37 protein-coding genes (1 of these 37 running past the window's edge) are annotated in these 57671 nt (G+C 42.2%); 8 read left to right on the plus strand and 29 right to left on the minus strand.

Features of this window, described 5'->3' with window-relative positions; genetic code table 11:
* The first annotated feature begins 198 nt into the window (after nt 1-198).
* From KFO40_RS11745 to gldH, 5 genes are all read left to right on the plus strand, one after another.
* Entirely contained in the window at nt 199-711 is a 513-nt protein-coding gene (locus KFO40_RS11745) for a ferritin-like domain-containing protein (protein ID WP_211146388.1), read from the plus strand.
* Between the two features lie 190 nt (nt 712-901).
* Nucleotides 902-1855, plus strand: coding sequence for a methylenetetrahydrofolate reductase [NAD(P)H] (gene metF / locus KFO40_RS11750; RefSeq protein ID WP_004304907.1), 954 nt, complete (start codon nt 902-904; stop codon nt 1853-1855).
* A 1-nt stretch (nt 1856) separates the two neighbouring features.
* Nucleotides 1857-2981, plus strand: a complete 1125-nt coding sequence (locus KFO40_RS11755; protein ID WP_004304908.1) for an ATP-binding protein — start codon at nt 1857-1859, stop codon at nt 2979-2981.
* 15 nt (nt 2982-2996) lie between these two features.
* Nucleotides 2997-4511: a stage 0 sporulation family protein gene (locus KFO40_RS11760; protein ID WP_004304909.1), complete on the plus strand. Its 1515-nt coding sequence runs from the start codon at nt 2997-2999 to the stop codon at nt 4509-4511.
* Nucleotides 4489-4962 carry a gliding motility lipoprotein GldH gene (gene gldH / locus KFO40_RS11765; protein WP_004324646.1) on the plus strand — a complete coding sequence of 158 codons (474 nt, stop codon included), beginning with the start codon at nt 4489-4491 and terminating at the stop codon, nt 4960-4962. The genes KFO40_RS11760 and gldH overlap by 23 nt, the downstream gene beginning before the upstream one ends.
* A gap of 2 nt (nt 4963-4964) precedes the next feature.
* Here the strand turns inward: gldH and rodA are convergent, their stop codons facing one another.
* The 23 genes from rodA to KFO40_RS11880 all read right to left on the minus strand — a co-directional run bounded on the left by rodA (nt 4965) and on the right by KFO40_RS11880 (nt 44313).
* Nucleotides 4965-6422, minus strand: a complete 1458-nt coding sequence (gene rodA, locus KFO40_RS11770; RefSeq protein WP_004324645.1) for a rod shape-determining protein RodA — start codon at nt 6420-6422, stop codon at nt 4965-4967.
* The gene (gene mrdA, locus KFO40_RS11775) at nt 6403-8265 is read right to left on the minus strand and encodes a penicillin-binding protein 2 (RefSeq protein ID WP_004324644.1); all 1863 of its coding nucleotides are present in this window, start codon (nt 8263-8265) and stop codon (nt 6403-6405) included. Before mrdA ends, rodA begins: the two co-directional genes overlap by 20 nt.
* A 2-nt stretch (nt 8266-8267) precedes the next feature.
* Nucleotides 8268-8765, minus strand: coding sequence for a rod shape-determining protein MreD (gene mreD, locus KFO40_RS11780; RefSeq protein WP_004314401.1), 498 nt, complete (start codon nt 8763-8765; stop codon nt 8268-8270).
* Entirely contained in the window at nt 8762-9607 is an 846-nt protein-coding gene (mreC, locus tag KFO40_RS11785) for a rod shape-determining protein MreC (protein WP_004299942.1), read from the minus strand. Before mreC ends, mreD begins: the two co-directional genes overlap by 4 nt.
* Nucleotides 9608-9614: 7 nt before the next feature.
* A complete protein-coding gene (locus KFO40_RS11790; RefSeq protein ID WP_004299941.1) occupies nt 9615-10637 on the minus strand; it encodes a rod shape-determining protein in 1023 nt (340 codons plus the stop codon).
* A 95-nt stretch (nt 10638-10732) separates the two neighbouring features.
* Nucleotides 10733-12256, minus strand: coding sequence for a bifunctional phosphoribosylaminoimidazolecarboxamide formyltransferase/IMP cyclohydrolase (purH, locus tag KFO40_RS11795; protein ID WP_004310431.1), 1524 nt, complete (start codon nt 12254-12256; stop codon nt 10733-10735).
* A gap of 151 nt (nt 12257-12407) precedes the next feature.
* Complete coding sequence (locus tag KFO40_RS11800) at nt 12408-14444, minus strand: M13 family metallopeptidase (protein ID WP_211146389.1); 2037 nt, start codon at nt 14442-14444, stop codon at nt 12408-12410.
* Nucleotides 14445-14653: 209 nt separating this feature from the next.
* A complete protein-coding gene (locus KFO40_RS11805) occupies nt 14654-16609 on the minus strand; it encodes an ABC-F family ATP-binding cassette domain-containing protein (RefSeq protein WP_117684369.1) in 1956 nt (651 codons plus the stop codon).
* Between the two features lie 142 nt (nt 16610-16751).
* Nucleotides 16752-17663 carry an NDP-sugar synthase gene (locus tag KFO40_RS11810; RefSeq protein ID WP_004299937.1) on the minus strand — a complete coding sequence of 304 codons (912 nt, stop codon included), beginning with the start codon at nt 17661-17663 and terminating at the stop codon, nt 16752-16754.
* A 524-nt stretch (nt 17664-18187) separates the two neighbouring features.
* Nucleotides 18188-20530, minus strand: coding sequence for a BamA/TamA family outer membrane protein (locus KFO40_RS11815; RefSeq protein ID WP_061448207.1), 2343 nt, complete (start codon nt 20528-20530; stop codon nt 18188-18190).
* 2 nt (nt 20531-20532) lie between these two features.
* Nucleotides 20533-25044, minus strand: coding sequence for a translocation/assembly module TamB domain-containing protein (locus tag KFO40_RS11820; RefSeq protein WP_181981098.1), 4512 nt, complete (start codon nt 25042-25044; stop codon nt 20533-20535).
* Between the two features lie 269 nt (nt 25045-25313).
* Complete coding sequence (locus KFO40_RS11825) at nt 25314-26837, minus strand: calcineurin-like phosphoesterase C-terminal domain-containing protein (RefSeq protein WP_211146390.1); 1524 nt, start codon at nt 26835-26837, stop codon at nt 25314-25316.
* A 100-nt stretch (nt 26838-26937) separates the two neighbouring features.
* Nucleotides 26938-28440: a hypothetical protein gene (locus tag KFO40_RS11830; protein WP_225450265.1), complete on the minus strand. Its 1503-nt coding sequence runs from the start codon at nt 28438-28440 to the stop codon at nt 26938-26940.
* 48 nt (nt 28441-28488) lie between these two features.
* Entirely contained in the window at nt 28489-31290 is a 2802-nt protein-coding gene (locus tag KFO40_RS11835) for a M16 family metallopeptidase (protein ID WP_004304924.1), read from the minus strand.
* A 12-nt stretch (nt 31291-31302) separates the two neighbouring features.
* The gene (locus KFO40_RS11840) at nt 31303-31758 is read right to left on the minus strand and encodes a hypothetical protein (protein WP_004304925.1); all 456 of its coding nucleotides are present in this window, start codon (nt 31756-31758) and stop codon (nt 31303-31305) included.
* Between the two features lie 13 nt (nt 31759-31771).
* Nucleotides 31772-33187, minus strand: a complete 1416-nt coding sequence (locus KFO40_RS11845) for a RagB/SusD family nutrient uptake outer membrane protein (RefSeq protein ID WP_004324639.1) — start codon at nt 33185-33187, stop codon at nt 31772-31774.
* 20 nt (nt 33188-33207) lie between these two features.
* A complete protein-coding gene (locus KFO40_RS11850; RefSeq protein WP_004304927.1) occupies nt 33208-36552 on the minus strand; it encodes a SusC/RagA family TonB-linked outer membrane protein in 3345 nt (1114 codons plus the stop codon).
* 16 nt (nt 36553-36568) lie between these two features.
* Entirely contained in the window at nt 36569-37741 is a 1173-nt protein-coding gene (locus tag KFO40_RS11855) for a FecR family protein (RefSeq protein ID WP_004324638.1), read from the minus strand.
* Between the two features lie 33 nt (nt 37742-37774).
* Entirely contained in the window at nt 37775-38350 is a 576-nt protein-coding gene (locus KFO40_RS11860; protein WP_004304929.1) for an RNA polymerase sigma-70 factor, read from the minus strand.
* A 65-nt stretch (nt 38351-38415) separates the two neighbouring features.
* Nucleotides 38416-40746 carry a hybrid sensor histidine kinase/response regulator gene (locus KFO40_RS11865; protein ID WP_074708151.1) on the minus strand — a complete coding sequence of 777 codons (2331 nt, stop codon included), beginning with the start codon at nt 40744-40746 and terminating at the stop codon, nt 38416-38418.
* A gap of 40 nt (nt 40747-40786) precedes the next feature.
* A complete protein-coding gene (locus KFO40_RS11870) occupies nt 40787-42145 on the minus strand; it encodes an MATE family efflux transporter (protein WP_022199757.1) in 1359 nt (452 codons plus the stop codon).
* Between the two features lie 84 nt (nt 42146-42229).
* Nucleotides 42230-43468: a M16 family metallopeptidase gene (locus KFO40_RS11875; protein WP_117684364.1), complete on the minus strand. Its 1239-nt coding sequence runs from the start codon at nt 43466-43468 to the stop codon at nt 42230-42232.
* Between the two features lie 5 nt (nt 43469-43473).
* Nucleotides 43474-44313 carry a peptidylprolyl isomerase gene (locus KFO40_RS11880; protein WP_211146391.1) on the minus strand — a complete coding sequence of 280 codons (840 nt, stop codon included), beginning with the start codon at nt 44311-44313 and terminating at the stop codon, nt 43474-43476.
* Nucleotides 44314-44400: 87 nt separating this feature from the next.
* Here KFO40_RS11880 and KFO40_RS11885 point away from each other — a divergent pair, with 87 nt between their 5' ends.
* From KFO40_RS11885 to KFO40_RS11895, 3 genes are all read left to right on the plus strand, one after another.
* A complete protein-coding gene (locus KFO40_RS11885) occupies nt 44401-45774 on the plus strand; it encodes a sigma-54-dependent transcriptional regulator (protein ID WP_004304936.1) in 1374 nt (457 codons plus the stop codon).
* Nucleotides 45775-45945: 171 nt separating this feature from the next.
* Entirely contained in the window at nt 45946-47502 is a 1557-nt protein-coding gene (locus KFO40_RS11890; protein WP_211146392.1) for a sulfatase, read from the plus strand.
* 274 nt (nt 47503-47776) lie between these two features.
* A complete protein-coding gene (locus tag KFO40_RS11895) occupies nt 47777-48043 on the plus strand; it encodes a hypothetical protein (RefSeq protein WP_004299920.1) in 267 nt (88 codons plus the stop codon).
* A 119-nt stretch (nt 48044-48162) separates the two neighbouring features.
* Here the strand turns inward: KFO40_RS11895 and KFO40_RS11900 are convergent, their stop codons facing one another.
* The 6 genes in view from KFO40_RS11900 to KFO40_RS11925 are tightly spaced (at most 36 nt apart) and all read right to left on the minus strand, a layout consistent with a single transcriptional unit that may run on beyond the window.
* The gene (locus KFO40_RS11900) at nt 48163-49734 is read right to left on the minus strand and encodes a LamG domain-containing protein (protein WP_022276192.1); all 1572 of its coding nucleotides are present in this window, start codon (nt 49732-49734) and stop codon (nt 48163-48165) included.
* Between the two features lie 36 nt (nt 49735-49770).
* Complete coding sequence (locus tag KFO40_RS11905; RefSeq protein ID WP_004299918.1) at nt 49771-51699, minus strand: RagB/SusD family nutrient uptake outer membrane protein; 1929 nt, start codon at nt 51697-51699, stop codon at nt 49771-49773.
* Between the two features lie 13 nt (nt 51700-51712).
* Nucleotides 51713-54958, minus strand: coding sequence for a SusC/RagA family TonB-linked outer membrane protein (locus KFO40_RS11910; protein ID WP_008645247.1), 3246 nt, complete (start codon nt 54956-54958; stop codon nt 51713-51715).
* Between the two features lie 36 nt (nt 54959-54994).
* Nucleotides 54995-56386 carry a glycoside hydrolase family 76 protein gene (locus KFO40_RS11915; RefSeq protein WP_004299916.1) on the minus strand — a complete coding sequence of 464 codons (1392 nt, stop codon included), beginning with the start codon at nt 56384-56386 and terminating at the stop codon, nt 54995-54997.
* A 14-nt stretch (nt 56387-56400) separates the two neighbouring features.
* On the minus strand, nt 56401-57648 hold the full coding sequence (locus KFO40_RS11920) for a SusE domain-containing protein (protein ID WP_004299915.1): 1248 nt from the start codon (nt 57646-57648) through the stop codon (nt 56401-56403).
* An 18-nt stretch (nt 57649-57666) separates the two neighbouring features.
* A protein-coding gene (locus KFO40_RS11925) for a LamG-like jellyroll fold domain-containing protein (RefSeq protein WP_022276190.1) crosses the window boundary here: on the minus strand, nt 57667-57671 show its 3' portion. It continues 1969 nt past the right edge of the window; only the last 5 of its 1974 coding nucleotides appear in the window; its start codon lies off the right edge, out of view; the stop codon is at nt 57667-57669.

A 57671-nucleotide genomic window follows, 5' to 3' on the forward strand; every position in this document is an offset into this window, starting at 1 on the left:
TTTTATAGGATTAAGAAAGAAGAAGAGGAAAACCATCGAAATAAAAAAGAGATTACCACCAAATTTGACGAAGAACCCTTTACAAACTTATGTGTAGGTAAAGCTATCTTTCTGTTAAATTCTCAATGAGCCATAAACAAAAATCCCGCCTGTCTGTTACATTGGCAACTTAAACATAGTAACCTAAACATAAAAATTATGGCTAGAGAAAGTGTAAAAATTCTACAAGGGAAACTAGATGTAGAAAGTTTAATCGCACAGTTGAACGCAGCATTAGCTGAAGAATGGTTGGCATACTATCAATATTGGATAGGTGCATTAGTAGTGGAAGGTGCCATGCGTGCCGATGTACAGGGTGAATTTGAGGAACATGCCGAAGAAGAGCGCAGACATGCGCAACTGCTCGCTGACCGTATCATTGAGTTGGAAGGAGTTCCGGTGCTCGACCCTAAGCAATGGTTTGAGTTGGCAAGATGCAAATATGATGCTCCGCAGGGGTTCGACTCTGTCAGTTTGCTGAAAGATAATGTAGCTTCCGAACGCTGCGCAATCCTTCGTTATCAGGAAATTGCAGATTTTACCAATGGGAAAGATTTCACTACCTGCGACATCGCCAAACATATTCTTGCCGAAGAGGAAGAACATGAACAGGATTTACAAGATTATCTGACGGACATCGCCAGAATGAAGAAATCATTCCTCGACAAGTAAATTCTAATATAATAGTGATTAGGTAAAAGAGGGTGTATCCTGCAGGGGATATTCCCTCTTTTATCTATTATAGTACGATAAAAACAAAACTATTTTAGAGTAAATCAAGAAGAAATCTTTCTTTTTTCGTATTTTTGTCCCAATATGCACGTTTAATCCAAGTAGATAACGAACATTAGCAAAAAAAAGAATGAAAGTAATTGATTTAATACATAGCAACAAGAAAACTGCTTTTTCTTTCGAAATACTTCCACCGCTGAAAGGAACGGGAATAGAAAAGTTATATCAGACAATCGATACGCTTCGGGAATTTGACCCGAAATATATCAATATCACTACCCACCGCAGCGAATATGTGTATAAAGACCTCGGTAACGGATTGTTTCAGAGAAACCGCTTGAGAAGGCGTCCGGGAACGGTTGCCGTGGCTGCCGCCATTCAGAACAAATACAATATTACGGTAGTCCCGCATATTTTGTGCAGCGGATTCACCCGCGAAGAAACCGAGTATGTGTTGCTCGACCTGCAATTTCTGAATATCACGGAATTACTGGTGTTGCGTGGTGACAAAGCGAAACATGAGTCGGTATTTACACCGGAAGGTGACGGATACCATCATGCTATTGAGTTGCAGGAGCAAATCAATAATTTCAATAAAGGTATTTTTGTGGACGGTTCGGAGATGAAAGTCAGCAGTACACCGTTTTCTTACGGGGTGGCTTGTTATCCGGAGAAGCACGAAGAAGCGCCTAATATCGAGACTGACCTTTACTGGCTGAAGAAAAAAGTGGAGAACGGGGCGGAATATGCCGTGACGCAGTTGTTCTACGATAACAGGAAATATTTTGAATTTGTGGAGCAGGCGAAGGCGGCAGGTATCAATATACCTATCATTCCGGGAATCAAACCGTTCAAGAAGCTGTCTCAATTGAGCATGATTCCAAAGACTTTCAAAGTGGACTTGCCGGAAGACTTAGTGAAAGAGGCTTTGAAATGCAAAAATGACGCGGAAGCCGAGCAAGTAGGTATCGAATGGTGTGTAGCCCAGTGCAAGGAGTTGATGGCTCACGGAGTGCCGAGTATTCATTTCTACTCTATCGGAGCAGTAGACAGTATCAAAGAAGTAGCCAAAATCATTTATTGATATGTTTTTCAGAGACGTAATCGGACAGGAAGAAATCAAGCAACGGCTCATTCAGGAAGTGAATGAGGGGCGTATTCCACATGCCCAGCTTATTTGCGGACCGGAAGGGGTCGGGAAAATGCCGTTGGCTATTGCATACGCACGTTACATCAGTTGCACTAATCGGGGGGAGACTGATGCCTGCGGAACGTGTCCGTCCTGCGTGAAATTCAATAAATTGGTGCATCCCGACGTACATTTCGTATTCCCTATCGTGAAAAGCGCAAAGGGGAAAAAGGAAGTATGCGATGATTATATAGCCGACTGGCGACCGTTTGTTATCAATCATCCTTACTTTAATCTCAATCACTGGTTAGGAGAGATGGATGCCGAGAACTCACAGGCATTGATCTATGCCAAAGAGAGTGACGAGATTCTGAAAAAGCTTAGTTTGAAATCCAGTGAAGGAGGATTTAAGATTACGATTGTATGGCTGCCGGAAAAAATGCATCCGGTATGTGCCAACAAACTGCTGAAGTTGCTTGAGGAACCGCCCGAAAAAACGGTTTTCTTATTGGTATCGGAAGCACCGGACATGATTCTGCCTACTATCCTAAGCCGTACCCAGCGCATGAATGTACGGAAGATTGATGAAGCCAGCATCGACCGGGTATTACAGACGAAATATAACATTTTGCCTGCCGACAGCATTTCCATTGCCCATCTGGCAAACGGGAATTTTATCAAGGCACTCGAAACAATTCATCTGAATGAAGAGAACCAGTTGTTTTTTGACTTGTTTGTCAGCCTGATGCGGTTGTCTTACCAACGGAAAATCAGGGAGATGAAAATGTGGAGCGAGCAAGTGGCGGGTATGGGACGTGAACGTCAGAAGAACTTCCTGGAATATTGCCAGCGCATGATTCGGGAGAATTTTATCTTCAACCTGCACCAGCGCAATTTGACGTATATGACGATTAATGAACAGAATTTTGCAACCCGCTTTGCGCCTTTTGTCAACGAACGCAACGTGATGGGCATCATGGACGAACTGAGCGAAGCGCAACTACATATAGAACAGAATGTAAATGCTAAAATGGTATTCTTCGACTTCTCGCTGAAGATGATTGTACTGTTGAAGCAATAATAAATATATAAACTTATGGAATATAAACTTCATAATGGAAGCGGTGGCCTTTGCTGCAAAGGATGCTCCCGACAAGATAAAAAGCTGAACACCTACGATTGGCTGGCGGACATTCCGGGCAATGCGGAAGAGAGTGACATGGTGGAAGTGCAATTCAAAAATACCCGGAAGGGATATTTTCGGAACAGCAACAAGATTAAACTGGAAAAAGGAGATGTAGTTGCCGTTGAAGCGGCTCCCGGCCATGACATCGGCGTGGTTACATTGACCGGCCGGCTCGTTCCCCTGCAAATGAAGAAAGCAAACTTCAAAGCAGATACGGAAATCAAGCGTGTCTATCGGAAAGCTAAGCCGGTAGATATGGAAAAGTTCAACGAAGCCAAAGCCAAAGAACACGCTACGATGATTCGTGCGCGTCAGATTGCGTTGAATCTCAATCTGGATATGAAAATCGGTGATGTGGAGTATCAGGGAGATGGCAACAAAGCTATTTTCTACTATATCGCCGATGAGCGGGTAGACTTCCGGCAACTGATTAAAGTATTGGCCGAAGCATTCCGCGTACGTATCGAAATGAAACAAATCGGTGCCCGTCAGGAAGCAGGACGCATCGGCGGGATCGGTCCTTGCGGACGCGAACTTTGCTGCGCTACATGGATGACGAGCTTCGTCTCTGTTTCTACCAGTGCAGCCCGTTTTCAGGATATCTCATTGAATCCGCAGAAACTTGCCGGACAGTGCGCTAAGCTGAAATGCTGTCTGAACTACGAGGTGGACTGTTATGTGGAAGCTCAAAAACGTCTCCCTTCAAGAGAGATAGAGTTGGAAACGAAAGATGGCACTTTCTATTTCTTCAAAGCGGATATTCTAAGCAATCAGGTTTCTTATTCTACGGATAAAAACTTCCCAGCCAATCTGGTCACTATCAGCGGCAAACGTGCGTTTGAAGTAATCTCCATGAATAAGAAAGGGATGAAACCGGACAGCTTGCTCGAAGAAGAAAAGAAACCGGAACCAAGAAAACCAGTTGATTTGCTGGAACAGGAAAGTGTTACCCGTTTCGACCGCAGCCGGAATAATAAAGAGGGCGGCAATAACGCTAACCGGAATAATAAAAAGAAGAAAAAAGGAAACAATAATAACGGAAACCGCCCGCAACAGCAAGCAGAAGGCGGCAATCGTCCGCAACAACCTCAACGGGAGAATGAAAACCGCCCGCAACAGCCAGAAAACGGCAACAGAGGGGAAAGAGACAACCGCCCGAGAAATAACAATAACAACAACCGGAACAGAGGACAAAACCAGGGACGGAACAACGAAAACAGACGTCCGGAAAGAGGATCAAATCAAGAACGTCCACAAGGACAGGAACGGTCGAATCAGGAACGTCCGCAACAACAAGACCGTCAACGGGAACAGCAAGGGCAGGAACGTCAAGAACGCCGTCCCAACCACGAGCGTCCTTCCAGACCGGAAAGAAATCAGAATCAGGAGAAACAGTCAACTAATGAAAAGCCTACTCAAGAATAGTATATTGAGTCTATTCAGCGCTTGCTTACTGACAGCCTGCAATGAACATACAGTGTATCACTCTTATCAATCCCTTCCCAACAAGGGATGGGGAAAGAGTGATACACTCTCTTTTCAGATTCCCATAACTGACAGCGTTCCCACTACTCTCCGGCTTTTTGCGGAAGTCCGCAACAGTATCGAATATCCTTATCATAACCTCCATTTATTTATCAGTCAGAATCTACAGGATTCTACGGTATGGCGCACTGATACCATTGCTTTCTGCCTGGCTGACTCTACCGGAAGATGGACGGGACACGGATGGGGAAGCATTTACCAATCGGAAACTTTTATTACATCTGTTCGCCCTTTACATCCTACAAATTATACTATTAAAATTATGAGCGGAATGAAAGATGAAAAGTTACAAGGATTGAGCGATGTAGGTATCCGTATTGAGAAGCAGTAAGATTAGAGTCTTCTGCCACGTCCTGCATCAATACGCAGGAAGATAAACAGCAATATCGTAAATCCCCATAAAGAAGAACCTCCATAGCTGAAGAAAGGCAATGGAATACCGATAACCGGAGTTAACCCCAGCACCATACCGATATTAATAAATAAGTGGAAAAGGAAAATACTGACAACCGAATATCCATAAACCCGCCCAAAGTTGGAAGTCTGCCGTTCGGACAGGAAGATTAATCGTAAGATCAAAATAAGGAAAGCCAACAGGACAGCAGCCGAGCCGACAAATCCTTGCTCCTCACCCACTGTACAGAATATAAAGTCGGTATCCTGTTCGGGCACGTACTTTAATTTTGTTTGCGTACCATTCAGGAATCCTTTTCCTGTCAACCCACCGGAACCGATGGCAATCTTGGACTGATTCACATTATATCCAGCACCGGTCAAATCTTCTTCCAAACCGAGCACTACTTTGATACGGACTTGCTGGTGAGGTTCGAGCACATTATCAAATACATAGTTACTGGAATACAGGAAGCCGACAGAACCGATTGTAAACAGGGCAATCAGGAAATAAGTACGTTGCCGCTCACTTAATGCCAAATAAATCAGATAGCCTATCACCACAATACAAAGCGCCCATTGCACCCAAACGAGGCTAAAATGTACCCAATATTCGGATATTAAATAAGCAATCAATAATATAGCCAAACTTCCACCAATGATATTGCGGATAGCAGACCATTTCTTGCGATATACCCACACCATACCACCGGCAAATAATAAGATCAATAGTAATACGATAAATTCTCCCAGTGGTGTAGGAGTATCGGCGATAAAGACTTCATCAAAACGGATGCCGACCACAAAGTAGATTACCGCACATACGCCCACAAAAAGCACTACTCCCGGCATTCCTTCACGATAAAGAACCAGAAAAAAAGCAAGATAAACCAATGCAGATCCTGTCTCCCGCTGCCCGATAATCAATAACATCGGGAGAAGAATGATGAATCCCAGAATAAAGGCACACTTTTCTTTCTTGATACTGAATGAATAAGAATTCATATATTTAGCCAACGCCAAGGCCGTAGCGAACTTGGCAAACTCGGCGGGTTGCAGGCTCACAGGTCCCATGACAAGCCAAGAGCGTGATCCTTTGGTGTCCGGTGCTATGAAGATGGTAACAATGAGCAAGAGAATCATCCCCACATATATAATGTACGCGAACATATCATACATACGGTCTTCCAGCATCAACAGCACGAATCCGAGTCCGAAGGAACAGATAATCCACACGAACTGCTTGCCGGCACGGGTCGAGAAGTCGAGGAAGTCGCGTTCGCCATAGTCATAGCTGGCTCCGCAGACGCTAAACCATCCGCCAACAATCAGGAGCAGGTAAATAAAAATCGTTACCCAGTCCAGCGTTTTCCACAAACTATCGTTCCTCGTTACCATATAATATCACTCTGTTACTAAATTCTTCCGCCCTCAACTCGTTCTCCGGCGAGAGCTTGCCTTTCAAATACTGTTCCATCATCAGTGCGCCGAAAGGAACTCCGTAAGTAGCCCCCCATCCGCCGTTCTCTACATAGACGGCAATAGCTATCTTCGGTTTGTTCATCGGCGCAAAGCCCATAAATACCGAGTGGTCGTGTCCGCGGTTCTGCGCAGTACCCGTTTTTCCACAGGCTTCCAAATCCGGAACCATCACTGACAGCATACGACAAGTTCCTCCGGTAGCTGCGCCACGCATCCCTTCTACGACTGATTCATAATGTCTTTTCTCAATAGTGGTATAGCGTGGTACGCGATAGATGCTGTCCAACTGATTATCTTGGATTTCCTTTACAATATGCGGTGTCACAAAGTATCCTCTGTTAGCTATGGTTGCTCCCAGGTTAGCAATCTGAAGGGGAGTGGATAGAATTTCCCCCTGTCCGATAGAGATACTGATTACTGTCAGTCCGTTCCAATGTCCGCGATAGGCTTTATCGTAGAACTGCGCATTCGGAATCAGCCCCCGTTTCTCTCCCGGCAAATCAACTCCCAGTTTGTAGCCAAATCCTTGCGAAACCATGTGATCTTTCCAGACCGTAATGGCGTTTTGCGGCGAACCGTATTTACGATCGCCAAACATACGGAACAGTCCCCAACAGAAATAGGAGTTGCACGATGTAGCAATAGCCGGAATCAATGGCAAGGGAGATCCGTGAGCATGGCAGCCTACTGTCAATCTTCCGTAATGGAACCCATGTGAGCAAGGGAATGCCGGACTTTGTTCAGTGATGATTCCTTCTTGCAGGAACGTCAGTCCTTGCGCTGTCTTGAACGTAGATCCCGGAGGATACACTCCCATCAGGGCACGATTCAAAAGCGGTTTGGTCATATCACGTTGCAAGGCCAGATGGTTCTTGCCACGCTGGCGCCCAATCATCAAATGCGGGTCATAATTGGGAGAGGATACCAGACAAAGGATTTCTCCGGTCTCCGGTTCGATAGCCACAATGCTTCCAATCTTATTCTTTAATAAACGTTCGCCCAGCATCTGTAAGTCAATATCCAAACTCAATGTCAGGTTCTTGCCGGGAACGGAAGGACGGTCATATTCACCATCCATATAATGTCCCTGGATACGACCGTGCGCATCGCGAAGCAGAATCTCAATTCCTTTCTCGCCACGCAGATACTTTTCATACGATTTCTCGACTCCTAACTTGCCGACATAATCCCCACGGATGTAGTATCCTTCTTCATCCGCTTCCATTTCTTTTGCGGAGACTTCTCCGATATCTCCCAAAGCATGGGCGGCAGCATTGTACGAATATTGACGGATGGTACGCCGTTGAATATAAAAGCCACGAAACTTAAACAGCTTTTCCTGAAAGACACCACATTCTTCCGCCGAAAGTTGCGACATAAACAACTGGTTGGTATAGCGGGAATACCCCGGATTGCGGCGACGGTCTTTCATATCGCTCATTATTTTGAGAAACTGTGCACGGGTGATATTCAGCGATTGGCATAAATCGAGTGTGTCCAGATTCTCTATTTCCTTTGGCACGATCGTTATGTCGTATGCCGGCTGGTTGAATACCAACAGTTTACCGGTCCGATCATAAATAGCGCCACGCGAGGGGTACTGGATCTTATTCAGAAAAGCGTTACTGTCAGCATTCTTCTTGTAGTCATCAGTCGTAATCTGCAATACAAAAAGACGTATCAGATAAATCAAAACAATGGAGATAGCAATGCCTCCGATTACAAATTTACGCTTCTCTAAGATATAATCTTTTGCCATCGTTACTTCTTAATCCCTTCTATAGCTATGATACAGGTTACAGTCAGAATAGTGCAAAGAAGCACTCGCAACAGTAACAGCCAAATGCTGGTAAATGAGAAGAACTCAATGGAGAGTAATGCCAGACTGTGCACAAAAACACTTGCAGTGGTATATTTTAAGAAAGGACTGATTCCCATCGTCTTAAAAGAGGGAATAAAGCTATCCGGATTATCACGGGGCGTGAACAGACGAAGTAAAGAGGGACGAAGAAAGGCAAGCAATACGGTAGCTGCCGCATTCATTCCCGGAGTATCGGAGAATATATCAATGGTCAGCCCGAAGAAAAAAGCCCACAACATCAGTTCATTCCGGGAAGTGCCGGAGCTGAATTTCAGAATAAAATAGATATAGAGAAAAGGAGTAGCATAGCCGGCAATATGTACACTATTAAGGATTAGCACCTGAAGAAGTACCAAGCCGATAAACCATCCGATTCTATGTATATAAGTAATAATCATTCTTTCATCACCTTGTTTTCAAGTTTCTTCTGTTCTTCCTGACCTGTCCGGGCTACCACCCGAACGTCACTCAACTTACCGAAATCAGTAGCCAGCTTGATTTTCAACAGATAGGAAAGTCCGTCATTAGAGTCGGACATATCATCTACCGTCCCCACCATTATACCTTCGGGAAAGACGGTGGAGAAACCACTGGTAACGACTGTATCTCCCAAATTAAACTCTGCATGTCGAGGCAAGTCTTTCAGATAAGCATAGCGCGAATCTCCATGTTCCCATTTCAGGTAGCCGAAATAATCACTGCCGATAATCTTGCAACTGATATTCGACTTGCTGTTCAGTACCGAAATCACCACCGAGTAGGAAGGAGAGGTTTCATAAACAATCCCTACAATCCCATTACCATCCACCACTCCCATTTCGGAGCGAATACCGGAAGAGGAACCTTTATCGAGCGTGATATAATTATCAACCAGATTCAAACTGTTCTTTATCACATGCGCTTTAAACAACTGATAATCCGCTTGCGGCACCTGCCGGATGCTGTTGATGGCCATAGAATCGAGCTGCTGCTCTCTCAATGCTTTTTCCAGATTAGTGATCTGTTGTTCGAGCACCATGTTGCGATCCAACAGATCTTCATTGACCGATTTCAGATGAAAATAAGAGGAAATCCCTCCCGAAACTTCATAAACCGCCCCCACAACCGTATTGGCAGAAGTGAAGAATGCACTCTGCTGATAACGGTTGAACCGAAATAACAAAACAAAACTGGCTACCTCCAATAAGATGAAGAGGAACCAGTAATTGTATTTCAGAAGGAAGTTTAATAAATTCCTCATCCCCAGTTTATCTCATTAAGAAAGAGAAACGGTCTACGTTCTTCAATGCCACTCCTGTACCTTTGGCAACTGCATGCAAAGGATCTTCCGCAATATGGAAAGGAATGTTGATCTTATCGGTCAATCTCTTATCCAGTCCGCGAAGCAATGCACCACCTCCGGAGAGATAGATACCATTGTGCACAATATCAGCATACAGTTCAGGAGGTGTATTTTCCAACGCACTCAAGATAGCAGTTTCGATCTTTGAAATTGATTTCTCCAGACAGTGAGCTACTTCCTGGTAGCATACAGGCACTTCCATCGGAAGAGCCGTGATACGGTTCGGACCGTGAACGATATAATCTTCCGGAGCATCATCACCCAGTTCGGTTAAAGCAGCACCTACATTGATTTTGATACGTTCTGCCATACGCTCGCTGACTTTCACATTGTGCTGACGGCTCATATATTCGCGAATATCCTCTGTCAGGTCATCACCGGCTGTGCGGATGGAGTTGTTGGAAACGATACCTCCCAAAGAGATAACGGCAATTTCCGTAGATCCACCACCTATATCGACAATCATGTTTCCTTCCGGAGCTTCCACATCGATGCCGATACCGATTGCCGCAGCCATCGGCTCGAAAATCAAATAAACATCACGACCGCCGGCATGTTCCGCAGAGTCACGGACAGCACGGAGTTCGACTTCCGTACTTCCCGAAGGAACGCCAATCACCATGCGAAGAGAAGGTGAAAACAAATGGTTGCGAGTATTCACCTGCTTTATCAAACCGCGCATCATCTGCTCGCAAGCATAGAAGTCGGCAATCACTCCGTCTCTCAACGGACGGATGGTACGTATGTTTTCGTGGGTTTTTTCATGCATCAACTTCGCCTTTTCCCCCACGGCAATCATCTTTTCTGTACGGCGATCCAAAGCTACAACCGAAGGCTCATCCACCACGATTTTTCCGTTCGTGATGATGATAGTATTGGCTGTGCCCAAGTCCATTGCTATCTCTTGTGTAAAAGAAAATAATCCCATATTTTTAAATGAAGAATTAAGAATGAAGAATTAAGAATGAGGATGCTGTCACGTGCAGTCATTCTTCATTATTAGTTCTTCATTCTTCATTAATATTAGTGTTTAAAATGACGGATACCGGTAGTCACCATCGCCATACCGTGCTCATTGCAATAAGCAAATGATAAATCGTCTTTTACCGAACCTCCCGGTTGGATAACAGCCGTAATACCTTCTTTATCTGCAATTTCCACACAGTCGGGGAACGGGAAGAAGGCATCGGAAGCCATTACTGCACCATTCAGGTCGAAACCGAATGATTTGGCTTTTTCAATTGCTTGTTTCAATGCGTCTACACGTGAAGTCTGTCCTACACCGCTTGCAAGAAGTTGTTTATCCTTTGCCAATACGATGGCGTTGGATTTGCTGTTCTTTACAATTTTGTTGGCAAACAACATATCTTCCACTTCTTCCGGAGTAGGAGCTTTGTCTGTCACAGTTTTCAGGTCGGCTACCGTTTCAATATTAGTATCTTTATCCTGCACCAATACGCCATTCAGCAAAGCGCGGAATTGTTTCTTAGGCAATTTAGCTTCCTTACGAACGAGGATGATGCGGTTCTTTTTCTGTCCCAGGATTTCGAGTGCATCCACATCATAATCCGGCGCGATAATCACTTCGAAGAAAATCTTGTTGATTTCTTCTGCAGCTTCTTTGTCGATGACACCATTCGTAATCAATACACCGCCGAAAGCAGAAACCGGATCACCGGCCAATGCGTCTTTCCAAGCTTCCAAAACTGTAGCACGGGAAGCTAATCCGCAAGCGTTGTTGTGTTTCAGGATAGCGAAAGTGAGGTCATCGAATTCGTCGATCAGGTCAACGGCTGCGTTGATGTCGAGAAGATTGTTATAAGAGATTTCTTTTCCGTGAATCTGGTCGAACATTGCTTCCAGATTTCCGTAGAAATAACCTTTCTGATGTGGGTTCTCACCGTAACGAAGTTGCTTCTGGCTATTAACAGAGCAACGGAAAGCAGAACCTTCGCCGGCATCGAAATAGTTGAAAATAGCCGAATCGTAGTGAGAAGAAACGGCAAATGCTTCTTTAGCCATCCAGCGACGTTCTTCGAGTGAAGAAGTAGCGCCGTGCTCCATCAACATATCCAATAATGGTTTGTATTGAGCTTGAGAAGCTACGATGATTACATCGTTGTAGTTCTTGGCTGCAGCACGAATCAGTGAGATTCCGCCTATATCGATTTTTTCAATAATGTCTGCTTCAGATGCACCGGAAGCTACGGTAGCTTCGAACGGATACAAATCAACAATAACCAGATCTATCTCGGGAATTTCATATTTCTCAATCTGTTGCATATCCTGTTCCAGGCCGCGACGACAAAGAATACCTCCGAAAATTTTCGGATGTAATGTCTTTACTCTACCACCGAGAATAGAAGGATAAGTGGTCAAATCTTCCACTGCCTTGCAAGGATATCCCAATGATTCAATAAACTGACGAGTTCCGCCTGTCGACAAAAACTCTACTCCCTCTTCATGAAGTTTGGTAATAATTTCATCCAAACCTTCTTTATGGTATACAGATACCAATGCAGTTTTTATTCTTTTAGACTCTGACATTGAATTGCTTATTAAGTATTTGGTGTGCAAAGTTACGAAATATTGTTTATCGTACGTAATAAATAAGGTGTGAATTAATAAAAAAAAGCGTTGACTCTCCTCAACGGAAAATCAACGCCTCTTCGCATATATATTCTCTATTCAAAAACTATTACCAAATAGACACTCGTTTTTCTTTAGGTACGAACATCGAATCCTGTTCAGTGATTTTGAATGCTTCATACCAATTCTGGATATGAGGAAGAGCACCGTCCACACGCCATTTGCCTAATGAGTGAGGATCAAGTTTGGTTAATCGGAGAATTTCTTCCGGACGGATATTTCCTGCCCACACATTAGCGTAAGCCAGGAAGAAACGTTGTTCCGGAGTAAATCCGTCAACAATTTCCAACGGTGCGGCTTCTGTTGCATTCTTGAATGCCTGGAAAGAAACTTGCAAACCTCCGTGGTCGGCAATGTTCTCTCCAAGTGTCAGACTACCGTTTGCGTGTACGCCCGGAGCAACTTCGATGCTGTCAAAGAAGTTAACCATCACCTGTGCCCGTTCTTCGAACTTTTTAGCATCTTCTTCTGTCCACCAGTCTTTCAGGTTTCCGTCTTTGTCATATTGACGTCCCTGATCGTCAAATCCATGAGTCATCTCATGGCCGATTACCACGCCGATTGCACCGTAGTTCATAGCATCGTCCGCATTCATATCGAAGAACGGAGGTTGCAGGATAGCTGCCGGGAAGCAGATTTCATTGGTAGTCGGGTTATAATAAGCGTTCACTGTTTGAGGAGTCATCAACCATTCATCCTTGTCTACCGGTTTGCCGGCTTTGGCAATCATTTCGTTGTAATCCCATTCGTTGGCACGCTCGATATTTGCCCAGTAAGAATCATCTTTGATCTCCAGTGCGGAGTAATCTTTCCATTTATCAGGATAACCTATTTTTACATGGAAGGTTGCCAGTTTCTCCAACGCTTTTTCTTTGGTCGGTTCACTCATCCATTCCAAACCTTTGATACGTTCTCCTAAAGAAGTTTGCAGGTTCTTCACCAGTGTAACCATACGTTCTTTGGCAGCAGCCGGGAAGTACTTCTCTACATACATCTGTCCTACCACTTCGCCAAGAACACCATCTACGGTGCTCACGGAACGTTTCCAGCGAGGTTGCATTTCTTTCTTACCAGACATTGTCCTGCTGTAGAAGTCGAAGTTTTGTGCTTCAAAATCATCGCTTAGATAAGAAGCAGCAGCATCTATCAATCCCCATTGGAGGTACAATTTCTGATCGTCCAGTGATACGGTATTAATCACATCGGCTACTTCCTTCATGGCAGCAGGCTGACCTACGTTCACTTCTTCCAAATCTTTCAAACCGGAAACAGTGAAATAAGTATCCCAGTCAAAAGTAGGGAAGTTCTTTTTCAGCGTCGCCCTATCCATCTTGTTATAATTAGCATGAGGATCACGCAATTCCACTTGTGAACGAGCCGCTTTCGCCAGGCGAGTTTCGATGTTCATCACTGCTTTCACAGCTTTCTGTGCAGTAGCCTCATCATAACCTGCCAACTGGAACATTTTGGCGATATGTTCCTGATATTTATTACGAATGTTTTTAGTCTGCTCGTCATTCTCCAGATAATAGTCACGCTGTCCCATTCCGATACCACCTTGATAGGTCTGTACGATATTCATGGAACTGTTCATATCATCCGCACTTACGAACATGGTGAAGTAAGGACGGATGCCTTTCTTCTGGCTCTCTGCGATATATGCATAGATTTCTCCTTTATCCTTGAGAGCGTCAATGGCTGCCAGTTCTGCTTTGATCGGAGCTACACCTTCCTGGTTCAGCTTCACGCTATCCATTGCGATATTATAAAGATCGCCTACTTTCTGCGCAGCACTGCCCGGTGCATTATCTTTCTTCGCTGCCAATTCGGCAATCAATGTTTTCAGTTGTTCACGACTGTTTTCGCGCAACATGTCGAATGTACCGAAACGTGAATACTCGTCTGTCAGCGGATGATCTTTCACCCAACCTCCACAGGCATATTGATAAAAACTTGTACCCGGCATAGCCGTGGTATCCAGATTAGCAAGGTCGATACCGGACGTCAGCACGGCCTCTTTCTTACTGTTACATCCTGTTGTCATAAGGCATACGGCAAGAATTGGTAAATACTTGGTTACTTTCATATTGTATAAATAATTAAATAGTCTCTCTAATCAACAATCATCCTACCCGCAGTCCGGCACCGAGGAGGAAGGTGACCGACACCGAGGAACGCCTCGTTCCTCAACGAGAAACACCTGTTTCGACACCGAGAAACAGATACCCGCCAGGAATACCTTCTACCAAGGTATAACGTTTCTCTCACATAGTGCCCGGAAGTATGCGTTTTGTTCTAATTTTTCGTTTCTTCCAGTTCCATCGAAACCCGCTCCCACTCTTCAACGATTGTATCCAACTGCTGTTTCAGTTTTTGATGCCGTTCATAGAGCTGCATATCCGAAGCTCCTTCGGGGGTTGCCATCTTCGCTTCCACGATAGCAATCGCGGATTCGGTTTCCTCTATTGAGGCTTCGCAGTCCGCCACCTGACGTTCGAGTTTCTTAATCTTCTTATTAAGTTCTTTCTGGGCTTCGTAAGAGAGCTTATTCTCCGAAGGCTGACCGGTTTCAGGTTCATTACCTTTAGCTGAAGCCGTAGGAGAAGCCGACAATCCCGCTCCTTTCTGAAGCTCGTTCAAGCTATCTATCTTTTTCTTTTGCAAGAATTCATAGATACCTCCAAGGTGTTCTTTTACAAGTCCACCGCCAAACTCATATACTTTAGTCGCAAGTCCATCCAGAAAATCACGGTCGTGGCTGACAAGAATCACTGTTCCGTCAAATTCGCGGATAGCTTCCTTCAAAACATCTTTCGAACGCATATCCAAATGATTGGTCGGTTCGTCCAGAATCAGTAGATTTACGGGTTCCAGCAGAAGTTTAATCATCGCCAATCGCGTACGTTCTCCTCCGGAAAGGACTTTCACCTTTTTATCCGAAGCTTCGCCTCCAAACATGAAAGCTCCCAGTATATCACGTATCTTCAGACGGATATCTCCTGTCGCTACCCGGTCAATCGTATCAAATACAGTCAGGTTCTCATCCAACATTTGTGCCTGGTTCTGCGCAAAATAACCGATTTGTACATTATGTCCGATCGTTAGTTTGCCTTCGAAATCAATCTCGTCCATGATACATTTCACCAAGGTAGACTTACCCTCTCCGTTCTTCCCGACGAAAGCCACTTTCTCTCCCCTGTTGATAGTCAGGTTGACATCATGGAAAACGACATGGCTGCCATACGCTTTGCGCACATCTTCGCAAATCACAGGATAGTTTCCGCTACGACTGGCTGGAGGGAATTTTAAACGCAAGGCGGAATTATCTTCCTCATCTACTTCGATGCGGTCTATCTTTTCCAGTTGCTTGATACGGCTTTGCACCTGTACGGCTTTCGTTGCTTTATAGCGGAAGCGTTCGATGAAGTCTTCTGTATCCTGTATTTGTTTCTGCTGATTTTCGTAAGCACGGAGCTGTTGCTCACGGCGTTCTTTACGCAAGACTACAAATTCATCGTACTTCACTTTGTAGTCGTAAATCTGACCGCAAGTGATTTCGATGGTGCGGGTAGTTACGTTATTCAGGAAAGCACGGTCATGGCTGACTAATACGACTGCATTGGCACGTGTAGACAAAAAGTTTTCCAACCATTGGATACTTTCAATATCAAGGTGATTGGTCGGCTCATCGAGCAAAAGCACGTCCGGGCGTCGTAAAAGCAGTTTTGCCAATTCGATACGCATACGCCATCCACCGGAAAACTCCGAAGTAGGGCGCTCAAAATCTTCCCGGCTGAATCCCAATCCAAGAAGTGTCCGTTCGATTTCCGCCTGAAAGTTCGTACCGCCCATCATCAGGAAGCGGTCGTTTTCATGCGTGAAACGGTCTATCAACTGATGATATTCTTCCGAATCATAGTCTGTCCGTTCCGCCAGTTCCTGATTCATCCGTTCCAACTTCGCCTGAAGCTCAAATATATGTTCGAATGCCAGTTCTGCCTCTCCCATCACCGTCCGGTTGTCGGAAAGAATCATGACCTGTGGCAAATATCCGATGGTTACATCTTTCGGAGTAGCTACCACTCCGCGTGTCGGTGACTGCAAACCTGCCAATATCTTCAGCATGGTTGATTTGCCGGCACCATTTTTGCCGACCAGCGCAATGCGGTCTTTCTTATTAATTACATAGCTGACGTCCTCAAAAAGCGGCGTCGCATTAAATTCTACTGATAATCCTTCTACTGAAATCACTTCTGCTTCTGATTTATAACATTTTGGACTGCAAAGATACTGAATATTTATTAGATACTACTTAGTATGATACGTTATGAAAAACAAAAAAAGCAGTCATTCTTATGAATGACTGCTCTCTATCTTAATCAATGGCTCTTCTTTAGAACAACTTAGCAGGATATTCACCGGCATCTACCAATGCCTGAATCTTGTCTACTACGCTCTGACGGTCTTCCGGATAAGTAACCCCGAACCACTTGCTGGTAGTATCCAGTACTTCAACAGTGGCAGTTCCATCATTAATCAATTTATCTACCATCAATGGGATGAAGAATTCGCTCTTCAGGTTTTCCATATTCTTCGGATCGCTAAGGAAAGTCTTGAAGAATTCCTGGCTGTAAGCGAAGTAATCAGGAGTGAATCCCCAGAAGTTCATACTTACCGGAGTCGTGTCGGGAGTAGCCGTCCATTCGCCATCATCACCGATATATTTCACTTCACCGTCCAGACGTTGAATCTTCGTACGTTCTACTACAGATGTCAACAATCCTTTAGCATCTGTACTACAGATACCACGAGATACCGTACCGCTTTCGCTCAATGTATTTCCTACACGGAAACCTACCATTGAATAAACGTTCTTTGAATTTTCAGGAAGAGCAGAAAGGAATTTGCCCATTACCTGGAAAGAATCACGACCATAGAAGTCATCGCAGTTGATCACTGCAAACGGTTCTTTAATCACATCAGCACCCATCATTACTGCATGGTTAGTACCCCAAGGTTTGGTACGGTCTGCCGGGCAAGTAAAGCCTTCCGGAAGATCGTCGATTGATTGAAATACCAGTTCGCAAGGAATGTGACCTTCGTATTTGGAAATAATTTTATCACGGAAATCTTGTTCAAAATCTTTGCGGATTACAAATACAAGTTTGCCAAATCCGGCATTAATAGCATCATAGATTGAGTAATCCATAATAGTTTCGCCATTAGGACCCAGTCCGTCTAATTGCTTCAAGCCTCCATAACGGCTACCCATACCGGCTGCCAATAAGAATAAAGTTGGTTTCATAAATTGTGTAATATTAAAAGGTTAGTGATGTCAACGGCATCAGATTTCGTTGCAAATTTACAAAAACTTTCTTTCTTTTGTCTTGAAACAAAAGAAAGAAACAAAGAAAAATTCAAGACTGACTTTTTTCTCCTACTCACACCCTTCACTACGCTAAAGGGCAGAAACTCGCTTCGCTCAAACAATCTGCCCTTTTTAACGCTTCGTTACGGGTGTTCGCTTAACGGAGAAAAAAGTAGGTCGGAAAACCTTTCGGCATGTAAACCTATGCAGAATCAAAAGTACATCAATGACAAATCAAGAAATCCGGTAATTCATTAACCTATGCAGCAAACACGCCGAAAGGGGATCGGCCTCGTTTTTCCGGCGTTAAGCGCAGGCGTTTTCTCCAGCGTTAAAAAGGGCAGACTGTTTGAGCGAAGCGAGTTTCTGCCCTTTAGCCGGAGAGAACACCGGAGTAGCCGGAAAAACGCAGCCTTGAATTTTCTTTGGTTCTTTCTTTGTTTCAAGACAAAGAAAGAACGTTAGAAGGGATAACCGATAGCAAAATGTATTCCCAGATTCTTCATAAAGGATCCTGTGACATTGTAATATCCGCTTCGTTCTGTATCGTAAGGCAGATGCAAAGGAATACCGAAATCAAGACGGAACACAAGAATATCCATATCATAACGAATACCGACACCGGTGCCCAAAGCGATCTGTTTCGGGAACGTTTTCAGTTCGAGTTGTGAATTGGGACGTGCCTCATCCTTGCGCATCAGCCAAACGTTTCCCGCATCCAGGAAAGTGGCTCCCCAAATGCTCTTAAAGATACGGAAACGGTATTCTACATTTGCCTCAAAACGGAAAGTACCCGTCTGGTCGAGGTAAGAATAGCGGCTTTCCGCCGGATGGTATCCGCCCGGGCCGATGCTACGTACCGTAAAAGCGCGGATGCTGTTGGCACCACCCACATAGAATTGTTCGCTGTAAGGGGCTATCGTTGCATTACCGTAGGCGAAGAGAGCCCCCAAAGCTACACGGGAAGCAATCTTATTATTCTTGTCCATATTCCACAAATGGCGAAATTCCGTATTCAGTTTCACAAACTGCGCGAAAGGGACGTTCAGCAAACGTTTGTCCTCTTTGCTGAAAGACTGACCGAAAGCACGGTAAATCACCGAGGTCAGGTTACCGGCAGAGGTTACAGTCGATTGCCACCAAATCGGATTTTTAATACCGCGTGCGGAAGCATTATCATAGGTATAGGTATATTCCATAGCAGGAATAAACTGGTCTTTCAAACTGATATATAATGCAGGATTAGCATCGGCAATTTCCCTGAATTCTTCCGATTGGTGTTGAAGGACGTTGAATGTCAGTTTGAAAGGGGTAATACTATGACGGCTTGTACGTGTCGGTTGGAAATCGTAGGTAGCATTTCCGCCGAATGACAACAGTTTATAATACCTGGCACGGTTCAACTGGTCGATGTATAAACGGAATGTAGTGGTAGCCGGGAAGTCAAACTCCCTTTTCCCCCAATGCGGGAAAACCACGCGCGGGAAAGTCAGAGAGGTAGAAACTCCCATCTCCCAGCTGTTCATTAAAGAGCTTTTTTCTCCTCCGCCGGTTTGCCATTCATAAGAGCCTTTCAGCTTCACGTTCCAGCTTTCGCCACCTCCGAATACATTGTTCCGGGTGACGCCGAATGATGCCCCGGGACCGGTTTGGTCGTTACTTTTGGTTACGACATTCAATTCCAGTTCGGCGTCCAGCGGCTTGGCAAACGTGGCCTGCATGGTTACGTTCAGCGTATCACAAACGGCTGTCGTATCTTTCGGAGCATATTGTAAATCCAGATAACTGAAGATTCCCAACTGGCTAAGTTTCTCCTGCACCTGCTCCTGTCGATACTGACTGTAAAGACGAGTGCGATTGGAAGCCCGCATCTGTGCATTCCGCACAAACTGTTGATAGTTCAACCAACGATAAAGCATATTCGGACGTACCTGCAATTTCTTATAATAATGTATATTCAGATTCTTATACATCATGCTGTCATTGGGCGCCTCACCATTCTTGCCAAACAGGTAAACAGAAGCATCTCCTACATAGTAAGGACGTTGTGCCGCAGCGGGTAATCCCGGAACGGGAATCAGACGAAGGCTGATATGTCCACCGGGAACCAATGTCGTATCTGCCTGATAAGTCATATAATCGGGACGGAAGTAAAAATATCCCCGGTTACGCAACAGCGTACTGATACGGGTACGCTCTTCATCCAGATCGACCACGTTAAACTGCTCGCCGGGACTTATATAAGACATTCGACGTCCCCGTTCCATAATGCGCAACGTTTGAGGAGTGAAGCGCTGATAATAAACCGTATCTATAAAATAAGGATTCTTCATGTCTACCGTATACAGGATACTTGCTTTCAGGCTGTCTTTCTTATCGACCAATGTTTCATAAGTCACTTTCCCATTGAAGTAACCATAATCACGGAGCAAGTTTGTAGCCACCTTGATGCGGACCTCCGGATTGACAGTGGAAATAAATACCGGAGGGTTAGCAGCCAGACGGTTGAACATCCACTTTCCAAATCCTTTTTTATATTTCACAAAGTCATTGTACATCCACATCTTAAAAGGAATAGGCAGAAGCCCTCCCAACATCTTCGTACTGGGAGTTTTATCAAGGGCCGCCTCAATCTCTGTCAGAGCTGTCCCTCCTACCGATGTTGTCGATTTATTCTGTATGACAGTTTTTCCTCCTGTATAAAGTACCTCCCCTTCGGGCAGATGCTTTGTCACCGAACAACCCGAGAATAAGATGATACCCATCAGGCAACTTATTAATATGTTACTATATATACCTTTCATGTTTACTTCTTTTTCTTAAAGATGAACAGTTCGCTAAGTTTATCCAGCTTCTTGCGAAGTACCAGACCGACTCCGGTTTCCGTAATCTCGCCTTCGAGTACACTCTCGTAGTTTTTATCGTAGAACAGACGGACATAACGGGTTCCGGTTCTATCCAAGCGATATTCCAGAGAGATGTTATCGATGAAAGATTCCGCGTCATTCGTCGCATTCTCACCCGTAGAAACTTTACCTCCGATTACAATCTGGAAACGGTTATTGAAGAGACGTTGTGAATAACGGAAACTGTAATCCGTACGCTTACCACCCGTATCCGACAGATCGTGGTCTTCGATACCGACAGAAACACTGGCATTTTTCAGGTTTCCCATCAATGAGTTGATTTGGCTACTTAATACGGAGTTCAATGCAGAACCCATATTCAGTTTACCCAGTCCACCACCTCCGCCACCAATCGGTCCGGTGCCAAGGTAGGTTTTCATAACCATGATATATAGAGCCTGTTTACCTCTCTCTTCCGCGCCCATAGCCGTCAATTCATTTTGTATGGTTGCGTCTTCGGGGGCAGATACGTCAAAGGCGAAAGAAAGATTATCCAGTCGGTTCTTGACGACGATAGACACATCGAAATTAACCATACGTGTTCCGCCATTCTCTCCTTCGGAGACAGAAGCGCGGATACGGTCGGTTGCTTTGAAGTTCAGCATCGGGTCCATAGGATTTCCCGTCCATTCCACATAGCTGCCGTTGTCGATAGCAAATTCTTTGGCAGCGATGACAGGCAAAGCATATTTCATCAAACCACCGCTCAACGTATAGCGTCCGGTCAATGTCAGATCACCTTGCGGAGTATATTTCATTGAGAGGTCACCTCCTCCCTCCAGTTCAACACGATTGTCATTGCTTGCGTCCAAATCGACTTTCAAACGAACGGACGGGTCGATGTGTACCATCATCACCATATCCAGCCCGCCTAAAGAAACGGTCGGCACTTCTTGCTGAACAACCGTCGTGGTGTCACTAAATGAAGTAAAGGTTACCAAACTTCCCAAACGGTCCTGCACAGTCAACGGTGAATCGGTCAATATATAAGAAACATCTGTATTGCCCAACAAGCTCATGTTTCCACGCATATTCAATCCGTCTAACGGACCTTTCACCGTTGCCCGGAAATCAGCATATACTTTTCCGTAAACCAGACTTTCACGGGTACGTTTGGCATCCAGAAGCGTATAGTTCTGCGCCAGCAGATTCAGATTTGCCATCGGCCGGGACATATCTCTGAAATCAACAGATCCGTCAATCGTAAACGGAGTTTTTCCTGTTGTATAAATAGCGAATTTATCAAATTCCAAACGATTATTCTTTATCTGCACCGGGCGGTTATCGAACCGGAAGTTAGCACCATACTGCCGGGAAAGGACAGTAACACTATCCAATATCAGTTCGCCATTAATCAAAGGTTGTTCGGTGCTACCGGTAATGTTCAGATTACCATCCATATCACCGGCTAATGTAACCATCTGATCGGGAATGAATACGTTTGCTACACGGAGCGGGAAGTGCTCCAGAGTGGCATTTACTTCCAGACTATCTTTTCCTGTCCGGGTTGGAACCAGCTTGCCATCCGCCACCATCACTTCCACTTTGTCATGATTCAGATAAGCGTTAAGATATTGTTTCCCTTGTTCACCCGGCAACCAGGTAGCTCCTAATGTTACATCACCAATTCGTTGACGTTCATAAGTCAGCTCGTCAATAGATGATTCAACCGAGAGTTGAAGATCTTTTTCAGTCTGCACGTAGTGTGCTTCCGCAGAGAATAAACCGGTTATTTCCGGGAAGTAAGGCAGTACTTTGCTCAATTCGGCTAAACTGATTCTTCGGATTTCGACATCAATATTCTGTAAAGAAACAGTGTCCCCCCGCACCGAATGTACACGGAATCCCATTCCTTCATCGTCCCACATATCTACATTAGCGTATACACGCATATTCTTATGCACATAAATCCAGTTGTGATTCTCATTAAAATGGAATTTCTGGAAGGCGATAATCGGTTCTTCCGGGATTAATGTGAAAGCTAATCCATCGCCTTTTCCTTGCCCTTCAAACAAAGGACGCGCATTGACACCGAGCAGTACGCCCGTTTCTCCTTTTCCATTCTTAAAATCTACCAGCAGTTCCGCATCCCGGTCACGAATCTCTCCTGTCAGTGTAGTAGAGAAGGAGAATTGCGGATTCTTCGGTCCGTTAATAACACCGGCACGCAATTTCATGAGTGTGGTATCTTGTTTGACTGTAAAGAAAATCGTGTCTAGTTGTAAGGTGTCTACTTTCAAAGCGTGAATAGCGGCTTTTCCATTGATTCCCCAATCAGGAGCCGTTCCAAATTTCACTGAAGCATCATGGTAAGCAATCTTTTTAGTAGCCAGAAAATACGCCAAGGGGTTTTCTTGCCCTGCAGAGAAAGAGAAAACTGCCGTCGGTAACGCCTTACGCAATTCAGCGTGATTCAATGCTTTCTCATCAATCTGCTTCATCAATACATCCACAAAATGAGTAGATTGGCGAATTAAAGGATTAACACCGGAGCGTGCGCTCAAGTCGAGTTTCATATCACCGGAGATTAAATGTGCCGAAACTAAATCCCGACGGGCTTCGGCAACTAAGTTAAAAGTCAACGGACGCTTCATTGACTGCGGCATAATTCCCAGTTCATGCAAATCCAGTTGAGTAACATCAATCGTTATTTTACCGTCGGGGTAACTGTGTGCCAGATTATATTCAGCATCTGTTATCATTTTCAATAAAGCATTATCGCTTGTCAGATGTGCAGTGACCAATGCGCCTTTAAGTTCTCCCGTCAGATCAAGATCGGAAAGATGGTATTTAGCATAATGAAGTTGATCTAATGCAAGATTCAATTTGGCAAATGAATGGTAGGACATGACATCTAATCCACGACCATTAGCTGCAGCCGAGAGAGAAAGTTCATAGATAGAGTCTTTCGGGAGGAAACTATGAAGTTGCAGATTGTCTATTTTCAGATCAGCCTTATAGACTTCGGTAGCGGTATTTAAGGCCGCATTCACATCCATAGCTCCTTGTCCTTCTTTCAAACGGAGATTTGCTTTATATTCAGGACCTTTGATATCCACTTTCGCCACCAGATTCATACTGTCAGGAATAACAAGCGTGCCATTAGGGGCTTCTCCCGACAGAGCGGTCAGGAAGTTTAGGTTTTGAGTGGTCATTTTCAGACCGATGGTTCCGGTGCGTGTGAGGCTGTCGGCGAGGTTTTCCAAAAGACCACCGCCCTCCAATGCAAAAGCCCCTGGCAGGTCTACTGTAAAGCGGGAAATCTGCATTTCTTTCAGATTGCCATCCGTACCGGCACGGATGACGAGCGGGCGGAATGGATAGGCTTCTTTGAAGCTTTCAGGTAGAGCACCGGCAAATAGCATGACGTCTTCTTTGCCAATATAGGCATTGAGACGGGCAGACAAGCGGCCCGTAGTCGGGATGTTGACCAGTTCCCAATAGGTATGTGCAGATAAATCGATTTCAGAATGTGGAGTGTTCAGTTTCAAACTGGGAACACAGATAACAGAATCATTGGAGTAGGCTCTACCCGTCAGGGCAGTGACGCTCAATCCGGAGCGTTCGTTCATGGTAAATTCACGAATGACTGCGTTCATATCCCTCCCTTTATACAGCAAGGAATCCAGAGCGATGCGAATATCCCGAACGGCAATATGAGAAGCGTCGAAGCCCTCTGTCGGTTGAGCAGTTCCGGTATCATAGCTGGCGGAGGTTCCCGATAATAAGAACTTCTTCAAGTCGTAGTATTGATTCTTCAAATCTGCTTGAGCATTATTGATGGCCGCTTCTCCAATATGGGCCGTCATACGCATGGAATCAGCAGGAAGTTGCATGCCGAACGATACATTTTTCAATTTCAACTGATGAAGAGCTACTTTCCAGTTGATCGGAGCAGAAGCTGTGGTATCTTTGGGTGTAGTTGTGGTATCATTCATCAGTAGCTGCATGTGAGTGTCGGATAGTTCGACCTGATTGATTACCGCTAGTTCATTAGACAGATCGACGCCATGACTTTGCAGGAAGAAACGTCCCAAAACGCCTTTAATCTTCATTCCCTCCATCAAATCGGCTGAATTAACGGCTACCCGGCTCAAAGTCACTTCATCCACTTCAACTTTTCCTTTTATCAACGGCCATGCCTGTACACGGACATTGAGGCTTTCTAAAGACAAAAGGGTGTCCGGCTGTTGAATGACCTCCACGCCACGTACCAACAGATTAAGTGGGAAACGAAGGTCTATCCGCTCCACCTGAATCTGCATGCCGGTTACTTTAGAGGCGTATGCAGTAACCTCCCGACGCAAAAGATTCTGAACGGGAGGAACATAAAGCAATACCATTAGTATTACAAAGAGTATTATAGGAGTAAGCAGTATCCAGCTTACCCAACGTATCCATTTTCGTTTCATGTAAAATGTGTCAGTGTAAATAAGGTGACACAAAGTAAACAAATTATTCCGAAAAAAGGTTGACGACAGGAGCAAAATGTTCTGCAACAAAAGAAATATAAGTATTCTGTTTTTTCTGACTTCACCAAAAGCAGCGACTTATATTGCTTCATTTATATCATAATAAAAAAGATGAAGTTACTTGTTAGTCATATTACCCAATGTATCCGATTGTCTAATAAGACAGATATTGGCTCTATTTACAGATATACAGAATTCCTTAAAAAATACTATCTTTGATAATAAAAGCAGCGTTCGCCACTAGCTTTAAATCCCCATTGATCAGAAGCTTCAACAGCGATCAAATGAACACCTTCGCAGCACTCTTTAGGTAATTGTAGTCCCCAGATTTGAGGAGAAAATTGCCTTCTGAACGGATTTCTACGATTGAAACGAGTTGGATATATTTTTAGCTGATTCCAACTTCTCACCCTTGCTACATTCACATCAAGTTCTTCTTTCTTCTCACATAATAACCATTCACCATTATCCAAACGACAACGTATTATTGTACTATCTGAAGCTCCATAAACAGTTACAAGCATTTCTCCCTGGTGTTTGTTTCTCAATTCATCGATATAAACATCTGTCGAGTCAATACCTGCAATCCAAATATTCATCTGTCGGGAAGCATCCATCCCTATGCCCTTATACCGGAAAGAATAGTCTTTCTCTGTAAAATCAAAAACAAAATAATTACGAGGAGTACCACATTGCATCAAAGCAGACGGAATACCTTCCCAATCCTTTTCTCCCACCCACCAGAAACCACAAGAAGCCCCTGTTACTAATTCATGTACACAAACATCCTGACCATGTAAAAAATTCCTCTCCACCTGATGCATGTGCCCAGTCAAAGCTAAAACATTCCCTCGTCCTTCTAATATTTCAATCAATGCGGATGAATTAGTAGTATGTACTAATGGAATATGCATACAAAGTACGATCTGAGCATTTTTAGGTACAAGTTTCAGATCATTTGAGACAAAGCGCAATTGACTATCAGAAATCTTCCCTACATAAGAACGTGTTCCTTTACCATAGACATTATTTAGAACAATAAAATGTACGTTTCCTTCGTTAAAAGCATAAGTCGCTGATCCAAAAGCTGTATTATATGAAAAGGTTTGATTAATCCTTATAGAATCAGCATCCCGATCGTGATTACCTATAACTGTCCATGATTGTACAGGCAATAGTTCCATCATCTGTTTGATAGCGGGAAATAAATTTAAATTGTTATTCACTAAATCACCTAAAAATATATTGAACGAAGACGAATCTGCTTGCAAAAGTTCTGGCCATAAAGAACGGGAAGCATAATCCAACTCCTGAGAATTACCGACTTGTACATCTCCTATTGCGTTTATTGAGAAATGCTTATTTACCTTTTTCTTATTCAATCCAAAATTGATTTGTTGCGTCTCGGTATCCCCATGACTATTCCAATAATAAAATCCTGAATTTACTATTTGATTAGACAATAGTGTCCAATTATTCGGAAGAATCGGGAAGATACTGTTTCCCTTAGAAAGTCTGATTCTGAAATGTCCCTGTTTATCTGCAAGTAGAACAGTATCTCCATTAGATATGGCTATTCCCGAAATACCTTTTTCTCCTTTGTCCTGAATCCCATTTTGATTACCATCTTCATAGACACAACCTTCTATCCAAGCAACATCTTGAGCCAAACATTTTGTGGAAACAAAACTGCCTAATAAGAAGAATATATATATAATCATGAACTTTTTCATTTTTTCATCTTATTAATATAAAAACAAGGAAGGATATATTAAGATAAAAACCATCTATACCCTTCCTCGCATTTACATTATTTTATTAAAAGCATAACGTTTACTTATCTGTATATTTAAAAACTATAGCATGGTTATTGTCATCTGTAAATGAAATATATCCAACTCCTGTGGAGGAGAAAGCTATATTCAAATTACTAGAAGCAATATCTGCTAATTTATGAGGATCTGACCATTGCTTAGTTTCATTATCCAAATAAATAACCTTTGGATAATCTTGATCTTGTTCATCTCTGTAGGCAACAAAAGGAGTACCATCAGGAGCTATTGATATGGCCACTGAAGTTGAAGTTGAGGTTTTAAAATCCAAAGGCAATGGATTTCCTCCTACTGTGGACCATTGTTTTGTTACCGGATCATATTTCTTTAGTCTCAAGTTATACACACCTGATGTCACTGCATCATCACTTGTTAAGATATAAAGTGTACCATTTTCTTCTGCTTCAATATCCAATCCAACAATACCAGTCTGAGTAGCATTTGGTTCTACATAGTTATTTAATAGAATACTCCATGTTCCATTTTTATATTCATATACTGAATGACCATAATTTACGCCTGCTACTGCCCCACGGTTAACCACCAACAGATAGGCAGCATGCTCTGTCTTAGCAAGATTACAATTATAGATTGGAGTCCCGGAAGCCAAAAGTGGTAATTCACTACTCGCCCAACTGTTCTGATAAATAGACATAACTAACACTCGCCTCGGAAAAGAAACTTTGTTGCTATTGTTCACTTGTGAAACAATAGTCTCTCCATTATCTAATACTCTTAAATGTAATTGCTGAGATTGAGCATTTACAAATCCTTGATTACCTACATAATTCCAGGTAGTCCCATTCCATTTCATTAAAGACGCAGCACCTGCAACTGTGGTAGCACTGTTATCAGAATAAACGACATAAGGAATTCCATCCTTGTCAATATCAAAATCATAATTTGACAAACTAACTTCTCCTCCAAAGCCTTCTAAAGAACCAACTGCTGTCCAAGTTGTACCATCAACAAGTTTTATGACAGCCATTTTCTCTTCTTCTTTTAGTTTAAAACCAAGATATGGAACTTGATCCACCGGGTTTATTTTTAAAACAGATCCACTGAAAACTGATGTCGCTGTAAAGTCCGGCATTCTTACCCAAGCCATATTAGAAGACTTAGCAACTGTTATCGTATACTTTACATTCTGTTTTCCATTACTAACAATGTAATCTACAGGAGCTGTAAAATCATTGGCAGTAGCACCACTAACTTGTGTAACTCCATCTACCAAGACGATATTACCATCGTTCGTCGTAAAGCGAGCGACAAGTGCACTTTTATCTATAAATGCAGGCATAGTAACCTTAGCTGTTGTGGAAGATAGGGTAGCTATATAATCATCTGATAATATACTTGAATTATCTTCAGCATAAAACCCAAAGGTTAACAGCTTAGCTTCAACTCCTTCATCTGTCCCATCATTCTTGTCATCCGAACAAGATGAAAACGCAGCAAACAAAACAATTACTGCCATCCAAAATAAATCTTTCATTCTATTCATACCATAAATATTTGTGGACCGGAGTCCTGTTATACAATCATATTATTACTAATTTTTAGGGTAAAGCACAGCTTTTATCATGGGAGTAGTGCTCAATAAAGATTTTGCAAAAGAAGAAATATCTTTTGCTGTTATACTATTTACTGTTTGTGCATAATTATTCAGATATTTCCAATCCTCCTGTTGATTGAATATGGAATTGCGAATCCAAGAAGTCCAAAAAGAGTTTTTTTGTTTATCCAATTCAAAATCTTTCAAAAGATTACGTTTAACATCCGTTAATATACCGTCAAATGATTCCGGATATTCATAAAGTCTTTGTAATTCTTCTTGTGTAGCATTAACCAAACTATCAACATCCTCTGGCAAGCAGACAAATCCAATCATCGTTCGTGATAAGAAAGAAGGATATAAACCCGCACTCGAAGCTACGCTTACACTATAGACTTTTCCCATTTCCTCACGCAAACGGTTAAGTAAACAAGTGCGCAACATCGCTTTCATCACATTCGATTTCAATGTGAATGAGCTAAACTCCTCTAACAAACTGTCTTGCTGGAAAATCAATGAAACTGATGCTTTAGGAGAATCCCCCGTGTGACGTATCAATGAACAGGATTTATAAGGTATATTACGTTCTGTATAACACCAATCCGTATCATTCGATCCTTTAGGTAATCCACCGATATATGTAGTGATTAACGGCTTTATATCCTGTATAGTACAGTCTCCCAAAATAACAAATGTGTAATCTTTCGCTGCACCATAAAAACGATTGAATAGAGGAAGCATATCCTCTTGCTTTACATATCGTGTTATTAAAGAATCAGAAAGTATTGTATTTGTGTAATTTCGTCCGTTCAAAAGCCACATTAGTTCTTCCTGAAAAAACTCCGTCGGACTTTTTTGCTTGACACGATAATTTTCTTTTGTCTTCTCTATTGTTTGTTTACAAATTGCTGTATCCAACTGGGGGTACATCCATTTGGTATAGAGTAGTTGAAACATTGTTTCCATATCCTTTACCTGCGATACTCCAGCTAGCCCAGTACGTGTCTTATCAACAAGTAGACGCATAGAAGCAGAGTTTCCTGCCAGAAAATAGTTCAATGCATCCCTTGAAAAATTTCCGGCTCCAGAAAGTGAAATAATACTGGGAGCGAATAGACCTGTATAATAATGTAAAGAATCTAAAGAATAAAGCCCTCCTTTCCGAAAACCAGTCAACAACACCTTCCCCTTATCGAGTTCTGAAGACTTAAATATAATGCGCGTGCCATTATTTAGCCAAAGAGACACAGCTCCTATCTCTGGTATATTTTCTTCTCTGACAATATGTCCCCCCGACGGTAATTGGCATAATTCATCCGGTACAGAAAAATATTTATTATACCGTTTCGAAGATTGTTTTCTGGCTTCTTTTATAATTGACATCAAAGTCGCATCTCCATTCACTTCCTTATTAGCTTTTTCATTTGCTCGCAATAGATAATGCATCTTTTGGGGTGAATATACTTTTGCCAAATTCCTAACCAAAGCAACAGAGTCTAGTTCTGGAAAATATCGTTGAACTAATCGATACTCTTCTTGTAATGAGGTAAATCTGTTTCCTACATAAAAATCGGCATAAATATCGTTCATTAATTCAACGGAAGCAGGATTTTGCTGATTTTGAAGTTTATTCTCCAAGTTATTATAAATAACCTTTTTGGCACGTTCTATTTCTGTCTCAGTAAACCCATAACGAAAGATTTGCTGTTGCTGTGCAATAAACTCCGAAATACCTTTTTCCATTTTCCCAGGTAGTAGTTCTACCGAACATAGCAATACTCCAGTTGCATTCAGAAAACTTGAGTACTGAATACTGGCTTTCCTATAAGAAGGATTTTCAAAAGCCCAAGCATTCATTCGCATCTTAAAAAGGCGATTCAATAATGTTCGGGTCAAATAAGCCTTATAATCCTTTGCTGTCTGAACCGGTTTTGAAAGTGGCAGCAACTGAATCATATCCAATTCTATTGTTTTCAGCGATTCATTGGTAAGTATCTTTACCGCTTCCTTTTTATAAACAGGAATGTGGCATTGCTTCCAAATAGGAGAGGCAAGAGACGATAGTTTCCCGAATTTCTCCTTTATAAGCGTCTCAACCTGTTCAGGATTTATATCACCTACAACGGCCACAGCCATTAGTGAAGGATGATACCATGTTTGATAATAATCCAGAATATCCTCTCGTTTACAGTTTCTAATGACAGCCGTATCACCAATAGTCATTCGTTCGGAATAGTGCGAACTATTCAGAAGCTCCAATAGAAAAGCTGTATCACTATCGCGTTTGGCATCTCTCTTCGACAACCATTCCGAAAGTATAACTCCACGTTCTTTTTCTACCTGCATTGAATCGATAGAAAGCCCGCCTGCCCAATCAGCTAAGATAGTTAATGTTGAATCTACCATTTGAGGATTGGATGAAGGCAACTGCAATTTATACACAGTCTCATTAAACGAGGTGTGCGCGTTTAAATCTTTCCCGAATTTGGCTCCTTTCGACTCTAAGAAACGAACCATACCATCAGAGGGGAAATGATAACTACCATTAAATGCCATGTGTTCTAGGAAATGAGCCAATCCTCGTTGATTCTCCTTCTCCATGACGGAACCAGCCTTCACAAACAAACGATAAACGGCTTCCCCTTTGGGATTCGTATTCGGGTAAATATAATAGGTTAATCCATTATCCAGTTTTCTTACAATCAGATTCTTATCATACTGTAAGAACTCCGATGATTGCCCGTATACAACAGGGCTTAGCAATAAGCCTATAAAAATCAGCCATAAAAACTTTTTCATTCTACTCCTTCATTAATTCTGTTTCTCTATCACCAGTTCGCGCTGTAAACCGTCGGGACCTGGAAGCCCCATAGTCAGTCCTTGATTATTGCCAGTCAAACGAATGGTTATTGTATTGTCTTTGTTCTCATCTAAATGATTTGGCATCCATCGGATGCGTATGGGCATATCATAAATACCCGGTAGAAAAGTTAATGTACTACCCTTTGTTACCAGTTCAAAATCAACACCGGATTTCAGACCATCTCCTACTATGACTTGATAGTTCACTTCCAGATTCTCAGTCAGAGGTTTCGAACTCAGATACACACTATAAGTATTAATGTTATTCACATCCGACTTGACAATAACTTTAGATACACCTTTATCTGTCATAATATGAATAAAAGGCGTATCATAAGGCTCTTTCTCATCAGTAGTACATGCCCAAAGGCAGCTTATTAGTAATATAAAGTATAGTGATCTCATAAATGATTTATTTTTAATTGTTTACTGTCGGATTGGGTTGCATATTTGTATTCGCATTCAATTCTACTTGCGGAATAGGCAATACAAAATAATCACTAGGATAAACGATCTTTTCCACTGAAGAATTCGTATTTTCCTCACGTTTAAGATCCTGCTTCCAGCGTATAATGTCAAAGAAGTTATGTCCCTCAAAACAGAGTTCCTTTACACGTTCCTTCTCTATCAGTTGTATCAGTTTTGCGTCTGAATATTGACTAAGTGTATTGACTGCATAGTCTGTATCTACAGCACGCTCCAAAATAGATTTAAGATATCCGGAAGCAGCTGTATAATCTTTCAGATGCCAAGCTGCTTCAGCAGCATTCATATACATTTCGGAAAGACGGAAAACAAATGGATCATCCCTATTCACTTGATTATCTGGCTGTTTTAGAGAATAATATTTGGAACAATAAGCTATTCCATCTTTATTTCTAAGTAAGCCAAGACGGATATCTCCTTCATCGAACAACGTAAATAATGTATCTGCAGGAACACAGGAAGCATCATAAAAAGCCTTTAATTTTCCTGATTGATCTATTCCATTCAATCGAAAGATAGCTTCTCCCGTAGTAGAAAGATCCTGGTACATATTTAAATAGGTATCTCCTTGAGACAGTTTCCCTGTCCCAATTGCCAGTTTTGCATACTTCAGGGCGTTATTCCAATCTTCCATATACAAATAGACTCTCGAATATAATGCGTTGACCGCTTGTAAAGAAGCATAATATATTCCACTTGATTCAATGCCCCTGAAACAATCGGCAGCTCGTTCCAAATCTGCTAAAATTTGTAAATATACTTTCTTAACACTCTCCCTGGAAACATTATCATCGGGACCTGGAGTTTTTAATAGAATAGGAACTCCTAAATGTGAAGCATCTGACGTGTAATTATAAGGTTGTGCATATACCCTACATAAATCGAAATGGCACAATGCCCTCAAGAATAAAGCTTCTCCGAGAATACGTTGACACATATCCTTTGCATTCGGATAAGCTGAAATCACCTGAGGCTGATATTGAATTACATTATTCACATTTGCCAAGGCTTCATATATTTTACGCCAAATATACCCTACAGCTCCTGTCTCTTGTAAAGCATCAGAAGTAAAATTATACTGATCAAGCATATCTGCTCCTGCAGAGACATACTTCATTGACAACATATTTCCGGCAACATCCGGATATTTTGTAAACTCATTGTCATAATAAGCATACATCTTATTATATGCGCCAACCAGCCCTGCATTAAGTCCGTCAGGATCTGAAAGGAATGAAGGGATTGTTGTTTTTCCTTTTTCTTCAACTTCTAAAAAATTGGTACAACTGCTAACCAATTGCATAATGATGCATAAAGCACCGACTAGTAGATATATTCTTTTTTTCATGTTATCTTAAACCTATTTAATTATAATCCTACATTTAGTGCTATCGAGAAATATCTTTCCATCGGATAACCACTCATACATGTTTTATAAGAATTATGATCCTTTCCCGAATAAGGGGTCCAGACCCATAAATTATCTCCAATTAAAGAAATAGAACAATCTTTTAAGCCAGTCGAATGTAGAATTGTCCGGGGAATTCGATAGGAAAATACTAGATTCTGCAAACGAACCTGAGTTTTGTTATACAAATAACGGGTAGAGTTCATCACCGACTGAGTAGAGACACCCCATATTGGTTTAGGGTTCAGCACTAAATCGCCGGATTTTTGCCAACGATTCAACTGGTCAATAGACTGATTTTCCGTCATTATATTCAACCCATCCGAATTACTTGCCCTACCGAAAGATGTAAATCCGTAGCCTCCTATTGAATAATTGAACATAAAGCGCAAACTAAAATCTTTGTACGTTAAAGTATTTGTCAAGCCACCAGCTAGGACAGGAGTTGAACTCTTATACGGGACACGGTTATCCGTACTGTAAATCCGTGTTATATTCCCTTTTGCATCATACCACAAAGGTGCTCCGTCACGAGGATCAACTCCAGCCCAGCGCACTAAGTTATATGTATGTATGTCATATCCTTCCCTCCAAACCATCTCACCCATATTTTTCTGAATGCCATTATATAGCTCTAAGAGTTTATTACTATTATGTGCTAGATTCAGATCAGTTAACCAACTGAAATCACCATCTTTCTTCGGCCGGAAATTGTGACTAGTTATAGTCACTTCAATCCCTTTATTTAATATTGTTCCTACATTTCTATACACACGAGTATCACCTGTCGTTCGAGAAACATCTAAATTACTCAACAAATTAGTTGTCTTATTATGATACCCTTCAACTTCTATATCCAAACGATCGAACAAGCGTACACGAACACCTATATTTGTCATATAAGTAGTTTCCCAACTCAAACGGCTGTTTGGACAGCCCGACATAACACCACCTATTTCTCCTGCATAAGAATAACTTTCCCCATAAGAATATAAGCCAAGAGCTTCCTGAGAACCTAAGCGGGAATTTCCATTTGCCCCATAACTAGCTTTTATTTTCAAAATATTCATCCATGGAATATTGTAAAAACTCTCATTCTGAACATTCCAAGAAACTCCTATAGAACCAAAATTAGCCCAGCGTACATCTGACCCAAATTGTGAATTTCCGTCTCTACGTCCATTTAATGTCACATAATATCGATGATCGTAAGAATAACTAAGCTGCCCTAACATAGAAGCTTTGCGTTTCGTCTTACTAGTATTAGTCCCTTTACGCTCTTTTGCATAAGACACATCTTGAATATGATCATTAATGAAGCCTGACCCTGTAACTCCAAGTGTCACATAGTCCTGTGAACCAGCCTCAATCCCCAATAATCCACTTATATCATGTTTATCAAAAGACTGCTTATAATTAATGCGATGTACAGTAGTCCAGTTCATCATATTTAATGAGTTTCTAGTGGAATAACCTATCGGACCATCAGCGCTCGTCATTCCGGACCAATTAGTACGAGCATAATAAATTTCTTCCTTACCTGACTGATAATCAACACCAAATTGTCCTGTGTAAGATAACCCTGAAAGAATATCATATCTCAACATTAAATTGGCATTCGTATATAAAGTCTTTTGATTATAAATATTCTCTTCCCTTTCCGCTACACTGTTCAAGAAACGGTTCTCCGACCATTTAGGGCTTCCATCCGTTTCTTTTCCGGATATAACCTTATTGTAAAGACGAAAAGTTCCATCTTCATTATATGGTTCGAATATCGGTAAGTACTCATAATAATCCCTTCCTGGATTAAACAAATCATTCACATTATAAGAAGTAGCAAGATCAACCGAGACCTTAAACTTTCGAAGAAAAGTAAAATCCAAATTAGAACGAATAGAAAAACGCTGTTGTTTATTCCCTTTCACCGTTGCTGTATTCTCTAAATAAGAAGCTGATAAATAATACGCTGTATTCCGAGCCCCTCCCATTAAAGATAAATTTGTTTGAAAAGTATTAGCGGTATCATAAAACACATCTGTCCAATCTGTATTTGTAAGGCTGTATTTGTTCATTTCATTATCAGTATAGGGAAAGTATTTTAAATCGTTCCCTGCATTTTGATAAGCTTCCTTAGCTAACATTAGATATTGATTGGCATTCAGAACTTTCGGACTAGTACTCTTATCAATCTTTGCAACTCCATATTGAGCCGTTAAATGAATACGCAAGTCACCTTCTTTTCCTTTTTTAGTTGTTATCAATATGACTCCGTTTGCACCATTCGCTCCGTAAATGGAAGTTGCCGTAGCATCCTTCAATACTGTTATTGACTCAATATCATCAGGATTGATAAAAGATAACGGACTGATAGTCGTACTCATTCCAGGAATCAAATTAGTATGTTCACCTGTATAAATAGGAGTCCCATCCACAACCCACAATGGCTCGTTCGAAGCAGATAGAGAAGCATCTCCACGAACCCTTACATTGTAACGTGCACGTGTATTATCCGGTGAATCTGTATTCGGATCAATTTTCACTCCCGGAATCAAGCCATCCAACATTTTATCCACTCGTAAAGCTGGTAATGCTTTTAACTGGTCAGCATTCACTTGAAAAGCACTACCGACTTGGTCTAGCCTCTTTTGTGCTGTACCATACGCTCCTACAACCACGACATCATCAATAGAAATCGCATCCTGAACAAGTTTTACATTAAGTACTCTTCCCTTAACGGGTACTGTTTTCGTTTTCATCCCCACAAATGAAAAAGTTAAAAAAGCCTCTGCCTTACTAGACACTTGAATTGAATAGCGTCCATCCATATCCGTTATCGTAATATTACGAGTATCCTTTTGTTGTATAGTTACACCGACTAATGGTTCACCGGTATCATCCTTTACTTCTCCTGTTACTAAGAATTTATCATCCTGCTGTAGTTCTTCTTTTTTATTAACAGTGATAATATTGCCAGACTTTTTAAAAATAAAACCTGTTCCATTAAACAAACGATTCAAAACATCAAAAACTGATTCCTTTTCTGCCGTAACGGAAATCGGTGTTATAGTCTCCAATAATTCTGTATTATAAACAAAATCCAGTTTGGTCTGTTTTTGGATCTCATTAAACAATGTACTAACAGAAACACCACTCAAATGTAACGTTACCTTATAATTCTCTTGCATATAATCTTCACCAACGAACAAGAACGATTCCTCACTATAATTTTCATGAGAAATGGCATACAGGTAATTAGGGACTAATGTTGTACATAGCAACATTATAATAATTAGAATTCTCATAATCACTTATATATTATTATTTATTCTTCCGATCAATTTTAATACGAAGTCCGGAAATCTTAAAGTCAACATTTACTGTCTCTTCGATAGCATTCAAAATGACAGCTATATCGTCATATCGATATAAACTGCCTGTGAAATGAAGTTCTTTCAATGATTTATCTAAGAAATCAACATCTACATTATACCACAATGCAAGTTCTTCCATCAGACTTCCCAGACTCTCATCATAAAAAATAAAACGATTAGAATGCCAAGCGGTATTTAATAACAAATCTTTATTTTCAACTGATAAAAGATCCGTAGAAGCATCCCATATGGCTAGCTGTCCTGGTGATAGTTTATGCAACTTTTGAGATTGAGTATAAATTCCAATGCTACCCTGCACTAAAGCAACTTCAACTTTTCCTTTCACACGAGACTTCACATTAAACGCCGTCCCAAACTGCTGTATCAAAATTCCTTGAGTTTCTACTTTAAATGGATGTAATGAATCTTTCGCTATTTCAAAAAAGGCCTCCCCTTTCAATTCTACAGTTCGTTCATTCATACCTTTAAAACTAACCGGATATTTCAACTCTGATAAAGAATTCAAATGTACCCTTGTTCCATCTGATAAAGTTAATCGAAATTCTCCTCCACGAGGAACAGACAAAGTATTCTGTTGACTTATTTCCACTTTTGATGTTTCTGGGATATGATAAACAATCATCCCATCATACTCTCTTGCAATAGGTGTATCACCTATATAAATCCAATGTTCTTGCCCTGATTTTTTCAATTGTTTAGCACTACCATCTTCTAAAGTCAATATTGCTTTTGACTCTCCAGGAGTTATTCGTGATGCCTCATAGTAAAAATAGAGTCCTCCCCCTACAGAAAATAGCAATATCAGTAGAGCACAAGCAATCTTCAACCAACGACGAGAAAAAAAGCCTATTTTTCTTTGCGTTGATATCCTTCTAGTTCCCTTATGTAAAGAGGTCCATACTTTACGGAAAGCCTCATCCGATTTAGCATCAAAACGATGATATTGACGATAATCCTCAACAGCAGTCTTATCCAAGTTGATTTTCTGAAAAAAACGCAGATGAGATTCATCCTCTTGCAACCATTTTTTTAGAATTTGGTCTTCTTCTTTAGATAAACACCCGACCAAGTATTTAACAATTAGTTTTTCAATCTCCATACTATCTAATTATCATTTGTATTACACAAACGATTATAGATATAAATCGAGGTACAAGAAAAGAATAAAAAATGAGGTATCTGGATATTTTTTTTGCAATTTCTCTTTCAGATTGTTCCGAAGAGTTTTCATTGCACGTTTCTTTTGAGTTTTAACAGTTTCTATTGACAACGATAATTTTTTAGCAATAGCATCATTATCATAACCTTCCAGATGTAACAAGAATATTTCCCGACAACGTTCCGGAAGTAAATCAATCTGTTTAAATAGTAAGCGAAAAACTTCTTCTTTCTGAAAAGAATCATCCGACAAGAAACGATTTGCAGTCAAAGCTTCTTCAATATAACGACTTTCTACATTTTGATGTCGCAAATAATCAAAAGCCGCATTTCTTATCGAAATATAAAGAAATGAACGAAAATTCGCTTGCGAAGGAAATATACGATTTTCTTCCCACAAAGATGCAAATACATCTTGTACGATATCTTCAGCTATATCTTCACGTTTCGTATATTTTTGAGCATAACATACTAATATCCCGTAATAATCACTGAACAATCTTTCAAATATATCTTTCCGATTAATAGAAAAACCAGGCTCACGTATCATTTAGCAAGTTTTAGACAGCAAATATAGAAATAAACGATAGAAAAAAACAATAAATAAACATTAAATCATATTTCAGAATTAAGAATATTCGAACACTCTACACCGTTTACCTCTTTCAGGATTTTCTGAATTTCTTGAAGAATGCTCTCAACCTTTTCATTTATTTCCGTAGAAAAGTCCTCCCCACGCCTTGCCTCCAACCAACTCAGTAGAATTACAGCATTCCCAGCTCCAATCAATGTAAAAAGAGGAAGAAGTTTGTGAGCTATTGCAGCTATTTCATCCACCTCCTTAGCATTTAATGCCTGCACCATCCGGTCAGCACTCTTTTGTGTTTCCTCTATAAATGTTTGGATAATGGAATGTGTAGCTTCAGGATCATCCTCCGAAAAAGAAGTGAGGGCATTTACATTTAGTTGCATATCTTCTGTTATATGCGCTTCATCGGCCGAAAGTTGACCTTCATTTACTGTTAGCAACAATTCCTTTACTGTAAACGGTTTATGCAAACAACCGGCAAAACCATGTTCATGTAAAGCGGCTTTATCCATTTCACTACGGGCAGTCACAGCAATAACAGGGATTGTTTTTGCTTGTGGTATATTAGAAGCCCGTAATAGTTTTACCAGATCAAACCCGTTAATGGCAGGCATTTGTATATCTGTCAGCAATACATCGAAGACGGAAGAGCGAAGTTGTTCAATCAGCTGTTCCAGCTGTTCACAGCACACTGCATCAATACCATGCTGTTTCAACATGGCGGCAGTCAGATTCAGCTGAATCTTATCGTCATCAATCAAAAGCACACGAATGACTTTCATGGGAGGAATGGCAGCCGACTGTTTGAGAGCGTATGGACTTTCATTCTCCGAAGATTCACTTTCCGGAGATTCGCTCTCTGCAAGGAATTTACCTACCGGATAAAGAGGTAAAGTTACAGTAAAACAGCTCCCTTTTCCTAATGTGCTTTGCACGTCAATGGTTCCTTCAAGCAAAGTTACCAATTTCTTCACAATAGAGAGTCCGAGTCCGAAACCTTCTTCCCCCTGCGCACCGGAAAGACGTGTAAATTCTTGGAAGATACGTTCACGATCTTCTGATGCCATTCCTTTTCCTGTATCGGCAATGGCGATGGTTAACTTAGAAGAATCATAACTGGCTGTCAGGCTAATTTCTCCTTTTTGAGTAAACTTTACGGCATTGGACAAAAGGTTGTTCACAATTTGCCGGAGTCGCAAAGGATCACTGATATATCTTCCATTCAGTTCCGGGACGACGTGACATTGCAAGGCTAAACCTTTGGCAGCGGTCAAAGGTTCGAAACTGACATAAATTTCGTCGAATAGCTGGGAAGGGTTAAAGGTTACGCGATTCACTTCCGCTTTATTGAGATCAAGCCGGTGGAAATCAAGCAAGTCACTGACTAACTTCAATAAATGTTCTGAAGAACTTTTCATATTGTCGAGGTAGAATCGTTGCCGTTCATCTTCTGTCAATCGGGACAGGAGTTCGGTATATCCCATAATTGAGCCTAACGGAGCTTTAAAATCATGGGTAATGGCAAGCATTAATTTTTCACGGGCGATCAGCAAATCTTCCGCCCGTTTATTCGCCACCTCCAATTGCTGGCGGTAACGGTTGCTACGGGAAATATCCCGCATAATCAATATCAGGAAAAAAGCCGATAATAGTACGGCACCAACCGCGATACCGCCGATGATACGTGCCGACCGCATCCTCACTTCCTGCTGAAGTTCGGCATCCTGACGGGCACGCAAGGTCATTTCTTCCTCATACTGTTTAATCAAGCTATCCATCCGTGCCGTCAACTGCGTATTCATCCGCTGGTACTTTGTACTGGTACGCCGGATTGTTTTCCTCCGTTGCAACCGTTTTTCTTCGGTAGCCATGCGGATTTTCTGCTGAAGAGAATCTTTAGAAGTGGTCGGTTGGAGAATGGTATCAGTGGCTACTTCCAACGATGTATTTACTAATACGGCACTGTCTTGTTTAGAAGGGGAAAACACTTCGGCGAGTCGTTTGAAGAATCCCTTCTTTTTAGGAGTAGTGATTAACGAGTCACGTTTGGTGATGACCCGATGTTGTACCCGTTGCTGGGTAATCACAGAATCCTGTTCGGATATGATTTCTTCGATTTCCGAAGCAGAGAGAAGGCTGTCGTTTGCCTCACTTAGCACCCGCAACATCTGAATCGTGTTTTGATCTTTCTCATGGAGAAGGGTCAATAAACTGTCTGTTCTTAAATTCTGTTGATCGTCGGCGGCCGACAATGCTTCCATCTCACGATGTACAAACACCAGCGAGAAAAGGAGGATCGCCAGCAACAAAGTGTAACCGGCGGTTATTTTCAACTTTGTAAAACGGAAGGAAGCCATTGGGGTTAAGTATTAAGTTTTAATTATCAAGTATTTAGCATCAGGTTTTGGGGTGAGGTTCGGGGAGTTTCGTCATGTGATGAAAACGCCACCAAAGCATCAATCCTGCGCTCGTCAAACCAAAAGGAAATGCCATCCAGACACCTACTACTCCCCATCCCATGACAAAGCCGCAGAAATAACCTACAGGAAGAGAAATAATGAAATAGGCGACAAAGGCGATAATCATCATTAGTTTTACATCTGAAATTCCACGCAAAGCATTGGCGAAAGTAATCTGCAGTCCGTCGCCAAACTGGTAAACGAGGAAAGGGAAGATTAGAGAGGTCACCATAGCAGCCACTTCCTGACTGTCGGTAAACCAGCCTCCCAAGTAATTCCGGCAAAGGAAGACAATCAAAGAAAGCACAACGCCCAATGTCATCATCAGATGAAAACCTGCATAGGCAGAACGACGTACATTAATGATATCATTCTGACCTTTGAAGTTACTGACACGAACAGCCACAGCAGCACCCATACCGTAATACATCATAAATGTAAACTGCGAAATAGCCAGCATAACCTGATGAGAAGCCAGAGCGATAGTACCCAGCCAACCGATCATGATCGCACTTAGACTAAAGGAGGCTGTCTCCATTCCCATTTGAAAAGCAACCGGCCATCCGAGACCATTCAAATGCCCAAATACAGCTCGTGACCATCCCAAACGGAAAAAGCCAATCTTATAGCGGACAAAACGCGGACTACGCATAAAGATGATGATAAATATAATCACCATCACGATACGCGAGAACAGCGTGCTGACACCTGCTCCCAACAGACCTAACTCGGGCAATCCGAGCTTTCCATAAATCAGGATATAGTTTCCTATGATATTCAAGACATTTCCACCAAGCAATATCCACATAGCGGTTTTTGTATCCGTAATTCCGTCTGTAAACTGCTTGAATCCATTGAAAAGCATGACAAACACTAGTGAAGCGAGCAAAACAAGGTAATACGGTTTAATCAGGGGAATCAATTCTTCCGGCTGTCCGAGACGTTCTATATTTAGATAAAGAACAGTCATACAGACAGTCAGCAGCAATGCAACCATCAGGTTTGCCAGCAAACTGTTGCGTAAAGCCTGTCCCGCAGGGGCATACTGGCGGGTTCCATACAAACCTCCCACAATGGGAGTCAGCCCATACGAAAAACCCGTACTGAAAATAATCGCCAGATTGAACACATTATTGACGAAGGAAGCTGCTCCCAGCTCAATCGTACTATGATGCCCGATCATTAACGTATCCGCAAATCCAAGAACGATTACTCCTATTTGACCGATCACAATCGGCAGTCCGAGAAAAATTAGTGCTTTATAATGCTCTTTATATGTACTATAAATATGTCTCATTTACTTTTCCGTTACCTAAACGTATCTCCATTTTCAGGCAAAGGGACTTTCCCCTTTCACTGATAGATTATAAAAAGGGAGAATTTAATTTTGTTGTTTCTTATAATATAGTATTACTCCGTTCTCCTTACGGAAAGCAGATTGAGCTACCGCCCGCAATTGTTCAGCCGTGACAGACCGATAACGATCGACCTCTTTTTCCATGTCCTCCGCCCGGCCAAGCAATTCGTACCAAGCCAGGTTGGTTGCCACATTCAAATAATTGATGTTGCCGAATATCTGGGTGGACTCAAATTTGTTCTTCACTTTTTCCAGTTCCTGTTCGTCAACCAATTCTTGCTGCAACAGTTCCAGTTCTTCCCGCACTGCCGCTTCCGCCTGTTCCAGGGTGACACCTGCCGAAGGTTTACCACTAATATGGAATAACCCCGCATCTACACTGCCGGAAATATAAGCATCTATACTCGAAAATAATTGTTTCTGTTGTACCAAACGCTGGTTCAACCGGCTGGAACGTCCGTTGCTCAACACATCCGACAAAATATCAAATGCATAATAATCCGGATGGCAATGGGCAGGCATGTGGTATGCCATAAATAAAGAATCGAGAGGAACATTTCTCTCTACCGTCAGCCGCCGTTCTTCCGTCTGTTCCTGTTCTTGTGGCAGGTTCCGTTGAGGAACTTCCCGACGAGGAATAGAGCCGAACCATTTTTCTGTCAAAGCAACCGCCTCTTCGAAAGAGATATTACCGGTCACAGCTAATATGGCATTATTAGGAGCATAAAAACGGAAAAAGAATGCCTTCACTTCTTCCAGCGTAGCATTGGCAATATGCGACAACTCTTTTCCGATAGTAGGCCATTGATAAGGATGCGTCTGATAAGCCAGAGGACGCAAAAGATGTCCGATATCCCCATAAGGCTGATTCAAACAACGCTGTTTGAATTCTTCTATTACTACTCCCCGCTGTACCTCCAGACTCCGTTCGCTAAAATCAAGACTCAACATCCGGTCGGATTCCAACCAAAAGCCGGTTTCTACGTTCTGACGAGGTACAGTGAGGTAGTAATTGGTTATATCATTATTCGTCCAGGCATTATTCTCTCCACCCGCCAATTGAAGCGGCATATCATAATCGGGAATATTCACCGACCCTCCGAACATCAGGTGTTCGAACAAATGGGCAAAACCAGTATGCTCGGGATCTTCGTCGCGAGCTCCCACATTATATAATATATTAAGGGCAACCATCTGCGTACTTTCGTCCTGCGAATGTACCAGACGTAACCCATTATCAAGAATATGCCTGTTGATTTTCATATATTTCAGTCAAGTATTGTCACCTTTGTTATTTTTACATCTTCTTCGGGACGATCGCTACGGTCGGTTTTCACCTGCTGGATTTTATCCACAATATCCAGACCTTTCACTACTTCGCCGAACACAGTATATTCGCCATCCAGATGCGGAGTTCCTCCCACCGTTGTATAGGCTTCAATCTGTTCCGGAGTGAAATGAAATTCCGGTTGTTTAGCTGCCATTTCCTGTGCCTCTGCAAACAACTTTTCCTGCAAATCATAAAGACCGTTTTCGTCATTTGCTTTTCGCATCTTATAAATTTCCTTCATGTGTTTCTGTGCCAGCGTATTGAAAATAACATTAATCTTATTCTCATTCATCTGGCTTTCCATACCCAGCAAGGTAGAGTCATTGAACACCTTACCTGTCACGATATAGAACTGACAACCGGAAGATTCTTTCTTCGGGTTCACATTATCTCCCTGACGGGCAGCGGACAGGGCACCTTTCTTATGGAAATATTTAGGATATACAAATTCAGCGGGAACAGTATAACCTACATCTCCCGTACCCAGCATTTTTCCTTTCGGTGCATTCTTTGAGTCCGGGTCACCAGCCTGAATCATAAAATCTTTGATAACACGATGAAACAGTGTGCCTTCATAAACACCGTCCTTCACCAGTTTGATAAAATTATCACGATGTTTCGGTGTCTCATTATATAGTTTCACCTCGATATCTCCTACAGTTGTCTCAATCTTTACCAACATTTCTTTATCCATGTCTCCTCCTTTTTTTGTTCCGGTTTTGCAGGCAGTAAGTCCGCAAAACGATATGGTTAATATTATCAATAGAATCTTTTTCATAACACTTTTATTTAATTTAAGTTTGCAAATATACCACTTTCGCCTAAATCCTCTTACCTTTGTGACTTAAAAGAATCAAAACCTGACATGATGAGCTCCATATTGATCGTTGAAGATGATATCACTTTTGGAATGATGCTAAAAACCTGGCTAGGCAAAAAGGGCTTTGAAGTATCATCAGTGAGTAATATTGCCCGCGCCCGAAAACATATCGAAAGCCAAAACGTCGATCTGATTTTATCAGACCTGCGACTACCCGACCACGAAGGTATCGATCTGCTGAAATGGATGAATGAACAAGGCATGGACATTCCTTTAATCATCATGACTGGCTATGCGGATATACAATCCGCCGTACAGGCAATGAAACTGGGAGCACGTGATTATATAGCCAAACCGGTAAATCCGGAAGAATTACTGAAGAAAATTTCTGAATGTCTGCAGTCTGAAAAGAGTCCTGCTACTCATAACGTTGCTAAATCTTCTTCTAAAAAAGGTGCTTCTACTTCATCTAAAGATTCAACAGAAAATCATCGTGCTTATCTGGAAGGAGAAAGTGATGCAGCCAAACAACTCTACAATTATGTAGGTCTGGTAGCTCCGACCAATATGTCCGTACTTATCAACGGTTCCAGCGGAACAGGAAAAGAGTATGTGGCGCACCGTATTCATCAACTTAGCAAACGAAACGATAAACCGTTTATTGCCGTAGATTGTGGTTCTATCCCCAAAGAACTGGCTGCTTCCGAATTTTTCGGTCATGTGAAAGGTTCGTTTACAGGTGCTCTGACAGATAAAACGGGGGCTTTCGTTGCAGCCAACGGTGGTACTATCTTTCTGGATGAGATCGGAAACCTTAGTTATGAAGTGCAGATACAACTGCTTCGTGCCTTGCAAGAGAGAAAAATACGTCCGGTAGGTTCTACACAGGAGATATCGGTAGATATTCGTCTGGTATCTGCCACCAATGAGAATCTGGAACAAGCCATTGAAAAAGGTACTTTCCGTGAAGACCTTTATCATCGTATCAATGAATTTACCCTCCGTATGCCCGATCTGAAAGAACGGAAAGAAGATATTCTGCTCTTTGCCAATTTCTTCCTCGATCAGGCAAACAAGGAACTGGATAAACACCTGATTGGTTTCGATGCAAAAGCATCGCAAGCTTTAATGAATTATCATTGGCCGGGAAATTTGCGCCAAATGAAGAACATCGTCAAAAGAGCAACTTTATTGGCACAAAGCAGTTTCATTACTTTATTGGAATTGGGGACCGAGCTTTTAGAAACTCCTGCATCCAGCAATACGAGCATTGCATTACGCAATGAAGAGACTGAAAAAGAGCATATTTTGGAGGCGCTACGCCAAACAGGAAACAATAAGAGTAAAGCAGCACAATTACTGAATATTGATCGAAAGACTTTATATAATAAATTGAAATTATACAATATTGATTTGTAACAAGTTACATTCTTGCATTTTCTCAAGTGTTCTCATGCCTATGAGTATTTATTCTCATCACGGTGAGAAATGATTCCTTTTTGTAGTGCTCGAACTTATCTTTAACCGAATCTATCGCATTACCAGATATTATTAATTTTAATGCATATTCCATAGAATAAAATGACCCCCATGAATAAAAAAACATTATTACCCCTTGCATTTGTGCCACTCGCTGCAACCAATCTGCAAGCACAAAGCAATATGCAAATAGAACACGCGGACAAACGTCCGAATATCATTCTCTTTATGGTAGACGATATGGGATGGCAGGATACTTCACTCCCATTCTGGACACAGAAAACACACTATAACGAATTGTACGAGACTCCCAATATGGAGCGGTTAGCCAAACAGGGAATGATGTTTACTCAAGCGTATGCCAACAGTATCAGTTCTCCTACCCGGTGCAGCCTCATCACCGGAACAAACGCCGCACGTCACCGAGTAACTAACTGGACGCTGCAAAAGAATACAATGACAGACCGTAAAGATAGCATTCTGGCAGTCCCTGACTGGAATTACAATGGAGTAAGTCAAGTGTCCGGCACTAATCATACTTTCGTAGGAACCTCCTTCGTGCAACTGCTAAAGAACAGCGGTTATCATACTATACATTGTGGAAAAGCCCATTTCGGAGCGATAGATACTCCAGGGGAAGATCCGCATCATTGGGGATTCGAGGTAAATATTGCCGGACATGCGGCCGGTGGACTTGCCAGTTACCTGGGAGAAGAGAACTACGGACATACCAAAGATGGGAAAGCGGTATCACTGATGTCTGTTCCCGGATTAGAGAAATATTGGGGAACGGAAACCTTTGTAACTGAAGCATTGACGTTGGAAGCCATTAAAGCACTGGATAAAGCGAAAAAGTATAATCAGCCTTTCTATTTGTATATGTCGCAATATGCCATCCACATTCCTTTGAACAAAGATATGCGCTTCTATGAGAAGTACAAGAAAAAAGGAATGACAGACCATGAAGCTGCTTATGCCACACTGATTGAAGGAATGGATAAAAGTTTAGGTGATTTAATGAACTGGCTGGAAAAGAATGGAGAAGCCAACAACACTATTATCATTTTTATGAGTGATAACGGAGGACTTGCATCCGAATCCGGATGGCGTGACGGCAAGCTGCATACACAGAATTATCCATTGAACAGTGGTAAAGGTTCTACTTATGAAGGCGGTATCCGCGAATCGATGATTGTCAGTTGGCCGGGAGTAGTAGCTCCGGGAAGCAAATGCAACAACTACTTGTTGATAGAAGACTTCTACCCTACTATTCTTGAAATAGCAGGTGTCAAGAACTACCAGACAGTTCAACCGATAGACGGTATCAGTTTCATCCCTCTGCTGAAACAGACAGGCAACCTAGCTAAGGGTCGGAGTCTTTTCTGGAATATGCCTAACAACTGGGGAAATGACGGTCCCGGAATCAACTTTAATTGTGCCGTTCGAAACGGTGACTGGAAATTGATTTATTACTATGGAACAGGAAAGAAAGAGTTATTCAACATACCTGATGATATAGGAGAAAGCAACGACCTTAGTGCACAGCATCCGGACATCGTGAAGAAACTTTCTAAAGAGCTGGGCAACTTTCTAAGAAAAGTAGATGCACAACGACCGACTTTCAAAGCGACAGGTAAACCTTGTCCCTGGCCGGATGAAATTAAGTAAATAGATTACCTAAATAAAAGAACTGTGGCGGGGAGTGTGGAATTATTCCACACTCCCCGCCACAGTTTCCACACACTCCACACATACTTCCCCACTATCCTAATTGGCATCATCTTCCTCATTCCCTTATTTATCAATCACTTATCATACATTATCTAATTTTGGCACGCGCTTTGATCTTTAATTAGGCGTTAGCGAAAAGCAATAACCGATTCCTTAACACAAAGGTAGAGAATTGAAAACATATGTCTAATAATCATTAAAGCAAACGATTATGAAAAAATTAGTATTAGTAGTAGCAATGTTTATGTTTGTTTGTGGTGGTTCATTCCTTGTAAAGGCTCAGAGTTCTGCAGAAGCTGTGACAGCCCCGACAGAAATCAATGCAACAGTTGTCAATGATACAGTAGTAAAAGATACTGTAACTAAAGAAGACGCGCCTGCAAAGGCATCACTGGTTGCACTCGCCGCCAATGTCAATGATACAGTTGTCACAGACACTACATCAAAAGACAAACCGGCTGAGCCTGTCAAGGAATAACCTTGCCAACAACATGCAGGACATAGTCTGCCGAAGAATAGTAAGCACACTACAAAAAAAGCCATCCCTACTTTCGTCTATTCCGGGGATGGCTTTTTTATTATCCTATCTTCTTACAATTATTCTGTAGGAGTACTTGTTTCCAATATCGGATCTGTTTTCCAACTTGAAACAATATTTGCCGCCTCTGCTTCGAAGCTCTTTCCTGCCAAGGACACAAATGTCTTGGTATTACCATTTCCATTATTGAATAACCAATTAGCTACCATTCCATCCTTATCCTCACTCAACAACTTGCCGCTCTGCTCGGAGATCTGTTGATCCGACAAGGCTTTTGTCCAAATACGGGCATAACTGATAGCTCCGTTCAACCGGCGTTTACCATCAGACTGGCCGATGTAGAAATCAGAAGTAAGATTGATCTCTTTCAAATCATCCGGCGTACCGTTTGATAATTGAAGCGTTTCTCTGACACCATTTACATACAATGCAATCCGTTCGCTTCCGCTCTTACTATTATCCAATACCACAGCCACATCATACCACTTATTGGTTTCTATCTTAGTAGAGCCCTCATAGCGAATACTACCTTTATCATCTGCAGCAAGCTGAAGGAAACGTTCTTCATCATTGCTTCCTCCCTTATGCACGTCGACACGCAGCAGGAATTTCTTCTCTATACCCATCACCGTATTAATCCGGGCATTTCCATTGTCATTGCCATTCAACGACTCAATATTGAAACGAGCCTCAAATGTGATCGTACTCAAATTCTTTAGCGATTCATCTGCCGTACCATTATATTCAAACGGTACTTTAAAGTAATTACCGCTACCTAGGTTCGCTACTTTATCTGCCTGTACCACCGTAACGGTCAGACTTAATTCCTGTTCCGCTTCGTCTCTGACAAACACGGTAGTGATACCCGCTTTTTTACCTATTAAATTGAAACGAGTGTCATCCACCTGCTGAATAGCTACAATCTCTTCATCCTCTGCTGTCAGACTATAACCTCCGTTCCCTTTTTCTACCGTAATCATGATCTTATTGTTGACTCCCACTCTCGGTGTCAGGTTGGAGACATCGATAGAAATCGGATTTACCGTCACCTGAACCACTGCCTGTTTTCCTTTATGGTCTGTAAAAGTCACTGTTGTATGTCCGTTCTTCAAACCTGTCAAAGTATAGAAAGGACGGAACTGATCTGTATTAACCATGCTGACAACCGTTTCATCCTCCACCTCATAAGACAATTCATCATTGCTGGAAAAGTTTCCCATGCTAACAATCAGTTGCTTTTCACCGGCAACTTCCAAGATCACCTCCGGTTCATTCACTTCCAATTCAAATACACCTACATTCACAGAAATATTGGCAACTACTCCTTCTCCATCCATTACTTCGACGGTAGTGGCCCCATTCTGTGAGCCACTTTTTACAGTTATCAATTCGCCGGAAACGGTAGCCGTTGCAATGGCAGTGTTGAAACTTCTCACGGTATAGTTTCCGTTTCCAACCACTACATTCACTTTGGCTTCCTCATTCTGCCCGATACGTATTACCGGTTTGTTCACAATCAACTCTATCAAGTCTTTAGCCACATCGTCGTCATCATCGTCATCACAACCTGTAACGGCAAACGATAATACCGACAAAAGCAACAGACACATATATGTATAGATTCGTTTCATCTGATTTTCTTTTTAAAGTTATACATTCCTACCGGTTTACCATCCGGGATTTTGTTCAATGGTCGGTGTCTTCTGCAACTCACTCTGGCGAATCGGGAACAGATAATGCTGAATAGAGAACGTACGTTCTTCCACGCAGAAACGCTCCATTCTATATTTCACACCGTCAACCGTAATGGCCCCATTCTCATCCTGCACCGGACGCATTCCGTTAATCATTCGCTGGCAACGGGGCAATGCACCGTTATTGGCAGCCCAGTATTTCTGTGTACGTTTTGAATTGTCACTCCCGCTCGATTTCCAAAGGCTTTCCTTTGCTAGCTCTTCCTTACTGGTGGGTTCCAGATACAAGCGGCAAGTCCACGGACGTTTTCCTTCATAAAAAAGTTCCACGCGACGTTCGCGCTGAATGTATTCACGCATCAACTGTTGATTAGTCTTTACTTCCGGCGGCATCGGTTTCATAAAAGAACGTTCACGAACCGTATTCACCAATTTATAAGCTTCATCGATATCCTCGCCCAATTCATTACAAGCCTCTGCATAAATATAAATAAACTCCGGAAGACGCCAGATGGCGGGCGCATTGATACTGAAGTTACCGGATTTGTTCCATGACTCCTGTTGGAATTTACGTAAATAATAACCGGTAGTAGTTGCATTGGTAGCACCAATCTTATCGGAACCACTCGCCGTATTGATCGTTTTCGACTCGTTCTTATTATTACGGTAAGGAGCTCCGTGATAAATTACATCACGATAGAAACGCGGGTCACGAGTACCTTTCACATACGGATTAGTATCATCATAGCCACCTTTGCGGGCTTCTGCCGAATATACCGGATAGCCATAATCACCTACGATATATTCGTATTCATCCACTTGTTCCTGCACCGGTTGCTGGCGCGAACTTCCCTCACGGCTGGGCGGATAAATATCACCCTGCCATGCCTGATCCTTGCTCTTCGTCATAAAGAACACATACTCATTGGCAAAGGCATCCATATCATAAAACATATCCCACAAACGAGCATATACACGGCTGTCATTCAGATTACCGTCAGCCGGATCCTTGAAATCATTTGCATCATGTTTCGTATAGAGAGAATAACGCTTGGTTCCGCCGACTTCGAAATCCAAAACGGCTTTAGCCGCTTCTTTGGCTTTTCTCCAACGAGTAGCATCATAAGCATACTCATTTTCAAACACACGACGCAAGTTGTATCCATATTGAGAAGCACCGTTCCACAACGGAGTAGCCGCTACCCAGCGAACAAAAGAAATCAATCCCAGACAGGCTCCCTTATCCACACGGCCAAAATTCTCGGAAGTTTTCACATATTTATTAGGAACCATGCCATAAGCAGTTTGCGCATCCGTCACAATCTTTTCAACCATCGAATGAACAGATTCTTTCTTGAAGTCCATATTATCTCCGGCATTAATCACACGGTCAATATAAGGAGCTTCGCCATACATACGCAATAACAGCATGTGGAAATAACCACGCATGAAATACATCTCACCGATACGGTTGCGAAGATCACCATCCTGCTGTGGGTTGTCGGGCGTGTTATACTTCTGTACATTTTCTATAATCAGGTTCGCTTTACGGATTCCTTCATAAAGAGCTTCCCAATATTGCCCTACACTACCGGGCAAAGAATTTGGGTTCCAGGCACCGTTATTGAAGTTATTCGTAATGTTTCCCTCTACGTTGGTTCCTTCACATTCGTCCGTAATGGCACTGTTGCTGAAGTGCTCGAAGAACACCAGCGGACGGTCTGCTTTCTTTGCAGCCGCGTATACGTCGGAAACCAGTCCGTTCACTTTTTCGTAACGGGCAAAAACGTCCGCTTCCGTAATATTATCATCATCGTCCCGATCCAGGTAATCGCTACATGAAGTAAAGACCAACGGCAGGACCAATAAAGCAATTGCTGAAAATCTATATAACTTTTTCATATTTCTATCTTATTTAGAATGTTATATCAATACCAAAATTGAATACCTTTTGAATAGGATACCAGGAAGCTCCGTCTCCGGATTTCGTTTCCGGATCTATATCCACATCACCCAGTTTATCAAAAGTCAACAGATTCAGACCTTGCACATAGATACGTGCCTGTTGCACATGGAATTTACGTAATAATTTGGGTGATACATTGTAACCAATTTCCACATTCTTAAGACGCAGGTAGGAAGCATCATACAAAAACAAACTACTGTTTCCATTCTTGTTGTTATCATGTGTTCCATAATGCAATGCCGGATATTTGGCAGTAGCAGCCGTTTCCGGTGTCCAACGGTCCAGATGCATTTTCTTCACACGTCCGATCTTATCTTGTTCAAATTGCGGGAAGTCAAATACAGCAGCCCCATTCAACAGAATAGATGATTTTGTCGCACCTTGCAATAATACACTAAAATCAAAGTTCTTATACTGGAAACCGAAAGGAATACCGAACATCAGTTCCGGACTACGCGGATTTCCCATTGCTGTACGGTCTTCATCATCAATCACTCCGTTACGATCCAAATCCTTATAAACAACATCTCCCGGAATTAATTGTCCCCACGGCTGATAACCGATCTTGTTCAAGCGGTCAGCCTCTTCCTGATCGGCTACAAAATGATCGAACACATAGACGAAGTTTTCGTATAAACGTTTACCGGTTTCTTTACGCCAGGAGTTCTTGCGGGCAACTTCCGCTTTATATTCCAAACGGTTGCGGGAGAAAGTCAGGTTCGGACGAATATAGTAACGGAAATCCTTTCCAATCTTATCATTCCAGCTCAATTCGATATCCACACCGCGGTTGCTTACTTCACCCAGATTCTGTAAAGCTGCATCTTTACCTACAATATCCGGATATCCCATGATACCGTCACTATTCATATCTGTAATAATGTCAAAACGATATTCATAAAATGCATCTATCGTCAATGCCAAACGTTGGTTCAGGGTAGTAAAGTCGATACCGACATTCAGTTTACGGGCTTTCTCCCAAGTCAGATTCGCATTAGCCAGATTACCTTCGGAAGTACCGCCTACATTCGTACCAAAGTTATTACCGAAATCATAACCACTGCCACTACCGTAGAAAGCCAGATATGGGAAACGGCTGCTGACATTGTCACTACCTACCAAACCATAGGAGGCTCTTACTTTCAGGAAGTCAATCCAGGAAGCCTTTTTCATAAATTCCTCTTCAGAGACTACCCAACCGATTGAACCAGCTGGGAAGAACCCGTAACGTTTGCCCGGAGTGAAGTTTTCGGAACCATTGTAACCGAAGTTAAATTCCATCAGATACTTCTGATTATAATAATAAGCAAAGCGTCCGGTGATACCCTGGCTATGATAAGCCAGTTCATTGTTAACAGTACGGTTACCACGGTTTGCCAATAACATGGCGGTCACTTCGTGGCGGTTGCTAAACAAACGGTTGTAATCCAAACGTGCCTGTATATAAGTACGTCCGTCAGAAGCGTTATGACTGAATCCGTTGCCAATAGTCTGGTCAATATCATATTTGTTACCCGTTTTATAAGCACCCGTATAGTGTCCGCCTGCCATATAAGCATCCGAACCTTCGATTGGCATAAACGTCGCATATTTCGGATATTCACGATAACCGTCTTTGTAAGTATCCAGTTTGCGATTAATCCAGCGTCCTTCAGAAGCATCATAAGAGAACATCACTTCCGCTTTTAATCCTTTCGTCAGAAATTCCATATCCAGATTCATGGCAAAACTACCATTCAGATACGTGTTCTTTTCATTCAGATAACCGGTACGGCTCAATTCACCCAGAAGATTGTAACGGTAGATATTGTCACCATAAAGCATTCCACGAGGATTTTGCTGAATGTATTCCTCATTCTGCGGATGCGCATTTTCTTCCACCAGGATGGGCAGATATGGAGGCTGGGTAGCACAGATGGTCATCAGGCGACCGGCTGTTGTACCCGGTGCATTACGGTCGGTAATACGGGCCCCCAAATCCAAACGGGTACTCAAATAACGATTAATGTTGATATCGATGTTCGAACGGAAGTTGTAACGGGTGAACTTGGTTTGCGAGTCATATTCACCGGCATTCGAATATTTGTAGTTACCGCCTTGTGAAAAGTAATTGGCCAATACATAATAACGTACCTTGTCCGTACCTCCACGGATGGAGAGGCTGACATCTTCCTGCAAACCGGGTTTGAAGGCAAAATCATAATAATCCCAGTCATATCCCAAACCATCGGAGTTGTCTCCTTTCGCACGGCGGAAATTGTCAATCGCCTGTTGAGAGAAAAGGTTCAAACTGCTGATGTCTGCGCCCGTCATCTTGGCATCGTTCAATCTGGCTTCATTATATAAAGTTGCATAATCGGCAGAGCCTAAATATTCGGGGAAACCGATCGGCTGGTTAATACCGATAGAGGCTTTCAGGTTCACGGTTGCCTTTTCCGCTGCCTTACCACGTTTGGTAGTAATAACGATTACACCATTTGCACCACGGATACCATAAGCGGCAGTGGCGGAAGCATCTTTCAGGATAGTGAATGTTTCAATTTCATCCGGTGCGAGGTAACTCATGTCACGTTCGATTCCATCGACAATGACAATGGCACTCTGGTTACCGTAAGTTGCCTTACCACGGATAAACAATTCACTTTGATCCACACCCGGTTCACCACCCGCATACTGGTTTACAATCAACCCCGGCAGACGTCCGGCAAGCGCATTGTTGATATTGGCAGTAGGACTTTGCGTCAGATCTTTTGTCGTGATGGTAGCAACAGAACCGATCATCGTTTCTTTACGTTGTTTGGTATAACCTACCACAACCACTTCCTGCAAGGCTTTCGTATCTTCCTGTAGTAAGACAGTCAGTTCCTTCTTTGCACCGGGAACAATTTCCTGCGGCTGGTAACCCAGGTAAGAAAACACCAACGGAGCTTCCGCATAAGGCAGTTTCAATGTAAACTTACCATCCATATCTGTAATCGTACCTGCATTGGCCACCCCTTTCACGACAACAGACACACCGATCAACGGGTCATTTGTCGTCTTGTCCAATACCGTACCCGACACTGTTATTTTATTACTTTGTGTGGCCTGCACCTTTGCCGTTCTTCCCGTTTGCGCCACACCCTGCAAAGGTATACCTGCAAGAAGAGTGCAAGAAACAGCCACCAGACAAATATTTCTTTTTATATGTATCATCTTTCTTTTCGATTTTCTATGTGTAATAAATCAATCTTATTCCTCTGCTTTCTTACCGAAATCCGGTCCGACCCAGTTGGCCTTTTCCGTTGCTTTACCTTGCACCCAGTCTTCATAACGGGCACGGATTTCAATCATTGTTGCTCCCGGGACTTCCGCATTCAAGGAAATTGTCAGGCGATCTTCCCTGTTGTCACGATTACCGAAGGTCGGTGCTTTTGCCCAATCGTACTCCCACACATAATAGCCTTCGGGATGAGCCAACGTCCAAAGCACATCAGAACAGCTGCGCAATGCAGCGATAAACTTATTCTTGGTCTTTTCCGGATAAAGGCTGTTAGTCGGCTGTTTCACCATATCCAGGAAGTAACGGACAAATATTCCACGGAATAAAAGATTATCTCCCGAATTTCCTTCACCACTGAATACCGGATAGTTGGAATCCATCTTCTTATTCACCTGGTAAGAGCCGAAAGCAACCGCATTACGAAGATATTCATCCTCACCGGTAGCGTTGTACAATTCCAGGGCAGCCGCCATAAATGTTCCCTGATTATAAGACAAGGCTACTTTATCAGGATCTCCCGGTGTTCCGTCATCTTTAATACTAAGATTATCATATACCTGTCCGGTGGAAATATCACACAGATAAGCCGTCATCCAGTTGTATACCTCTTTAGCGAAGTTCAGGTAATAAGCAGCCTGCTCTTCCCAGCCGTCTTTAGCCTCCTTAACGGTAAGTTGATACAATTTCATAGCCAGAAGGCAACCGGGACCATTGGAACAAGACATACGTGAAGCCGGCGCATCCGTTTTCCATGCCATTCCTCCTACCCCTTTATAGTCATTCTTCGCTCCCTTGATATGGTTCCACATCTTCATCAACGCACTGTAGTAATCCTGATCGCCAGTCAATTCATAAACCCGCAGACAAGACAGTGCCATCCATTCCATATCATCATAGAAGTTATTCCAGAAGTCTTTGCCACCATAACCGCAATGTTCATTCCAGTCATCAAAAGCCGGCAGGAAAGGTTTCATGATGTTTTCATACAAATGAGCTTGATATTCGGGATTGTTTGCGTGACGGATATAAGCATCGATCACGATGTCCAATGCATGTCCCTGCGACCATCCGCCGCTACCGCCCGTGCTTGCCGGTTCTCCGGTTTCCGGTGTATTCGGTTTTTCCCAGTAAATGCTTCCGCAAAAGGTATCCCGTCCGCTGGCATTCTCATAGAAATATTTGATATAAGTTCCCGTACTTTTGTCGGCTGCATCTGTCCAGTTCACATCCGACACATATTCACCGGATGAATTACCTTTGTAGATGTCTCCCAGATCGCCGTCGTCACAAGCTGTAAATATTGCCAGTGCACCGCTTAACAACAAAGCTCTTTTTGATAATGATACTATATAGTTCTTCATATTATTATTCAGTTTTAATCTTCATTCGTTTCCGAAGCTACCCAACGGTGGGTGTACGTTCCAAACTCTGCATTGAAATAGAGGGTTACATCGGTTTTCACCGTAGCATAATAGACATTTCCCTGCTTTTCGCCCCATTGCAGTAATTCGTCGCAGAAACGGAAACTGTAATCCCATGGATCTGTGCCCAATGCCAGTTGATATAAATTATAATAGCTGTTGTCGGTAGTCAGATTCGGTTGCCCTTTATCTTTCTCCTTATGTCCCCAACGGTAGGTTGTTCCGTTGATTTCCATCTTAAAGCTATGACGGGTTTCACCGCTTCCTGCCCAACTTTCCGTTTGTTTCCGGGCAGTATAATTCTTCACACCCCATTTGCCATATCCCAGATAGTTGAAATCCTGTCTATACCCACCCGAATGGTTATAAAGATATACAGCTCCTATTTCATCGTAACTGATCGTTTGTTCACCCATATTGATGGTAATCCGGTAGATGCCTGATTGAGGAACCGTAACTGTATAGTCTTCACCATCATTACGCTCACGCAACACTCCGTTGTCGTCTACATAATAATAGCATTTGCGACCTTCTACAGTAGACATAAATATAAATGGCTGGTCGGCTTTCAATTGAGTGAAAGTCTGATAGATTCCTTCATTCTGACGGAGCATTTGTTGTGCTTCCGCTTCATCACCATCATCTTCCGTGCCCACACCAGTGATATAAACCGGCTCGTTTTCAGAAGGCATATCATCAATGCCGTCCATCATAAAAATTACGAAATAACCTTCCAGACTACTAAGAGCCTGATCCAATCCGCAATAAGCACGCACCTTCCAACGCAGTGTGCCGTTGGTATTGCAACGGAATTTAGCCAGTTTACCTATTGTGTTTGCCTGATAATGGGTTAAAGTCAACTGCGATTCCAAACCGTTATTGTCAGAAAAGATCGTTTCTACCGGTTTGGTAAAGTCTCCCCCGATCGTATCAATCAATACTTCATAACGATATACTGTATTTCCGTGTTTCTCGGTAGGCGTCCATTTCAGAACAATATCCGTCAACGAAGCACCCGAAAGTACTACTCGCTCGCCACTAGCCATTGCATCCATTGTTCTAACAGGTTCAGGCGGAACAATCGGTTCATAATCATCCGGATCAAATCCCGGATTCAGTTTATTGTCACAAGCCGTCAGTCCGATAAGAAAAAACAGCAGGGCAAATTTGATTAGTTTTTTTGTTATCATATTGTTTCTCATATTATTATATTCCTAGTTTTAGT

This window comes from Bacteroides sp. 1001302B_160321_D4, assembly GCF_015667765.1.
GTDB classification, from domain to species: Bacteria; Bacteroidota; Bacteroidia; order Bacteroidales; family Bacteroidaceae; genus Bacteroides; species Bacteroides xylanisolvens.

Excerpts from the sequence above, each read along its gene's own strand:
- KFO40_RS11760 (WP_004304909.1), top strand. The coding sequence starts at position 2,997 with ATGGAATATAAACTTCATAATGGAAGCGGTGGCCTTTGCTGCAAAGGA.
- KFO40_RS11915 (WP_004299916.1), bottom strand. The coding sequence starts at position 56,386 with ATGAAGAACTATATAGTATCATTATCAAAAAGAGCTTTGTTGTTAAGC.
- rodA (WP_004324645.1), bottom strand. The coding sequence starts at position 6,422 with ATGGTAACGAGGAACGATAGTTTGTGGAAAACGCTGGACTGGGTAACG.
- KFO40_RS11820 (WP_181981098.1), bottom strand. The coding sequence starts at position 25,044 with ATGAAACGAAAATGGATACGTTGGGTAAGCTGGATACTGCTTACTCCT.
- KFO40_RS11845 (WP_004324639.1), bottom strand. The coding sequence starts at position 33,187 with ATGAAAAAAAGAATATATCTACTAGTCGGTGCTTTATGCATCATTATG.
- KFO40_RS11865 (WP_074708151.1), bottom strand. The coding sequence starts at position 40,746 with ATGGCTTCCTTCCGTTTTACAAAGTTGAAAATAACCGCCGGTTACACT.
- mrdA (WP_004324644.1), bottom strand. The coding sequence starts at position 8,265 with ATGGCAAAAGATTATATCTTAGAGAAGCGTAAATTTGTAATCGGAGGC.
- KFO40_RS11860 (WP_004304929.1), bottom strand. The coding sequence starts at position 38,350 with ATGATACGTGAGCCTGGTTTTTCTATTAATCGGAAAGATATATTTGAA.
- KFO40_RS11790 (WP_004299941.1), bottom strand. The coding sequence starts at position 10,637 with ATGGGATTATTTTCTTTTACACAAGAGATAGCAATGGACTTGGGCACA.
- KFO40_RS11890 (WP_211146392.1), top strand. The coding sequence starts at position 45,946 with ATGAATAAAAAAACATTATTACCCCTTGCATTTGTGCCACTCGCTGCA.
- KFO40_RS11755 (WP_004304908.1), top strand. The coding sequence starts at position 1,857 with ATGTTTTTCAGAGACGTAATCGGACAGGAAGAAATCAAGCAACGGCTC.
- purH (WP_004310431.1), bottom strand. The coding sequence starts at position 12,256 with ATGTCAGAGTCTAAAAGAATAAAAACTGCATTGGTATCTGTATACCAT.
- gldH (WP_004324646.1), top strand. The coding sequence starts at position 4,489 with ATGAAAAGCCTACTCAAGAATAGTATATTGAGTCTATTCAGCGCTTGC.
- KFO40_RS11880 (WP_211146391.1), bottom strand. The coding sequence starts at position 44,313 with ATGAAAAAGATTCTATTGATAATATTAACCATATCGTTTTGCGGACTT.
- KFO40_RS11810 (WP_004299937.1), bottom strand. The coding sequence starts at position 17,663 with ATGAAACCAACTTTATTCTTATTGGCAGCCGGTATGGGTAGCCGTTAT.
- KFO40_RS11855 (WP_004324638.1), bottom strand. The coding sequence starts at position 37,741 with ATGGAGATTGAAAAACTAATTGTTAAATACTTGGTCGGGTGTTTATCT.
- KFO40_RS11840 (WP_004304925.1), bottom strand. The coding sequence starts at position 31,758 with ATGAGATCACTATACTTTATATTACTAATAAGCTGCCTTTGGGCATGT.
- KFO40_RS11885 (WP_004304936.1), top strand. The coding sequence starts at position 44,401 with ATGATGAGCTCCATATTGATCGTTGAAGATGATATCACTTTTGGAATG.
- KFO40_RS11905 (WP_004299918.1), bottom strand. The coding sequence starts at position 51,699 with ATGAAAAAGTTATATAGATTTTCAGCAATTGCTTTATTGGTCCTGCCG.
- mreC (WP_004299942.1), bottom strand. The coding sequence starts at position 9,607 with ATGAGGAATTTATTAAACTTCCTTCTGAAATACAATTACTGGTTCCTC.
- KFO40_RS11745 (WP_211146388.1), top strand. The coding sequence starts at position 199 with ATGGCTAGAGAAAGTGTAAAAATTCTACAAGGGAAACTAGATGTAGAA.
- KFO40_RS11910 (WP_008645247.1), bottom strand. The coding sequence starts at position 54,958 with ATGATACATATAAAAAGAAATATTTGTCTGGTGGCTGTTTCTTGCACT.
- KFO40_RS11875 (WP_117684364.1), bottom strand. The coding sequence starts at position 43,468 with ATGAAAATCAACAGGCATATTCTTGATAATGGGTTACGTCTGGTACAT.
- KFO40_RS11815 (WP_061448207.1), bottom strand. The coding sequence starts at position 20,530 with ATGAAAGGTATATATAGTAACATATTAATAAGTTGCCTGATGGGTATC.
- KFO40_RS11850 (WP_004304927.1), bottom strand. The coding sequence starts at position 36,552 with ATGAGAATTCTAATTATTATAATGTTGCTATGTACAACATTAGTCCCT.
- KFO40_RS11800 (WP_211146389.1), bottom strand. The coding sequence starts at position 14,444 with ATGAAAGTAACCAAGTATTTACCAATTCTTGCCGTATGCCTTATGACA.
- KFO40_RS11920 (WP_004299915.1), bottom strand. The coding sequence starts at position 57,648 with ATGAGAAACAATATGATAACAAAAAAACTAATCAAATTTGCCCTGCTG.
- KFO40_RS11830 (WP_225450265.1), bottom strand. The coding sequence starts at position 28,440 with ATGAATAGAATGAAAGATTTATTTTGGATGGCAGTAATTGTTTTGTTT.
- KFO40_RS11870 (WP_022199757.1), bottom strand. The coding sequence starts at position 42,145 with ATGAGACATATTTATAGTACATATAAAGAGCATTATAAAGCACTAATT.
- KFO40_RS11895 (WP_004299920.1), top strand. The coding sequence starts at position 47,777 with ATGAAAAAATTAGTATTAGTAGTAGCAATGTTTATGTTTGTTTGTGGT.
- KFO40_RS11825 (WP_211146390.1), bottom strand. The coding sequence starts at position 26,837 with ATGAAAAAGTTCATGATTATATATATATTCTTCTTATTAGGCAGTTTT.
- KFO40_RS11900 (WP_022276192.1), bottom strand. The coding sequence starts at position 49,734 with ATGAAACGAATCTATACATATATGTGTCTGTTGCTTTTGTCGGTATTA.
- KFO40_RS11835 (WP_004304924.1), bottom strand. The coding sequence starts at position 31,290 with ATGAAAAAGTTTTTATGGCTGATTTTTATAGGCTTATTGCTAAGCCCT.
- mreD (WP_004314401.1), bottom strand. The coding sequence starts at position 8,765 with ATGATTATTACTTATATACATAGAATCGGATGGTTTATCGGCTTGGTA.
- metF (WP_004304907.1), top strand. The coding sequence starts at position 902 with ATGAAAGTAATTGATTTAATACATAGCAACAAGAAAACTGCTTTTTCT.